The organism is Micromonospora sp. NBRC 110037 (assembly GCF_001652995.1).
Lineage (GTDB): Bacteria > Actinomycetota > Actinomycetes > Mycobacteriales > Micromonosporaceae > Micromonospora > Micromonospora chalcea.
Genome location: NZ_BBVA01000005.1, coordinates 171,131 through 228,801, shown reverse-complemented (window position 1 = coordinate 228,801; position 57,671 = coordinate 171,131). Strand labels below are relative to the sequence as shown.

Annotated in this window: 45 protein-coding genes (2 of these 45 running past the window's edge); 21 read left to right on the top strand and 24 right to left on the bottom strand. The window is 72.7% G+C overall.

What is annotated here, in order from left to right; all coding sequences use genetic code 11:
• The 4 genes from A4R25_RS17305 to A4R25_RS17290 all read right to left on the bottom strand — a co-directional run.
• A protein-coding gene (locus tag A4R25_RS17305) for an ABC transporter permease (protein WP_064447400.1) crosses the window boundary here: on the bottom strand, positions 1 to 886 show its 5' portion. It extends 95 nt beyond the left edge of the window; the window shows 886 of its 981 coding nt (coding positions 1-886); it begins with the start codon at positions 884 to 886; its stop codon lies off the left edge, out of view.
• Entirely contained in the window at positions 887 to 1,852 is a 966-nt protein-coding gene (locus A4R25_RS17300; RefSeq protein ID WP_064447399.1) for an ROK family protein, read from the bottom strand.
• Positions 1,852 to 2,844 carry a phosphotriesterase gene (locus A4R25_RS17295; RefSeq protein ID WP_043325210.1) on the bottom strand — a complete coding sequence of 331 codons (993 nt, stop codon included), beginning with the start codon at positions 2,842 to 2,844 and terminating at the stop codon, positions 1,852 to 1,854. Before A4R25_RS17295 ends, A4R25_RS17300 begins: the two co-directional genes overlap by 1 nt.
• A 109-nt stretch (positions 2,845 to 2,953) precedes the next feature.
• A complete protein-coding gene (locus A4R25_RS17290) occupies positions 2,954 to 4,069 on the bottom strand; it encodes a substrate-binding domain-containing protein (RefSeq protein WP_043325211.1) in 1,116 nt (371 codons plus the stop codon).
• Between the two features lie 342 nt (positions 4,070 to 4,411).
• Here A4R25_RS17290 and A4R25_RS17285 point away from each other — a divergent pair, with 342 nt between their 5' ends.
• The 13 genes from A4R25_RS17285 (at position 4,412) to A4R25_RS17225 (ending at position 21,952) form a co-directional block, all read left to right on the top strand.
• Positions 4,412 to 5,599, top strand: a complete 1,188-nt coding sequence (locus A4R25_RS17285; protein ID WP_064447530.1) for an ROK family transcriptional regulator — start codon at positions 4,412 to 4,414, stop codon at positions 5,597 to 5,599.
• A 353-nt stretch (positions 5,600 to 5,952) separates the two neighbouring features.
• Positions 5,953 to 7,269 (top strand): cellulose binding domain-containing protein, encoded by a 1,317-nt coding sequence (locus A4R25_RS17280; RefSeq protein ID WP_064447398.1) that lies wholly within the window; start codon positions 5,953 to 5,955, stop codon positions 7,267 to 7,269.
• Between the two features lie 329 nt (positions 7,270 to 7,598).
• On the top strand, positions 7,599 to 9,074 hold the full coding sequence (locus tag A4R25_RS17275; RefSeq protein ID WP_043325214.1) for an arabinofuranosidase catalytic domain-containing protein: 1,476 nt from the start codon (positions 7,599 to 7,601) through the stop codon (positions 9,072 to 9,074).
• A gap of 50 nt (positions 9,075 to 9,124) precedes the next feature.
• Positions 9,125 to 11,533, top strand: coding sequence for a ricin-type beta-trefoil lectin domain protein (locus A4R25_RS17270; RefSeq protein ID WP_064447397.1), 2,409 nt, complete (start codon positions 9,125 to 9,127; stop codon positions 11,531 to 11,533).
• Between the two features lie 124 nt (positions 11,534 to 11,657).
• The gene (locus tag A4R25_RS17265; protein WP_231915573.1) at positions 11,658 to 13,397 is read left to right on the top strand and encodes a family 43 glycosylhydrolase; all 1,740 of its coding nucleotides are present in this window, start codon (positions 11,658 to 11,660) and stop codon (positions 13,395 to 13,397) included.
• Positions 13,398 to 13,408: 11 nt separating this feature from the next.
• A complete protein-coding gene (locus A4R25_RS17260; protein WP_043325219.1) occupies positions 13,409 to 14,533 on the top strand; it encodes an RICIN domain-containing protein in 1,125 nt (374 codons plus the stop codon).
• A 104-nt stretch (positions 14,534 to 14,637) separates the two neighbouring features.
• Complete coding sequence (locus A4R25_RS17255; RefSeq protein WP_030499597.1) at positions 14,638 to 15,054, top strand: PPOX class F420-dependent oxidoreductase; 417 nt, start codon at positions 14,638 to 14,640, stop codon at positions 15,052 to 15,054.
• A 43-nt stretch (positions 15,055 to 15,097) separates the two neighbouring features.
• Positions 15,098 to 15,688, top strand: a complete 591-nt coding sequence (locus A4R25_RS17250; protein WP_043325221.1) for a DinB family protein — start codon at positions 15,098 to 15,100, stop codon at positions 15,686 to 15,688.
• Positions 15,689 to 15,776: 88 nt separating this feature from the next.
• The gene (locus A4R25_RS17245) at positions 15,777 to 17,588 is read left to right on the top strand and encodes a hypothetical protein (protein WP_064447395.1); all 1,812 of its coding nucleotides are present in this window, start codon (positions 15,777 to 15,779) and stop codon (positions 17,586 to 17,588) included.
• Positions 17,589 to 17,643: 55 nt separating this feature from the next.
• Positions 17,644 to 18,720 carry a glycosyltransferase family 2 protein gene (locus A4R25_RS17240; protein WP_223201151.1) on the top strand — a complete coding sequence of 359 codons (1,077 nt, stop codon included), beginning with the start codon at positions 17,644 to 17,646 and terminating at the stop codon, positions 18,718 to 18,720.
• A 114-nt stretch (positions 18,721 to 18,834) separates the two neighbouring features.
• Positions 18,835 to 19,965 carry an SPFH domain-containing protein gene (locus A4R25_RS17235; RefSeq protein ID WP_064447394.1) on the top strand — a complete coding sequence of 377 codons (1,131 nt, stop codon included), beginning with the start codon at positions 18,835 to 18,837 and terminating at the stop codon, positions 19,963 to 19,965.
• Positions 19,966 to 20,011: 46 nt separating this feature from the next.
• A complete protein-coding gene (locus tag A4R25_RS17230; protein ID WP_043325226.1) occupies positions 20,012 to 21,100 on the top strand; it encodes a hypothetical protein in 1,089 nt (362 codons plus the stop codon).
• Positions 21,101 to 21,259: 159 nt separating this feature from the next.
• Positions 21,260 to 21,952, top strand: coding sequence for a DUF4386 domain-containing protein (locus A4R25_RS17225; protein ID WP_064447393.1), 693 nt, complete (start codon positions 21,260 to 21,262; stop codon positions 21,950 to 21,952).
• Between the two features lie 5 nt (positions 21,953 to 21,957).
• Here A4R25_RS17225 and A4R25_RS17220 read toward each other — a convergent pair whose 3' ends face one another.
• The gene (locus tag A4R25_RS17220; protein ID WP_043325228.1) at positions 21,958 to 22,737 is read right to left on the bottom strand and encodes an SDR family NAD(P)-dependent oxidoreductase; all 780 of its coding nucleotides are present in this window, start codon (positions 22,735 to 22,737) and stop codon (positions 21,958 to 21,960) included.
• Between the two features lie 86 nt (positions 22,738 to 22,823).
• On the opposite strand from A4R25_RS17220, the gene A4R25_RS17215 reads away from it, so the two are divergent.
• On the top strand, positions 22,824 to 23,663 hold the full coding sequence (locus A4R25_RS17215; protein ID WP_064447392.1) for a helix-turn-helix transcriptional regulator: 840 nt from the start codon (positions 22,824 to 22,826) through the stop codon (positions 23,661 to 23,663).
• Between the two features lie 21 nt (positions 23,664 to 23,684).
• Here the strand turns inward: A4R25_RS17215 and A4R25_RS17210 are convergent, their stop codons facing one another.
• Positions 23,685 to 24,956 carry a cellulose-binding domain-containing protein gene (locus tag A4R25_RS17210; RefSeq protein WP_064447391.1) on the bottom strand — a complete coding sequence of 424 codons (1,272 nt, stop codon included), beginning with the start codon at positions 24,954 to 24,956 and terminating at the stop codon, positions 23,685 to 23,687.
• Between the two features lie 413 nt (positions 24,957 to 25,369).
• Here A4R25_RS17210 and A4R25_RS17205 point away from each other — a divergent pair, with 413 nt between their 5' ends.
• Together A4R25_RS17205 and A4R25_RS17200 are read left to right on the top strand one after the other, a co-directional pair.
• A complete protein-coding gene (locus A4R25_RS17205; protein WP_064447390.1) occupies positions 25,370 to 26,875 on the top strand; it encodes a TldD/PmbA family protein in 1,506 nt (501 codons plus the stop codon).
• On the top strand, positions 26,872 to 28,245 hold the full coding sequence (locus A4R25_RS17200) for a metallopeptidase TldD-related protein (RefSeq protein WP_064447389.1): 1,374 nt from the start codon (positions 26,872 to 26,874) through the stop codon (positions 28,243 to 28,245). The genes A4R25_RS17205 and A4R25_RS17200 overlap by 4 nt, the downstream gene beginning before the upstream one ends.
• Here the strand turns inward: A4R25_RS17200 and A4R25_RS17195 are convergent.
• The 16 genes from A4R25_RS17195 to A4R25_RS17120 all read right to left on the bottom strand — a co-directional run bounded on the left by A4R25_RS17195 (position 28,229) and on the right by A4R25_RS17120 (position 48,488).
• Positions 28,229 to 29,011, bottom strand: coding sequence for a hypothetical protein (locus tag A4R25_RS17195; RefSeq protein ID WP_064447388.1), 783 nt, complete (start codon positions 29,009 to 29,011; stop codon positions 28,229 to 28,231). The two genes, A4R25_RS17200 and A4R25_RS17195, sit on opposite strands and share 17 nt — an antisense overlap.
• 11 nt (positions 29,012 to 29,022) lie before the next feature.
• A complete protein-coding gene (locus A4R25_RS17190; RefSeq protein ID WP_157539112.1) occupies positions 29,023 to 30,750 on the bottom strand; it encodes an ABC transporter substrate-binding protein in 1,728 nt (575 codons plus the stop codon).
• Positions 30,747 to 32,459, bottom strand: coding sequence for an ABC transporter substrate-binding protein (locus tag A4R25_RS17185; protein WP_043325235.1), 1,713 nt, complete (start codon positions 32,457 to 32,459; stop codon positions 30,747 to 30,749). The genes A4R25_RS17190 and A4R25_RS17185 overlap by 4 nt, the downstream gene beginning before the upstream one ends.
• Positions 32,456 to 33,688 (bottom strand): hypothetical protein, encoded by a 1,233-nt coding sequence (locus tag A4R25_RS17180; protein WP_064447387.1) that lies wholly within the window; start codon positions 33,686 to 33,688, stop codon positions 32,456 to 32,458. Before A4R25_RS17180 ends, A4R25_RS17185 begins: the two co-directional genes overlap by 4 nt.
• The gene (locus tag A4R25_RS17175) at positions 33,685 to 35,385 is read right to left on the bottom strand and encodes an ABC transporter substrate-binding protein (RefSeq protein ID WP_064447386.1); all 1,701 of its coding nucleotides are present in this window, start codon (positions 35,383 to 35,385) and stop codon (positions 33,685 to 33,687) included. Before A4R25_RS17175 ends, A4R25_RS17180 begins: the two co-directional genes overlap by 4 nt.
• Positions 35,382 to 36,719: an aminotransferase class V-fold PLP-dependent enzyme gene (locus A4R25_RS17170; RefSeq protein WP_064447385.1), complete on the bottom strand. Its 1,338-nt coding sequence runs from the start codon at positions 36,717 to 36,719 to the stop codon at positions 35,382 to 35,384. The genes A4R25_RS17175 and A4R25_RS17170 overlap by 4 nt, the downstream gene beginning before the upstream one ends.
• A gap of 360 nt (positions 36,720 to 37,079) precedes the next feature.
• Entirely contained in the window at positions 37,080 to 37,733 is a 654-nt protein-coding gene (locus A4R25_RS17165; protein WP_064447384.1) for a hypothetical protein, read from the bottom strand.
• Positions 37,734 to 37,796: 63 nt separating this feature from the next.
• On the bottom strand, positions 37,797 to 38,699 hold the full coding sequence (locus A4R25_RS17160) for a homocysteine S-methyltransferase family protein (RefSeq protein ID WP_064447383.1): 903 nt from the start codon (positions 38,697 to 38,699) through the stop codon (positions 37,797 to 37,799).
• 38 nt (positions 38,700 to 38,737) lie between these two features.
• Positions 38,738 to 39,877: a PLP-dependent aspartate aminotransferase family protein gene (locus tag A4R25_RS17155; RefSeq protein WP_064447382.1), complete on the bottom strand. Its 1,140-nt coding sequence runs from the start codon at positions 39,875 to 39,877 to the stop codon at positions 38,738 to 38,740.
• Positions 39,878 to 39,899: 22 nt separating this feature from the next.
• The gene (locus A4R25_RS17150) at positions 39,900 to 41,177 is read right to left on the bottom strand and encodes an aminotransferase class V-fold PLP-dependent enzyme (RefSeq protein WP_064447381.1); all 1,278 of its coding nucleotides are present in this window, start codon (positions 41,175 to 41,177) and stop codon (positions 39,900 to 39,902) included.
• A 248-nt stretch (positions 41,178 to 41,425) separates the two neighbouring features.
• Entirely contained in the window at positions 41,426 to 42,130 is a 705-nt protein-coding gene (locus A4R25_RS17145; protein WP_043325247.1) for a crotonobetainyl-CoA--carnitine CoA-transferase, read from the bottom strand.
• A gap of 92 nt (positions 42,131 to 42,222) precedes the next feature.
• On the bottom strand, positions 42,223 to 43,509 hold the full coding sequence (locus tag A4R25_RS17140) for an AarF/ABC1/UbiB kinase family protein (RefSeq protein ID WP_064447380.1): 1,287 nt from the start codon (positions 43,507 to 43,509) through the stop codon (positions 42,223 to 42,225).
• Between the two features lie 5 nt (positions 43,510 to 43,514).
• Positions 43,515 to 44,156, bottom strand: coding sequence for a hypothetical protein (locus tag A4R25_RS17135; RefSeq protein ID WP_043325250.1), 642 nt, complete (start codon positions 44,154 to 44,156; stop codon positions 43,515 to 43,517).
• Entirely contained in the window at positions 44,156 to 45,052 is an 897-nt protein-coding gene (locus tag A4R25_RS17130) for a 50S ribosomal protein L11 methyltransferase (RefSeq protein ID WP_043325252.1), read from the bottom strand. The genes A4R25_RS17135 and A4R25_RS17130 overlap by 1 nt, the downstream gene beginning before the upstream one ends.
• 128 nt (positions 45,053 to 45,180) lie before the next feature.
• Complete coding sequence (locus A4R25_RS17125) at positions 45,181 to 46,380, bottom strand: DUF6004 family protein (RefSeq protein WP_030499571.1); 1,200 nt, start codon at positions 46,378 to 46,380, stop codon at positions 45,181 to 45,183.
• A gap of 206 nt (positions 46,381 to 46,586) precedes the next feature.
• Positions 46,587 to 48,488 (bottom strand): BTAD domain-containing putative transcriptional regulator, encoded by a 1,902-nt coding sequence (locus A4R25_RS17120; RefSeq protein ID WP_231915560.1) that lies wholly within the window; start codon positions 48,486 to 48,488, stop codon positions 46,587 to 46,589.
• Between the two features lie 372 nt (positions 48,489 to 48,860).
• Here A4R25_RS17120 and A4R25_RS17115 point away from each other — a divergent pair, with 372 nt between their 5' ends.
• Positions 48,861 to 51,344, top strand: coding sequence for an ATP-dependent Clp protease ATP-binding subunit (locus tag A4R25_RS17115; protein ID WP_064447378.1), 2,484 nt, complete (start codon positions 48,861 to 48,863; stop codon positions 51,342 to 51,344).
• On the opposite strand, the gene add is transcribed toward A4R25_RS17115, so the two are convergent.
• Both add and A4R25_RS17105 read right to left on the bottom strand, forming a co-directional pair.
• Complete coding sequence (gene add / locus A4R25_RS17110) at positions 51,335 to 52,312, bottom strand: adenosine deaminase (RefSeq protein ID WP_197494922.1); 978 nt, start codon at positions 52,310 to 52,312, stop codon at positions 51,335 to 51,337. The two genes, A4R25_RS17115 and add, sit on opposite strands and share 10 nt — an antisense overlap.
• Complete coding sequence (locus A4R25_RS17105; RefSeq protein ID WP_223201160.1) at positions 52,312 to 53,118, bottom strand: AraC family transcriptional regulator; 807 nt, start codon at positions 53,116 to 53,118, stop codon at positions 52,312 to 52,314. Before A4R25_RS17105 ends, add begins: the two co-directional genes overlap by 1 nt.
• A gap of 413 nt (positions 53,119 to 53,531) precedes the next feature.
• On the opposite strand from A4R25_RS17105, the gene A4R25_RS17100 reads away from it, so the two are divergent.
• The 4 genes in view from A4R25_RS17100 to A4R25_RS17085 are tightly spaced (at most 32 nt apart) and all read left to right on the top strand, a layout consistent with a single transcriptional unit that may run on beyond the window.
• A complete protein-coding gene (locus A4R25_RS17100) occupies positions 53,532 to 54,503 on the top strand; it encodes a DUF1702 family protein (RefSeq protein WP_064447377.1) in 972 nt (323 codons plus the stop codon).
• A gap of 4 nt (positions 54,504 to 54,507) precedes the next feature.
• Positions 54,508 to 56,460: a CRTAC1 family protein gene (locus A4R25_RS17095; protein ID WP_064447376.1), complete on the top strand. Its 1,953-nt coding sequence runs from the start codon at positions 54,508 to 54,510 to the stop codon at positions 56,458 to 56,460.
• A complete protein-coding gene (locus tag A4R25_RS17090) occupies positions 56,457 to 57,428 on the top strand; it encodes a hypothetical protein (RefSeq protein ID WP_043325264.1) in 972 nt (323 codons plus the stop codon). The genes A4R25_RS17095 and A4R25_RS17090 overlap by 4 nt, the downstream gene beginning before the upstream one ends.
• Before the next feature lie 32 nt (positions 57,429 to 57,460).
• Positions 57,461 to 57,671, top strand: the start of a protein-coding gene (locus tag A4R25_RS17085) for an SDR family NAD(P)-dependent oxidoreductase (RefSeq protein ID WP_064447375.1). It continues 5,561 nt past the right edge of the window; 211 of the gene's 5,772 nt are visible here — the first part of the coding sequence; it begins with the start codon at positions 57,461 to 57,463; the stop codon falls past the right edge of the window.

The window sequence follows — 57,671 nt, the reverse complement described above, 5'->3', positions numbered from 1 at the left end:
TCAGGCCGTTGTTGAGCATGCCCATCAGCAGGCTGCCCAGCACCGCGCCGACGATCGAGCCCTTGCCGCCGAAGAGGCTGGTGCCGCCCACGATCACGGCGGCGATCACGGACATCAGGTCGGCCTCGCCGAGGGTGTACCGGGCGCCCTGGAGGCGTCCGGCGTACAGCAGGCCGGCCAGGGCGGCGCACATCGCGCTGCCCATCAGCACCATGATCTTGACGCGGATCACCTTGATGCCGCTGACCCGGGCCGCTGCCACGTTGTCGCCGATGGCGAGCGTGTGCGCGCCGTACCGGGTCTGGCGCAGCACCAGGTACCCGACCACCGCCGCCGCCACCGACCAGAGCACCAGCCCGGGGATGCCGAGGATCTCGCCCTGGCCGAAGAAGGACAGGAACGCGTCGTTGCTGACCGGCACCGACTGCAGGCCGGTGACCTCGCGGGCCAGGCCCGCCACCGCGCCCATGGTGGCGAGCGTGACCAGGAAGGAGGGCAGCCGGACCAGGGTGACGAAGACGCCGTTGACCAGGCCGACCGCCGCGCCGGCGGCGAGACCGGCGGCCACCCCGAGCAGCATGTTGTCGGTCTCCCGCAGCGTCACCGCGCCGACCAGCGCGGAGAGCGCGACGACCGAGCCGATCGACAGGTCGATCTCGCCGGCGGCCAGCACGAAGACCAGCCCGACCGCCATGATCGTAATGGGCGCGGTCTGGATGACGATGTTTGTGAGGTTGCTCGTGGTCAGGAAGCCGTTGCTGCCCTGGGTGACGGCGAAGAACAGGAACACGACCGCGAAGCCGATGTAGACCACGTAGTCGCGCCAGTTGATCCGGCGCCAGGCCGGGGCGGCGCTGGTCTTCACCGCCGCATCGGTGTGGGTCATCTATCGTCCCTCCGCTGTCTGGAAAGAGGTGGTCGTGCCGTCGTGGACGCCGGCCTCCCGGCGGGCGACCGCGACGGCGCCGAGCAGGCCGGCCCGGTCGCCGAGCAGGCTGGTCTTGATCAACGGAACGCCCGTGCTCAGCGCGGCGACCCAGCGCCGGACCGGCTCGACGAGCTCGGTCCGGGAGCCGATGCCGCCGCCCAGGATCACCGCCTCCGGGTCCAGGACGGCGGTGACCGCGACGACCGCCAGGGCGATCAGCCGGGCCTCCTCGTCGATGGCCGCCAGCGCGACCGGATCGCCGGCGGCGGCCCGGTCGAAGACGTCGGGCACGCTCGCCTGCTCGCCGGACACCGCCCGGTACCGGGCGGCGAGGGCGGCGCCGGCGACTGCCTCCTCCAGCGCGCCCTTCACCTGGTTGCCCGGGTCGAACGGGTCGGTTCCCAGCGGCAGGTAGGAGATCTCCCCCGCCGCGCCGCGCGCGCCCCGGACCAGCTCACCGTTCAGCACGATGCCCATGCCGACTCCGGTGCCGACCGCCACGAACACGAAGTGCCGGTGGGTACGCCCGCTGCCCAGCCACCGCTCCCCGGCGGCGGCCATGTTGACGTCGTTGTCCAGCACGACCGGGTGCCCCAGGCGGCGGGTCAGCTCGGCCCGCACGTCGAGCGCCTCGAGGTCGGAGACGTTCGGCGACAGCTCGATCGCGCCGGTCGCCGGGTCGGGCACGCCGGGCAGGCCGATCGCGCTGGCCCGCACGTCGGACCAGTCGACGCCGGCCCGGGCGGCCAGTTCGCGCAGCAGCGTGTCGATCTGCGCGGCCACCGCCGTGCCGCCCCGGGGGTCGGTCGGCTGCACCTGCTCGCTCACGACGAGACCGTCGAGGTCGGCCAGCGCGGCCCGCAGCTTGGTGCCGCCGAGGTCGACGCCGGCGACGTAGCCGGACGGACGCGGATGCGCGGCCATCAGCCGACCGTCAGGAGTCGGGCCGGGTTGGCCGCCAGCATCTGGTCGATCGCCTCCGGCGGCACACCGAGGCGGGTGAGACCCGGCACGATCTCCCGGCCCAGGTAGGAGTAGCCGAGCCGGCCGTGCGTACGCGGGTTCAGGTACGCCTCCGCGCCGGTCAGGTCCATCGAGAGCAGGATCCGGTCGGCGTACCCGTCGCGGACCAGCCCGGCGAGCATGTCGAGCCGGGCGCGGTCGGGCCGGTGGTACGCCCGCTTGCCGAACTCGCCCTCCGGCGGGTTCTCCGGCAGCGGGGCGAGCACGAAGTCCCAGAACTGCTTGCCGAGCGTGTCGAAGGCGATGTTGACGCCGGTGGCCAGCACCGCCCGCAGGTAGTCCGGGTCGGGGTTGATGTCCAGGTGGCCGATGACGACGCGGGAGGGGTCCATCTTCTCCTCGCGCAGGATCTCGACCTGCTCCAGCGCCATGGTGCCGTGCGTGGTGTGCGTGTTCAGCGCCAGGCCGGTGGCGACGGCGGCGCGGGCGGCGGCACGCAGGCACTTCTCCTCGTGCGCGGTGATCTCGTTCAGCCCGGTGGCCTGCTCGCCGAAGATGCCGACCTTGATCCCGGTGTCCCCGACACCGACGGTGGCGTCGGCGACGAAGCGTTCCCGCATCTCGTCGACGCTCGCGCGCAGCGCCCAGCCGGGCGAGTACGGCTCCAGGTAGATCGCCGATCCGGCGACCACGTGCAGGCCGGTACGCAGTGCCACCTCGCGCAGCAGCGTCACGTCGTGACCGACCACCTCGTACGGGGACAGGTCCACGATCGTGCCGAAGCCCAGCTCGGGCAGGTCGCGTACCGCCCCGGCGGCGAGGTCCGCGCGGTCGTCGGCGACGCCGCCGGACAGCCACGGCCCGGGCACCAGCGCGCCGAGGTGCTCGTGACTCAGCACCCGGCCGAGCGACTCGGGAGGCACCGGTCCGAGGACTGTCTGGACGTACCCCATGTGCTTCTTCCTCTCGTCTCGCGGTGCTCGCGGACCCGGCGGTGGGCCGGACCGCGCCCGGCGAGGTCCGGGGCCCGTTCGGCCGGGCCCCGGACCTCGCCGCCCGGCGTCAGTTGCCGAGCACCTCGGCCGGGGGCTCCTGGCCGTAGTCGTCGCGCCAGGCGTCGGCGATGTTGTCCTTGGTCGCGGCCATCGGCGATCCGACGACCAGCTCCGGGGCCTTCTTGCCGAGCAGGCCGTACGCGGCGACGACGCCCAGGTTCTGGCCGAGCCGGGTCGAGCCGTTGGCGACGATGCCGGCGACGTTGCCGCCCTTGACCATGTCGGCGGCGAGGTTCGCCTCCAGGTCGTTCGTGACGATCTTGACGTCGGTGCGGCCCTGCTGCCGGGTCGCGGCGAGCACGCCCTCGGCGGCGGTGGCCCAGGCGACGTAGACGCCCTTGAGGTCGGCGTGGCGGGTCAGCATCGCGGTGGCGATGTCCTCGGTGCGCGCCGGGTCGGAGAACCCGGCCTCCTCGACGATCTCGATGTCCGGGTAGAGGTAGCCCAGCCAGTCCTTGAACGCCTTGTCCCGCTGGTTGGTGAACCAGAAGTCGGCGTCGTGGTAGACGTAGCCGACCTTGCCCTTGCCGCCGAGCGCCTTGCCGAGCATCTCCGCGTTGGCCTTGCCGAACGCGGTCAGGTCGGCGGTGACGATGCCGACGATCTGCTGCCCGGACTTGTAGTCCTTCGGCGGGGTGGTCATCACGACGAGCTTGACGCCGGCGTCCACGGCAGGCTTGAAGGCGGCGGCCGCAGCGGTCGGGTCGACGGCGATGGTGACGATCAGGTCGGGCTTGAGCGCCAGCACGGTCTGCACGTTGTTGGCCTGCCGGGCGGCGTCGAACTCGGCGCTGGTGCTGGCGAGCACCTTGATGCCGAGCTGGTCGAACTCCTTGCGGACGCCGGACTCGACGGCCTTGGTCAGCGCGGAGCCCTCGTGCCAGACGAAGGCGGCGGAGTAGTTGCCGTCCTTGACCTTCTGCCGCTCCTCGTCGGTCAGCGAGAGCTGGTCGGCGGCGGTCGGCGTCTCGCCGCCGGGGCCGACGAACGACAGGCTGGGTTCGGTACGCGGGCCGCTCGACGCGCCGCCGCTCCCGGAGGTCTCGTTCGAGCAGGCGCCGACCATGAGCGCCAGGGCGCAGAGCGCGCCGAGGGCGGCGCCACGTCTACGGCTGAGAATCATTGCTCTTCCCTTCACAGCAACGGGGTCCGGAACCGGGATTCCGGACTGACACGGGGGTCCGATGCGACCGGCACGGCGCGTACGGGGGCACGCGCCGCCTCCCTGGGCCGGCGACCTCTATTTCCGTTCAGGGTGAAAGTATTATCGCGGTCATCACAGTCCGTCAAGAGCGCTGGTCAGAGATTCGACCCACTCGGTTCAACCGTCACCACCGGCCTCACCTCGGAATTCAGTGGGATCCGTCGCCCGGGTGCGGGCCGGAAGACGACATGGTCCGGATGGTTGCTCATCCAGCGGCGCGGCTTTAACATTCGGGCGGAAAGAAAATCGGCGGAGGTGGGCGTGGAATCTCGAGCACCACGGGCGGCGAACCGGTCCACAGTGCTGGCCCACGTGCTGACCCACGGCCCGGTGAGCCGCACGGCCATCGGCCACGAGACCGACCTCTCCCCCGCCACCGTGTCGCGGATCGTGGAACAGCTGCTCGACGAAGGGCTGCTGACCGAGACCGACGGCGCACCCACCACCAACCGGGGCCGCCGGGCGACCCAGGTCGCGATCGCCGCCGGACGCGGCGTGGTCTGCGGCGTCGACGTCGGCGGCTCCAACGTCCGGCTGGTGGTCGCCGATCTCGCCGCCCGGCCGCTGACCGGCCGGACCGTGCCCACACCCGCCGACTACGACGCGCCCCGGCTGGCCCAGTGGCTGGCCGACCTGATCATGCGGACCGTCGGCGCCGACCGGGAGCGGCTCGACTGCGTAGCGGTGGGCCTGCCCGGCGCCGTCCGGCAGGGAGACCGCGCCGTCTCCAACGCCCCGAACCTGCCCCAGGTGGAGGACCCGCTGTTCCTGCGGCTGCTGGAGAAGCACCTGGGCGCCGCGGTCGAGGTCGACAACGACTCCAACTACGCGCTGCTCGGGGAACTGCGCTTCGGCGCCGCCCGGGACGCGCAGACAGCGGTGATGCTCACCATCGGGGCCGGACTCGGCGCCGGCGTCGCCATCGACCGCCGGCTGTTCCGGGGCCGCAGCGGCCTGGTGGGCGAGTTCGGCCACCTGCCGGCCGGCCCGCTCGGCGCGCCGCTCGAACGGATCATCAGCGGGTCCGGCATCCTCGCCCGCGCCCGCGAACTCGGCCTGTCGTTCGACAACGCGGCCGACGTGTTCCGCTCGGCCGACCCGCGACTGGCGCCGGTCAGGCAGTACGTCGAGCAGGCGCTGCTGGTGGTCCTCACCGCGGCGGTGGTCGCCTACGAACCGGAGGTGATCGTCCTCGGCGGCGGCGTCTCCCACGCGCTCACACCCGACCTGGTCCGGCTACGCGGCCGGCTGCACGAGATCGTGCCGGCCGCCGAGGCGGCAGTGCACGGCGCGGAACTCGGTGACCTCTCCGGCGCGCTGGGCGCCGTGGTCGCGGCGCTGCACACCGCGTACCGGCGGCTCGGGCTCGCCGAGGCGGACCTCGCCCGCGTTCCCCAGCCGGACGCCCTCGCCGGCTGCGACCTGCCGGCCCTGGCCGACCACGCCTGAGCAGGCGGCAGCGTCCCCGCCGGGCGCTGCTGTGAGCGTTCACCCGGCGGCCGGCCCGCTCCTTCTCCGGAACCGACCGGTTGAACATGTTATCGATAACCTGCTATGTTCCGGCACGGGAGCGAAGGGCACGCTCCCCGTCACCCCCGCAATCGGCACGGCGCACGAGGGTCCCCTCGCCGTCCGGCCGATCGGTGACCAGTCCGGGCCGCTCCGCCGATGCACGCCGACGCAGGCGGCCACCGGACGACTTCGGCCCAGCCGCACGCACGGCTCCGCGCCCTCTTCGCAGGCGACGTCGGCATCGACGGACGGCCCGGCCTGCACCACCACCCAGGGCAAGGAGTCCAGCAATGGCGAAACGAACATCCCTTCTCACCTCCGTCGCCGCCGCGGCCGTGCTCCTCGCGGCGGCGGCCGGCGGCGCGCTCAGCGCCGACCTCGGCGAGACGGCGCAGGCGTCGACAAACGGCACGCTCGCGGCGACCGCCGGCTGCGGCAAGGCGCCGACGCTGTCCAGCGGCACGCGCACCATCTCCAGCGGCGGGCAGAACCGCAGCTACATCCTGCGCATCCCGGACGGGTACGACCGCAACCACCCGTACCGGCTGATCTTCGGGTTCCACTGGCTGAACGGCTCGGCCAACAACGTCGCCTCGGCCGGCTACTACGGCCTGCTGCCGCTGTCGAACAACAGCACGATCTTCGTCGCGCCGCAGGGCATCGACAACGGCTGGGCCAACACCAACGGCCGGGACCTGACGCTGTTCGACGACATCTCCCGGCAGATCGAGAACGACCTCTGCGTCGACACGTCCCAGCGGTTCGCGCTCGGCTGGAGCTACGGCGGGGCGATGAGCTACGCGGTGGCCTGCGCCCGGCCCAACGTCGTCCGCGCGGTCACCGTCATCTCCGGCGCGAACCTGAGCGGCTGCAACGGCGGCACCCAGCCGGTCGCCTACTTCGGCATCCACGGCATCTACGACAGCGTGCTGAACATCTCCATGGGCCGGTCACTGCGCGACACGTTCGTCCGGAACAACGGCTGCACCGCGCAGAGCCCGCGCGAGCCGAGCCGGGGCAGCCTCACCCACATCACCACCACGTACTCCGGCTGCCGCGAGGGCTACCCGGTGCAGTGGGCCGCGTTCGACGGCGACCACACCCCCAGCCCGGTCGACGGGTCGTCCAGCCCGAACGACTCCCGGACCTGGACCTCGGGGGAGATCTGGCGGTTCTTCAGCCAGTTCGCGTCCACCACGCCGCCGACCACGGCGCCGCCGACCTCCGTGCCGCCGACCACGCCGCCGGTGACCACCGCACCGCCCACGACTCCGCCGGTCACGACCCCGCCGCCGGGTGAGCCGGGCGCCTGCACCGCGACCTACCGGACCGTGAACACCTGGCCGGGCGGCTTCCAGGCCGAGGTCACCGTGGCCAACAACGGCGCCACCACGCTCAACGGCTGGACCGTACGCCTGACCCTGGCCTCCGGCCAGGCGATCAGCAGCCTCTGGAACGGCGTCAACACGGGCACCTCCGGCTCGGTGTCGGTCCGCAACGCCGACTACAACGGCACGGTCGGCGCGAACGGCTCGACCACGTTCGGGTTCACCGCCACCGGAAACGGGGCCACCGCGCCCAGCGGAGTCAGCTGCACCAGTCCCTGATCTCCGTACCGCCGAACCCCCGCACGGGGAGCCGGGCCGTGGGTGGCACGCCGCCGCCCTCGGCCCGGCGCCGCCGGGACAACTGAGGTCCCGCCGGATGCCGGGATGTGCTCTAATTAACTCTGGTCGATGTTTGCGCTAACATTTACGACCCCACAGGCCACCACCACCGACATGTCGGGGCCGCCGCCACACCACTGTTAGCGCTTACACCGGCGGCCATCCACAACTCGCGAGGCACCGTGCCGGACGGTCGGGTGCTCGCGCGTATCCGAGGAGCCGTCATGGTGATCCCCCGTCCCCGGTCCGTCCGATCCGGACCACCGCGTATGACCATCTCCGCCCTGGTGCTCGTCCTGGCCGTCGCCGGCGCCGCCGTGGCCGCGCAGACCCGAAGCGCCGTGGCCGCCCCCGGGCCCGGCTCCATCGTGGGCGTGCAGTCCGGCCGCTGCGTCGACGTCCCCAACGGCAGCACCACGAACGGCACCCAGGTCCAGCTGTACGACTGCACCGGCGGCACGCCGCAGAGCTGGACGTACACGTCGGCGAAGCAGCTCACGGTGTACGGCAACAAATGCCTGGACGCCAACGGCCAGGGCACCAGCCCGGGCACGACGGTGATCATCTGGGACTGCAACGGCCAGGCCAACCAGCAGTGGAACATCACCTCGGCCGGCACCGTCACCGGTCAGCAGTCCGGGCTGTGCCTGGACGCGACGAACGCGGGCACCGCCAACGGCACCAGGATCATCCTGTGGACCTGCAACGGACAGGCAAACCAGCGGTGGAACGTCTCGACCACACCGTCGTCACCGCCGCCCACCTCGACGCCGCCGCCCGGCGGCCGGCCGTGCGACATCTACGCCGCGGGCGGCACCCCGTGCGTCGCGGCGCACAGCACCACCCGGGCGCTGTTCTCGGCGTACGGCGGCAACCTCTACCAGGTCCGCCGCTCCTCGGACAACGCCACCCGCAACATCGGACTGGTGAGCGCGGGCGGCTACGCCGACGCCGCTGCGCAGGACGCGTTCTGCTCCGGTACGAGCTGCGTGATCACCGCCGTGTTCGACCAGTCGGGACGCGGTAACGACCTGTGGTACCAGGGCTCCGCGCAGGTCCCCGGCTCCACCTCCAGCCGGCCCGCGAACGCGACGAGCGAGTCGCTGACGGTCGGCGGCGCCCGGGCGTATTCCCTCTACATCAACCCTGGGAACAGCTACTGGCGGGACGGCCACCTGACCGGCGTCCCCACCGGCTCCGCCCCCGAGGGCATGTACATGGTGACCAGCGGCACCCACGTCAACAGCGGCTGCTGCTTCGACTACGGCAACAGCGAGACCACCCGCAGCGCCGACGCGGCGGGGGCGATGGACGCGATCAACTTCAGCACCAGTTGCTGGTTCGGCGGCTGCTCCGGCAGCGGCCCCTGGGTGCAGGCCGACCTGGAGTGGGGTCTCTACCCGGGCGGCAGCCAGTCCTGGAACCCGAACCAGCGGGCGTTCACCAACCGGTTCGTCACCGCCACCCTGAAGAACAACGGCACCTCGCGGTTCGCCATCAAGGGCAGCAACGCCCAGTCCGGCGGCCTCTACACGCTCTACGACGGGTCGCTGCCGGCCGGTTACAGCCCGATGCGTAAGCAGGGCGCGATCATCCTGGGCAGCGGCGGCGACTGCTGCAAGCCCGGCGGCGGCGCGAACCTCAGCGCCGGCACCTTCTACGAGGGCGCCATGGTCGCGGGCTATCCGTCCGACGCGACCGAGAACGCCGTCCAGGCCGACATCGTCGCCGCCGGCTACCGCTGACCGGCGAGCCACTCGGCGACCACACTCCGCATCTCCCGAAAGGACTCGTCATGTCCGAGCCGAGATGGATACGCCGACTGCTGGCGGCGTTCGCCGTCACCGTCCTGGCCGCCGCCGGCGGCCTGATCCTCACCGCCGGCCCCGCACAGGCCGCCACCTCGATCACCGTCAACGGCGCCTCCGGCGGCCAGACGTTCGACGGGGTCGGCGCGGTCAGCGGCGGCGGCGGCAACAGCCGGCTGCTGATCGACTATCCGGAGCCGCAGCGCGGGCAGATCCTGGACTACCTGTTCAAGCCCGGATACGGCGCCGCGCTGCAGATCCTCAAGGTCGAGATGGGCGGCGACACCAACTCCACCAGCGGGTCCGAGCCGAGTCACGAGCACGTCCGGGGCGATCTCAACTGCAACCGCGGCTACCAGTGGTGGATCATGGAGCAGGCCAAGGCCCGCAACCCCGCCATCAAGCTGGCGGCCCTGCCGTGGGGCGCTCCCGGGTGGATCGGCAACGGCAACTTCATGTCCCAGGACATGATCAACTACTTCGTGGACTGGCTGGGCTGCGCGCGGCAGCACAACCTGACCATGGACTACATCACCGCCGCCCAGAACGAGAAGCGGACGGACGCGAACTGGACCATCAGCCTGCGCCAGGCGCTGAACGCCAACGGCTACAGCGGCGTGAAGATCATCTACGGGGACGACTACCCCGGTAGCTGGGGCCCGGCCAACGCCGTCGCCGGCAACGCCACGCTGCGCAACAGCATCGACGTGCTCAGCGGCCACTACCCGTGCGGCTACCTCAGCGCGCAGACCACCTGCACCGTGTCCTCGACAGCCACCTCCACCGGCAAGACGCTGTGGAACAGCGAGGGCGGCTCGCAGGACTACAACGACGGCGCCAAGCCGCTGGCCCGCGGCATCAACCGCGGCTACATCGACGGCCGGATGGTCGCCTACCTCAACTGGGACCTGATCGCCGCCATCACGCCGAACCTGCCCTGGTCCACGGTCGGGCTGATCCTGGCCAACCAGCCCTGGTCCGGCTGGTACTCGGTCGGCAAGAACACCTGGGCGCTGGCCCACACCACCCAGTTCACCGCACCCGGCTGGCGCTACCTGGACTCGGCCTCGGGCTACCTGGGCGGCAACCGCAACAACGGCAGCTACGTGTCGCTGCGCTCGCCCACCACCGGCGACTACAGCACCGTCATCGAGACCATGGACGCCACCGCGGCCCAGCAGGTCACCATGACCGTCACCGGCGGGCTGTCCACCGGCCAGGCGCACATCTGGGCCACGAACCTGAACTCGACAAACCCGAACGACTTCTTCGTCCGCACCGCGGACGTCACCCCGTCGGGCGGGTCGTTCACGTTCACCGCCCAGCCCGGCCACCTCTACACCGTCACCACCACGACCGGGCAGGGCAAGGGCACCGCCACCAGCCCGGCGCAGGGCTCGCTGGGCCTGCCGTACCGCGACGACTTCGACAGCTACGCCAGCGGGCGGTTCCCGAAGTACCTCCAGGACATGCAGGGCGCGTTCGAGATCGTCGGCTGCGGCGGCGGCCGGTCCGGCATGTGCCTGCGCCAGATGTCCGCGCAGGCGCCCATCACCTGGAAGACCCTCGCCGACCCGGCGACCTACGGCGGGAACCTGAGCTGGGGCAACTACACGGTCTCCGCCGACGTCCTGCTCGAACAGTCCGGCTACGCCCAGATCCAGGGCCGCGTCGGCAGCACCAACCTGGACCCGATCGGCCGCTACAACGCCTACTTCCTGCGGGTCACCGACGCCGGCGCGTGGTCCATCCTGCGCAACAACACCGCCGGGCAGCTCACCACGCTGCGCAGCGGGAACGTCGCGGCGCTCGGCACCAACCGCTGGCACAGCCTCGCGCTGGGCTTCGCCGGCACCACCATCACCGCCACCATCGACGGCGCCACGGTCGGCACGGCCACCGACTCCACCTTCGGCTCCGGCCAGGTCGGCTTCGGCACCAGCCAGGGCGAGACCGCGCAGTTCGACAACCTGTCGGTGGTCGCCGGCCCGGGCGGCAACCCCGGCGGTACGAGCGGCGCGTGGCTCAACCCCAACTCCAGCCGCTGCCTCGACGTGCCGAACCAGTCCCAGACCAACGGCACCCAGGTGACGTTGTGGGAGTGCAACGGCGGGACCAACCAGCAGTGGACGGCGACGTCGAGCCGGCAACTCCAGGTGTACGGGAGCAAGTGCCTGGACGCCGAGGGGCAGGGCACCTCGTCCGGCACCCGGGTGATCATCTGGGACTGCAACGGCGGCGCCAACCAGCAGTGGAACGTCAACACCGACGGCACGATCACCGGCGTCCAGTCCGGACTGTGCCTGAGCCCGAACGGCGGCGGGACCGGCAACGGCACCTCGATCGTCCTGTCCGCCTGCACCGGCGCGAACAGCCAGAAGTGGAGCCGGGCGTGACGGCCCGACCCTCGCCGACCACACCATCCGCCGCGGCGCGGCCTACCCCGGGAGATGACCTGTGACGTCAACGCTATGGAGAACCGACCGCCGGACCAGACGATGGCTCGCACTGGCGGTGACCCTGCTCGCCCTGCTCGGGCTGGCCCCGGCCATCGCTGGCGGACTGAGCCCGACCGCCGCCCGGGCGGACAACCCGATCGTGCAGACCATCTACACGGCCGACCCGGCCCCGCTCGTGTACAACAACCGGGTCTACCTCTACACCGGCCACGACGAGGACAACTCGACCTGGTTCACCATGAAGGAGTGGCGGGTCTACTCGTCCGACGACATGGTGAACTGGACCGACCACGGATCGCCGCTCAGCCTCGCCACGTTCAGCTGGGCCAAGCAGGACGCGTGGGCCGGCCAGGCGGTCCACCGCAACGGCAAGTTCTACTGGTACGTGCCGATGGTCGTGCGGGCCACCGGCCAGATGGGCATCGGGGTGGCGGTGGCGGACAGCCCCACCGGGCCGTTCCGGGACGCCATCGGGCGCCCGCTGGTGAGCAACGGTGAGATCGACCCGACCGTGTTCATCGACGACGACGGCCAGGCGTACCTGTACTGGGGCAACCCCCGCCTGTGGTACGTCAAGCTGAACGCGGACATGATCTCGTACTCGGGCAGCCCGACCCAGATCCCGCTGACCGCGGCGGGTTTCGGCGCACGGACCGGTGACGCGAACCGGCCGACCCTCTACGAGGAGGGTCCGTGGGTGTACAAGCGCAACGGCCTCTACTACATGGTCTTCGCGGCCAAGTGCTGCTCGGAGTTCATCGCCTACTCCACCGCGCCCGGGCCGCTGGGGCCGTGGACGTACCGCGGCACCGTCATGCCCACCCAGGGCAGCAGCTTCACCAACCACCCCGGCATCACCGACTACAAGGGCGGCTCGTACTTCTTCTACCACAACGGCGCGCTGCCCGGCGGCGGGGGTTTCACCAGGTCGGTGGCGGTGGAGAAGTTCTCCTACGGCGCTGACGGCTCGATCCCGACGATCAACATGACCACCACCGGCGCGCCGCAGATCGGCACGCTCAACCCGTACATCCGGCAGGAGGCCGAGACGAGCGCCTGGGCGTCCGGCGTGGAGACCGAGCCGGCCAGCGGCGGCGGGATGAACGTCGGCTTCATCGACAACGGCGACTACCTCAAGATCAAGGGCGTCGCCTTCGGGTCCGGCGCGACCTCGTACACCGCCCGGGTGGCCTCCGCGGGCAGCGGCGGCACCATCGAGCTGCGGCTGGACGGCACCAGCGGCCCGGTGGTGGGCACCTGCCGGGTGTCCGGCACCGGCGGCTGGCAGACCTGGGCCGACACGACCTGCGCGGTCAGCGGCGCCACCGGCACCCACGACCTCTACCTGCGGTTCACCGGCGGCAGCGGCTCGCTGTTCAACATCGACCACTGGCGGTTCACCCCCGCCGGGAGCACGCCGCCGCCCACCGACCCGCCGACCACCACGCCGCCGCCGATCGATCCCCCGCCGACCACTGCGCCGCCCACCACGCCGCCGCCGGGCGGTGGCGCCTGCACCGCCACCTACCGCACCACGAACTCCTGGTCGGGCGGCTTCCAGGCCGAGGTGACAGTCACGGCCGGCGCCGCGGCGCTCAACGGGTGGTCGGTGCGGTGGAACCTGGCCGGTGGCCAGAGCATCAGCCAGGTCTGGAGCGGCACGCTGAGCACCAGCGGCTCCACCGCGACCGTCAGCAACGCCGCGTACAACGGCTCCGTGCCCGCGTCCGGCTCCACCACGTTCGGCTTCATCGCCAACGGCTCGCCGACCACCCCGTCCCTGACCTGCACCACCCCGTGAAAGGAACACACATGCGTACCACTGTGCGGAGATGGCTCACCGCGGGCGCCGCGCTCGCCGTGCTGGCCGCCGGTGTGCTGACGGCGACCGGACCGGCGGCCGCCGAGTCCAACGGCGGCACCCGCGTGATGCCGCTCGGTGACTCCATCACCGAGGGCACCCAGGTGCCGGGCGGCTACCGGATCGGCCTGTGGCAGCGGCTGGCCGGCGGCGGCTACCGGGTCGACCTGGTCGGCTCCCAGTTCAACGGGCCGGGCAACCTCGGCGACCACGACCACGAGGGCCACCCCGGCTGGCGCATCGACCAGATCGACGCCAACATCACCGGCTGGCTGAACGCCTACCAGCCGCGCACCGTGCTGCTGCACATCGGCACCAACGACATCCTGCAGAACTACAACGTCTCCACCGCGCCGAACCGGCTCTCCTCGCTCATCGACCGCATCACCAACACCGCGCCGAACGCGGACGTGTTCGTCGCGCAGATCATCCCGCTCGCCAACTCCGGCCAGGCGGCGGCGGTACGCACGTTCAACGCCGCGCTGCCCGGCATCGTGCAGTCGAAGGTGAACGCCGGCAAGCGCGTCCACCTGGTCGACCAGTACTCGGCGCTGACCACCGCCGACCTGATCGACGGCATCCACCCGACCGCCACCGGCTACGACAAGATGGCGGCGGTCTGGTACCGGGCGTTGCAGTCGGTGTCCGGCAGCATCGGCACCCCGGGCAGCGGCGGCGGCACGTACCAGAACGTGCAGCTCGTCGGTGCCGGCTCCGGCCGGTGCCTGGACGTGCCGAACGGCAGCACCACGAACGGCACCGCGGTGCAGCTGTACGACTGCTGGGGCGGCACCATGCAGCGCTGGACCTACACCTCGGACAAGCAGTTGCAGGTGCTCGGCAACAAGTGCCTCGACGCCAGCGGACGGGGCACCGCGAACGGCACCAGCGTGATCATCTGGGACTGCAACGGCCAGCCCAACCAGCAGTGGAACCTCAACGCCAACGGCACGATCAGCGGCGTCCAGTCCGGGCGCTGCCTGGACGCGGCGGGCTACGGCACCGCCAACGGGACGAGGATCAACCTCTGGGACTGCCACGGCGGCACCAACCAGCAGTGGAGCGCGCGCGCCTGACCGGCGTGCGACGGGCTCCCCGGCGGACGCCGCCGGGGAGCCCGTCCGGGCGGCGCCCGCCGCATGACCAGCGGCGGGCCCGGCGGGTACGTAGAGTGAGAGCCATGTCGAAGCCGCCGCTGCCCGAGCCCGCCGTCGCCATGCTGGGCAAGCCGAATCCCGCCGTCATCGCCACGCTCCGCGACGGCCAGCCGGTGTCCGCGGCCACCTGGTACCTCTGGGAGGACGGCCGCGTCCTGGTGAACATGGACGAGGGCCGCCGCCGGCTGGCACACCTGCGCAGCGATCCCCGGGTCTCCCTGACCGTGCTGGACGAGGGGAACTGGTACACCCACGTCAGCCTGATCGGGCGGGTGGTCGAGCTGCGCGACGACGAGGGCCTGGCGGACATCGACCGGATCTCGCAGCACTACACCGGGCGCCCCTACCCCCGGCGGGACCGCAAGCGGGTCAGCGCGTGGATCGAGATCGAGCGCTGGCACGGGTGGGGCGCGCACAAGGACAACAGCCAGACCGGCTGACGGCGCCCCCACGATGTCCGACCCATGCGGAAGAGTGTCGGGCATGAGTGAGCCGTACGACCCGAAGGCAGCGCTGCACCACTACCTGCGCGCGATCCGGGAGAATCTGATCTGGAAGCTCGACGGGCTGAGCGAACGCGAGGCCCGGCTTCCCCGCACCGCGACCGGCAACAACCTGCTGGGGGTGCTCAAGCACTGCCTGAACGTCGAGGCCGGCTACTTCGGGCCGACGTTCGGCCGCGAGTTCCCCACACCGGCGGAACTGGTCGCCACCGAGACGTTCGACGCCGACCCGCAGGCCGACTGGTACGCCCGCGAGGACGAGACCAAGGACGGGCTGATCGACCTGTACCGCCGCGTCGCGGCGTTCGCGGACCAGACGATCGACACGCTGCCGCTGGACGCGCCGGGGCGGGTGCCGTGGTGGCTGCCCGGCCGGCAGGACGTGACGCTGCACCAGGTCCTCGTGCACGTCTGCGTCGACCTGGCCCGGCACGCGGGGCACGCCGACATCCTGCGCGAGCAGCACGACGCCGCGATCGGGCTGGGGCAGGAGAACCGGAACGTCCCCGAGGGCTACGACTGGCCGGCGTACGTCGACCGGCTGTCGGCGCTCGCCGACCGGTTCGCGTAGGCGGTTTTCCGGTAATGCGGCCGGAAGTTTCAACCACATTTCGGACAGTGGATCGACAGGACCAGCAGCATCGTGAAGCATCTATCCCATGAAGATCCGGCCCGCCGTCGCCCCGCCGACCGCTGAGGACACCGGTCCCGAGCAGCCTCCCGCCGACCGGCCCTCGGACGACCGCCCCTCCGACGAACGGCCTGTGGACGGCAGACGCCGATGGCGGCCGAACCCGGAGTGGACGCTGGCGATCCTGGGCAGCCTGCTGCTGGCGGTGGTGCTGACCTGGCCGACGATGCGGCACCCGGCGACCACCATCGCCGGAGACCTGGGCGACCCCACGTTGCAGGCGTGGCAGGTCGCCTGGTCGGGGCACGCCCTGCTCAACGACCCGGCCAACCTCTGGCACTCGAACACGTTCTTCCCGGAGCGCTACACCTACGCCTACAGCGACACGCTGCTCGGCTACGCGCCGTTCGGGATGGTCGGCTCCGGCTTCGAGGCCGCCGTGATCCGCTACAACGTGCTCTACGTGCTGCTGCACGCGCTGGCGTTCCTCGGGGCGTACGCGCTGGCCCGGCAGCTCGGCGCGAACCGCTGGGGCGGCGCGGTCGCCGGGATCGCGTGGGCGTACGCGCCCTGGCGGCTGGCGCACTCCGGCCACCTGAACATCCTGTCCAGCGGCGGGATCGCGCTGGCCCTGGCGATGCTGGCCCGGGGTCACGGCTGGTCGCTGCGCCACGGCTACCGGCCGGAGCGCCGCCGTCCCGGCTGGGCGGTGGCCGGGTGGCTCGTCGCCGCCTGGCAGGTCACGCTCGGCTTCGGCATCGGGCTGCCGCTCGTCTACTTCCTGCTGGCCGCCGTGCTGGTGGCGGCTGGCTGCTACGGCTGGTCCTGGTGGCGCAAGCGGGAGCGTCCGCCGTTCGGCCGCCGGCTGCTGATCGCGGACCTGGCCGGCGGCGCCGTGTTCGGCGCCGTGACGCTGCTGCTCGGCCTGGTCTACCTGCGCGTCGTCGACCTCAACCCGCAGGCCGTCCGCTCGCTGGACTGGACCAAGATGTTCTCCCCTCCGCTGATCGGGTTCATCACCGCGCCCGGCGACTCGTGGCTGTGGGGGGAACGGCACGCCGCCGCCCGGGAGCAGCTGACCTGGCCGCCGGAGATGGCGCTGCTGCCCGGGATGACGCTGATCGGGCTGGCCGCGGCGGGGCTGTTCGTCTCGTCGTTCCCGGTGCGGCACCGGGTCGCGCTGGGGCTCGGCGTGGTCGGCACCGTGCTGCTCGGCCTGGGCGCCACCCTCGGCGGGGACGGCGACCCCGGCTATCTGACGCTGTCCACGCTCCTGCCCGGCTGGGACGCGCTGCGCACGCCGGGCCGGATGATGCACTGGACCAGCCTGCTGCTGGCGGTGCTGGCCGCCGGGCTGGTCACGGCGCTCGCCGAGTCCTGGCACCGGCCCTCGGCCCACCGCTGGTCCCGGGCCGTGGCGCCGCTGGTCCTGCTGGTGCCGCTCGCGCTGGTGACGCTGGAGGGCGTCAACCGCACGCCGCACCCGGTCGTGCCGACGCCGCCGGCCGCGATGCGCACCGCGCCGGAGCCGATGCTGGTGCTGCCCGCCGGCGGGATCGGCGACCTGAACTACATGCTCTGGTCCACCGACGGGTTCCCCCGGATCACCAACGGGCTCGGCGGTTTCGAGCCGGTCACCCAGGCGCAGACCCGGGTCGCCGTCGCGACGTTCCCCGACGCGGGCAGCGTGGCGTACCTGCGCGGGATCGGCGTCCGGTCGGTCGTCGCGGTGCCGAGCCGCGCGGCGGGCACGCCGTGGGAGGGCATCGAGAACCGGCCCGTCGACGGATTGGGCATCACCCGGGAGGACCTCGATGGCACGCTCGTCTACCGGCTCTGACGCCGCCGGCGCCGGAGGCCCGCGCCCGGGCGCCGGGCCGGGCGGGACGACGCCGATGCGGCTGTCGGTGGTGGTGCCCTGCTTCAACGAGGAAGAGTCGGTGGAGCGGCTGCACGAGATGCTCAGCACCGCGCTCGCCGAGCTGCCCGACGTGGACGTCGAGGTGGTGTACGTCGACGACGGCAGCGAGGACGGCACGCTCGCGGCGCTGCGCCGGCTCGCCGCCGCCGACCCGACGGTCTGCTACACGTCGCTGAGCCGCAACTTCGGCAAGGAGGCGGCCATGCTCGCCGGGCTGCACCGGGCCACCGGCGACGCGGTCGTCATCATGGACGCCGACCTGCAGCATCCGCCGCGCCTGCTGCCCGAGATGGTCGCGCTCTACCGCCAGGGCTTCGACCAGGTGATCGCCCGCCGCGACCGGCGCGGCGACCGGTTCATCCGGATGGTCGCCTCACGCTCGTTCTACCGCCTGGTCAACTGGTGGATAGACGTCCGCCTGCTGGACGGCGCGGGTGACTTCCGCCTGCTGTCCCGGCTCGCGGTGAACGCGATCCTGGCGATGCCCGAGTACAACCGCTTCTCCAAGGGCCTGTTCTCGTGGATCGGCTTCCGCACCGTGGTGGTGGCGCACCGCAACGAGAGCAGGCAGGCGGGGCGGAGCCGGTGGACGTTCGGCAAGCTGTTCAACTACGCGTTCGACGGTCTGCTGTCGTTCAACAACCGGCCGCTGCGCCTGGCGATCTACGGCGGGCTCTTCCTTACGCTCATCGCGGTGGGCTACATGGCGTGGGTGGTCGCCGACGCCGTGGAGAAGGGCATCGACGTGCCCGGTTACACCACCATCATCGTCAGCGTGATCGGCCTCGGCGGGATTCAGATGATGATCCTGGGCGTGATCGGCGAGTACATCGGCCGGATCTACTACGAGACCAAACGCCGGCCGCACTATCTGGTGCAGGAGACCGAACGTCCGGTCCCGGAGACCGGCGGCCCGCCCCGGCTGCCGAACCAGCGCGCCGCGTGGTCCACCGACCGCGGTCCACGTGCGGCGCCGGCTTGGGAGGATCCGTCCCGAGATGCCTCCCGGCGTCACGGGGGCGGGGAATCGATGAGCGGCGACACCGGCTGAACGACGGCGATCGGTGAGCGCCGATCAGCGCACCATTGTTCTCTTTTCGCAGGTGGCGGGGGGTTGCTATCGTCGCCCGCGACGCCGGAGAACGGCGCCGAGGAAAGGGTTGCGATGGGGCTGATGGACAAGCTCCGGGGCGAGCTCATCGACATCGTCGAGTGGCTGGACGACAGCCGGGACACGATCGTCTGGCGGTTCCCCCGGTATCAGAACGAGATCAAGATGGGCGCCAAGCTGGTCGTCCGGGAGTCCCAGACGGCGGTGTTCGTCAACGAGGGGAAGATCGCCGACGTCTTCCCGCCGGGAACGTACACGCTGGAGACCCGCAACCTGCCGATCCTGTCCACCCTGAAGGGCTGGAAGTACGGCTTCAACTCGCCGTTCAAGGCCGAGGTGTACTTCGTCAACACCCGGCAGTTCACGGACATGAAGTGGGGCACCCAGAACCCGGTGATCCTGCGCGACGCCGAGTTCGGCGTGGTCCGGGTGCGGGCGTTCGGCGCCTTCGCGGCGCGGGTGGTCGACCCGGCGCAGCTGCTGCGTGAGCTGGTCGGCACCGACCCGCAGTTCCGCACCGAGGAGGTGCAGGAGTACCTGCGGCAGCTGATCGTGGGCCGTCTCGGCGGCGCGCTGGCCACGGCGGGCGTGCCGCTGCTGGACCTCGCCGCGCACCAGGACGCGATCGGCCGGCGGCTGGCCGCCGTGCTGACCGAGGAACTGGCCGAGGTCGGTATCGCGATCCCCAAGTTCGTCATCGAGAACGTGTCGGTGCCGCCGGAGGTCGAGCAGGCGCTGGACAAGCGGACCAGCATGGGCGCGGTCGGCGACCTGGACCGCTACACCCGCTTCCAGGCCGCGAACGCGATGGAGGCCGCGGCGAACAACCCGGGCGGCGAGGCGGGCGCGGGCATCGGCCTGGGCCTGGGCATGGCGATGGGCCAGCAGATGGCCCGGACGATGGGCGGCGGCGGGGCCACGCAGCCGGCGCAGCCGTCGGCCGCGCAGCCGGGCGCCGCCGAGCCGCCGCCGCTGCCGGGCCAGGCCCAGTGGTACGTCGGCGTCGGTGGCCAGCGGCAGGGCCCGTACGACCTCGGCGGGCTGGCCGAGCAGGCGGGCGCCGGCGCGCTCGGCCCGGACACGCTGGTCTGGCGTGCCGGGATGGCGCAGTGGCAGCCCGCCGGACAGGTGCCGGAGCTGGCGTCGGTGCTGGCCAGCGTCCCGCCGCCGCTGCCGCCGCAATGAACGCACGTCAGCGGGTGAGTCGTCCCCGCACCGGGCAGGTGCCGGCATGAGCGACACGACTGTCTCCCCGCCCTCGTACCGGTGCGGGGGTTGCGGGGCCAGGGTGGAGTTCGCGCCGGGCACGACGACGCTCAGTTGCCCGTACTGCGGGCACCGGCAGGAGATCGCCGGCGCGGGCCGCGAGGTGCGCGAGCACGCGTACGCGGATCTCGCGTCGCTGCCCCGCAAGCCGGTGGCGAGCGTCGGGGCGCACACGTTCGTCTGCCCGGGCTGCGGGGCCCGGACGGAGAGCGACGTGCTGGCGCAGCGCTGCCAGTTCTGCGCCACGCCGCTGGTGGCCGACGCCGCGGCGGGCGAGCTGATCGCGCCGGAGGCGGTGCTGCCGTTCGCGGTGGACCGCAACGGCGTACGGACGGCGCTGGGCCAGTGGTGCCGCAGCCGCTGGTTCGCGCCGGGGAGCCTGAAGAAGGTCAGCGAGGCGGAGACGCTGAAGGGCACGTACCTGCCGCACTGGACGTTCGACGCGCGGACCGTGTCGGACTACCGGGGTCAGCGGGGCGAGTACTACTACGTCACCGAGACGTACACGGTGACCGTCGACGGCAAGCAGGAGACGCGGACCCGGCAGGTGCGGCACACCCGGTGGCATCCGGCCGCCGGCACCGTCAGCCGGGACTTCGACGACGTGCTGGTGCCCGCCACCACCCACCTGCCCACCGAGCAGCTGGACAAGCTGGCGCCGTGGCCGCTGACCGAGGCGGCCGCGTACCACGGCGACTACCTGGCCGGATACCAGGCGCTGCGGTACGACACCGAGCCCGAGGCGGGCCTGACCGAGGCGAAGGCGCGGATGGCGCCGGTCATCGAGGGGGACTGCCGGTCGGACATCGGCGGTGACGAGCAACGGGTGTCCGCAGTGGACACCACGTACTCCGACGTGTCGTACAAGCTGATCCTGCTGCCGGTGTGGATCGCCGCGTACCTGCACGCCGGCCGCTCGTACCAGGTGCTGGTGAACGCGCGCACCGGCGAGGTGATCGGTGAGCGACCGTACAGCGCCGCGAAGATCGCGGCGGCGGTGTTCGCCGCGCTGGTGCTCGTCGCCGTAGTGGTGGCGCTCATGATGAACCGTTAGCGTCGCCGCGCTGTCGTACGCCCACGGGCCACCGGTATCCGCTACCGGTGGCCCGTGCGCATCGCGCGAGGAGTCTGACCGAGCGGCCGATTCGCCGCCGCGCCGATCCGCCGCAGAGTGAGGGAACGACCACCGGCCGAGCGGCGGAGGGCAGCCCCGATGGACTCACTGCGCAAGACGTCGCTGGTCGCGGGCGGGTTCTACCTGCTCACCTTCGTCTCGATCCCGACCCTCACGCTGTACGCCCCGATACGCGAGGCGGACTACATACTCGGCGGCACGCCGGACACCCCAGTCGTCGTCGGCGGCGTCCTGGAGGTGATCGTCGCCCTCGCCTGCATCGGCACCGCGATCGCGCTGCACCCGGTGCTCAAGCGGCAGGGTGAGGCGCGTGCGCTGGGCTTCGTCGCCGCCCGCGTGCTGGAGGCCGCCGGCATCTTCATCGGCGTCGCGAGCATCCTGACCCTGGTCGCCCTGCGGCGGGCCGGCGCCGAACCGGACGCGCTGGTCACCGGCCGGACACTCGTCGCCTTCTACGACTCGGTGTTCCTGCTCAGTCAGGCGCTCCTCCCGGCCGTGAACGCCCTGCTGCTGGGCTCCCTGCTCTACCAGTCCCGCCTGGTGCCGCGCATCCTGCCGGTGCTCGGGCTCGCCGGGGCGCCGCTGCTCGTCGCCTCCGATCTGGGCACGCTGTTCGGCGCCTGGGACCGGCTGTCCCCGGTGGCGGCGGTCGCCGCGCTGCCCATCGCGGTGTGGGAGTTCTCGCTCGGCGTCTACCTGGTCGTCAAGGGCTTCAAGCCGGTCACGGACGACACGGTCGCGCCCCGGCCGGTCCAGGACGCCACCGTCTGAGCCGGTCAGGCCCGCGCGCCGCCGTCGACCCGCAGCACCGTACCGGTGACGAAGGAGGCGCGGTCGCTGAGCAGCCACGCGGCGGCCTGGGCGATCTCGTCGGGTTCGGCGGCCCGGCGCAACGGGCTGGCGGCGGCGAGCCGCTCGATGATCCCGGGTGACTCCGCGTCCCAGGCGCGCATCATCTCGGTGAGCGTGCTGCCCGGGGCGATCGCGTTGACCCGGATGCCCTCCGGGCCGTAGGTGATCGCCGCGGATTCGGTGAGGCTGTTCACCGCGCGCTTCATCGCGCCGTACGCGGGCAGCGCGGGGTTGCCCATCAGGCTGCCGACGCTGGAGTTGTTCACGATCGCGCCGGTGCCGGCGGTGGCCCGGATCGCGGCGACCTCGGCGACCATGGCGAGCCACGGTCCCTTGAGGTTGACGGTGTAGAGGTGGTCGAAGTCCTCTTCGCGCACCTGGTCCATCGGTCCGGGCGGCACGATCGTCGCGCCGTTGTTGAAGGCGACGTCGAGGCGGCCGTACACCTCGACGACGCGGTCCACGGCGGCGCGCACGCTCGCCGCGTCGGCCAGGTCGCAGACGACGTACTCGGCGGTGCCGCCGGCGGCCCGGACCTGTTCGGTGACCGCCTTCAACTGTTCCTCGGTCCGGGCGGCGAGCAGCACCCGTGCGCCCTCGGCGGCGAACAGCCGGGCCGCCGCGGCGCCGATGCCCCGCCCGGCGCCGGTGATGAACGCGACCTTGTCTGCGAGCAGGCCCTCAGTGGTTCGTGTGGTGTCCATGCGGCAAGCCTGCGGCCGGGCGCGGAGCCCATCCAGGCACCGGCGGTACCTGGCTACCAGCCGCCGCGCACGGGCACACTGGGGTCGTGGACCGACGTGAGCTGGCAGTGTTCCTGCGCAGCAGGCGGGAGCGGATCGCCCCGGCCGACGTGGGCCTGCCCGCCGGGCGGCGTCGCCGCACCCCGGGGCTGCGCCGCGAGGAGGCGGCGCGGCTGGCGTTCATCTCGACCGAGTACTACACCCGGCTGGAGCAGGGCCGGGCTCCGCGTCCGTCGCGGGAGGTGCTGGCCGGGCTGGCCCGCGCGCTGCGGCTGTCCGACGCCGAACGCGACCACCTCCACCACCTGGCCGGGGAGCCGCCCGCGCCGCCGCCCGGGCCACCCCGGGAGGTACGGCAGAGCGTGCTGGACCTGCTGCACCGGCTGCCGCAGGCGGCGGCGTTCGTGACCTCCGCGACGTTCGAGGTGATCGCCTGGAACGACCTCGCGGCGGCGCTCATGGAGGACTTCTCCGCGGTGTCCCGGCGGGACCGCAACCTCGTCCGCCGGGCGTTCCTCGGCCCGCACCTGATGTACGGCGTGTCGGACGCGAGCGAGTTCGCCCGCCACTCGGTCGGGCGGCTGCGCGCCGCCGCGGCCCGCTATCCGGACGACCCGGAGATGGCCGCGCTGATCGCGGACCTGCTCGCCGGCAGCGCGGAGTTCGCCCGCCTGTGGGCCTCCCACGACGTCGGCGGCGCGCGGACGCTGTGCAAGACGTTCCGGCACCCGCTGGTCGGGCCGGTGACTGTGAACTGCGACGTCCTCGACATCACCGACCGCGACCAGCAGGTGGTCATCTACACCGCCACGCCCGGCTCACCCTCGGAGGAGGCGCTGCGGCTGCTCTCCGTGATCGGCACCCAGCGCATGACCGCCGAGCGCTGACCCGGCCGCCCCGGCGGACCGTCAGCAGCCGATGCGGGTGGAGCCCATCGCCACGTCGTCGTACCAGAGGGTGTCGGCCCCGCCGCCGTAGCTCTCCCAGCCCAGTTTCAGGTCGGTGAGCTGCGGTCGCCAGGTGCGGTTGTACCACTGGCCGTCGATGTCGTGCGTCGGTACGCCGTCGGCGGTCAGCCCGGTCACGGCGACGCCGTCCAGCCAGGTGCGGAGCTGACCGGCCGAGCCGTCCACCATGAACTCCAGGCAGGCCCAGCGGTTGGTGGGCAGCGGCACGCTCTGCGCCACCCCGGCCGGGCTCTGCTCGGGCAGCGTGGCGTCGTCGGAGGCGCGGTTCCACTGCAGGGCGCCGTTCTGGCCGCCCAGCCGCAGGTCGCGGTTGCCGTCGGCGGCGTCGGACATGGTGATCATCGTGGTGTGGTCGGTGGGCTGGGCGGTGGTGTGCCGCACCCAGATCCGGGCGTACCTGACGCTGCCCAGGGCGCTGAGGTTCTTCGTGGTCCGCACGAACACGTGGTTGCAGTAGCCGGCGGCGCCGTTGATCCGGATCGCGCGGCTGCCGCTGTGCGTGGTGGTGGTGTCCACCGTGGCCGTGCCGGCGCCGGAGCAGTCCGGGCTCACCACGCTCCAGTCGCCGGACGGCGTCGAGCCGGTCTGGTTCTCGAAGCCGTCGCAGAGCACCGCCCCGGCGCATCCGCTCGGCGGCGGGGTGGTCGGCGGCGCGCTGGTGGGCGGCGCCGTCGTGGGCGGAGCGGTGGTCGGGGGCGCGGTGGTCGGCGGGGCGGTGGTGGGTGGGGCGGTCGTCGGCGGGGCGGTGGTCGGAACCGCCGTGGTGGGCACCACTGTCGGCGACGGCGCGGCGCCGTTGCACGGGACGCCGTTGAGCGTGAACCCGCCCGGCGCGCCGCCGGCGGCGCTGAACGTGCCCTGCACGCCGAACTCGGTGGAGCCGCCCGCCGGGATGCCGCCGTTGTACGACATGTTGCGGGCGGTGACCGTCGCGCCGGACTGGCTGACGGTGGCGTTCCAGCCGTTCGTGACGCGCTCGTCGCCGGCGTACGTCCAGGTGACCGTCCACCCGGAGACGGCGGTGTCGCCGGGTGAGACCTTGACGCTCGCGGTGAACCCGCCGGGCCACTGGTTGGGTGTGTAGTCGACCCGGCAGCCCTGCGCCGCCGTGGCCGGGCCGGCGAGCAGGGCCGTCGCGGTGGCGGCCACGACGGCGGCCAGCGCGGTCACCGCCGCCAGGGCCGGGCCGGAACGGGTACGGAGAATCGTCATGGGAAGTCCTTCTGCGTCGGGCGGCGCGACGCGACGACGCGCGTCCGGACGGACGGCGGCGCGGCGACGCGCTCGGGTGGCGGCGCGTCGATGCGCCACTGTGAGAAGTCGGTGCGTACGACCGACGTGCCCGGCTCGGGACAAACCTGTCAGCCGCCGGCGGCCCGGTCGTGCGGACCTCGGCGGCGCCCGCCCTCAATCTATTGAGCGACGCCAATCAATTCAAGCGCGCCCCGGCGCGGCAGCGGTCTTCTTCCCGATTGCTCTGTTGCGCGGCGACGGCGCTGGTCGGCCGCCCGGCCGCCACGCGGGCCCTGTGCCGGGGCGGCACGCGGCACTAGTCTCCTCACCGCAACCCCCGGGCCGCCGCGCCACCGGCGCGGACGGCGGCACCCCGGCGACCGGAGGCGCGTGTGCCCGACGAGATCGACGACTCCTTCCTCGCTCTTCCGCTGGCCCGCCTCGCCGACGCCGCCCTGTCCCGGGCCCGGCAGCGGGGCGCGCGATACGCCGCGCTGCGGGTGCAGCGGGTCCGCTCCGGGCGCACCGTCGTGCACGACGGGGCGCTGCGGGCGAGCGAGGAGGAGACCGAGACCGGCCTGGCGGTACGGGTGCTGCACCGGGGCGCGTGGGGCTTCGCCGCCACGCCCGAGCTGACGCCGGAGGCGGCGGTACGCGCCTGCGACGACGCGCTGGCGCTGGCCCGGGCCTGCGCCGACGTCGGCGGCGGGCCGGTCACGCTCGCGCCCGAGCCCGTGTACCCGGAGGCGACGTGGCGCTCGCCGTACCGGATCAACCCGTTCGAGGTGCCGGAGAGCGAACGGGTGGAGCTGCTGAGCCACTGGTGCGCCGGGCTGCAGGCACACGAGTCGGTGGCGCACGTGCTGGCCCGCGCCACCGCCGCCCAGGAGAACACGTACTACGCCGACCTGGACGGCACCCGCGTCACCCAGCAGCGCGTCCGGGTGCACCCGCAGGTGCTGGCGGTGGGCCGGCGCCCGCGCGACGGCGGCGTCCAGACGCTGCGCACCGTCGGCCCGCCGGTGGCCCGCGGCTGGGAGTACCTGCACGGCGAGGGCTGGGACTGGGCCGGCGAGCTGGCCGAACTGCCGGCGCTGCTGGCCGAGAAGACGCAGGCGCCGGCGGTGCGGCCGGGCCGGTACGACCTGGTGATCGACCCGTCGCAGCTCTGGCTCACCATCCACGAGTCGGTCGGGCACGCCACCGAGTACGACCGGGCCCTGGGCCACGAGATGTCCTACGCGGGCGGCACCTTCGCCACGCCCGACGCCGCCGGGCGGCTCCGGTACGGCTCGGCGCTGATGAGCGTGGACGCCGACCGGTCGGCCCCGCACGGGCTGGCCACGGTCGGGTTCGACGACGAGGGGGTGGCCGCGCAGTCCTGGCCGCTGATCGAGGCGGGTGTGCTCGTCGGGTTCCAGCACGACCGCGCCTCGGCCGCGCGGGCCGGCCTGCCGCGCTCCGCCGGCTGCGCGTACGCCGAGTCGTACCGGCACACGCCGATGGCCCGGATGCCGAACGTGTCGCTGCGCCCGGCGGTGGACGGGCCGGACACCGCGGCCCTGATCGCGGGCGTGACGGACGGCTTCTACCTGGCCGGCTCGGACAGCTGGTCGATCGACATGCGGCGGCGGCAGTTCCAGTTCACCGCCCAGCGCTGGCACCGCATCCGCAACGGGCGGCTGGCCGGGCAGGTGTCCGGCGCCGCGTACCAGGCGGAGACCACCGCGTTCTGGTCCGCGCTGTGCGGGCTGGGCGGGGAGGGCACGTGGCTGCTCTCCGGCGCCGACATGTGCGGCAAGGGTCAGCCGGTGCAGGCGGCAGCGGCCAGCCACGGCTGCCCGTCCGCGGTGTTCCGTGGCATCGACGTCGTCGACACCGGAGGGCGGGACGGGTGAGCGGGATCCAGGACGCCCTGGAAGCGGCGCTGCGGCACCGGCGTGACGCCGACGAGCTGCTGCTGATCGCGGACGAGACGGCCGCCGCGCACCTGCGCTGGGCGGGCGACGCGCTGACCACGAACGGCAGCGTCCGGTCCCGCCGGGTGACAGCGGTGGCGGTACGCGACGGCGCGGCCGGCGTACACGTCGGGCTGGTCGGGCACGGCGGCGCGCTCGGCGACGCGCTGCCCGGGCTGGTCCGCGCGGCCGAGCGGGCCGCCCGCGACGCGCCGCCCGCCGCCGACGCGGCGCGCCTGCCCGAGCCGTGGCGGACGCCGTCCTGGGCGGAACCGCCCGGCGGCACCTCGGTCGACGCGTTCGGAGACGTGCTGCCCGGCCTGGCCGACGCGTTCGCGGCGGCCGGGCAGCGACGGCTCTACGGCTACACCGAGCACCGGGTGGTCACCACCTACCTCGCCGCGTCGACCGGCGCCCGCCTGCGGCACGCGCAGTCCACCGGCCTGTTCGACCTGAGCGTGCGCGACGGCGACGACTCGGCGTGGGCCGGTGTGACGGCGCCCGACCTGACCGGACTGGACGTGCCGGCGCTCGCCGCCGAGCTGTCCGCCACGCTGGCGCGGCCCGGCCGCCGGGTCGAGCTGCCGCCGGGACGGTACGAGGTGCTGCTCACCCCGAACTGCGTGGCCGACCTGATGCTCCACCTCTACCTGGCCGCCGGGGCGCGCGGCGCGCTGGACGGGCGTACCGCGTTCAGCCGCCCGGACGGCCGGCTGCCGCTCGGCGAGCGCCTCACCGCGTTGCCGCTGACGCTGCGCAGCGACCCGGACCATCCGCTGCTGCCCTGCGCCCCGTTCACGGTCAGCCGGGGCACCGACGACCTGACCGCAGTGGTCGACAACGGGCTGCCGCTGCGGCCGACCCGCTGGATCGACGAGGGTGTGCTGACCGCGCTCGTGCAGACCCGGCACACCGCCGAGCAGACCGGCGCGCCGCTCACCCCGATGGTGGACAACCTGGTGCTGGAGGGCGGGCCGGACGCGCCGACGCTGCCCGAGATGGTGCGCTCCACCCGGCGCGGCCTGCTGCTCACCTCGCTGTGGTACCTGCGCGACGTCGACCCGGCGTCGCTGCTGCTGACCGGCCTCACCCGCGACGGCGTGCGGCTGGTGGAGGACGGCGAGATCGTCGGCACTGTGCACAACTTCCGGTTCAACGAGAGCCCGCTGTCGCTGCTGGCCCGGGCCACCGAGGCCGGGCGGCCGGTGCCGGCGCTGCCCCGGGAGTGGGGCGACTACTTCACCCGGATGGTGATGCCGCCGCTGCGGGTGCCCGACTTCCTGATGTCGGCGGTCAGCCCGGCGACGTGAACAGCGCGGCGAACCGGTCCAGGGTGCGCCGGTCGTACACGAGCTGTTTCTGCGGCGGGTACGGACGCCGTGGCGGCGGCACGTACCCGGGCTCGCCGCGCCGGGGCAGCGTCCCGTCCGGGCGGCGCAGGTGCGGCCCGTGGAAGAACCAGCAGAGCTGGCCGACCAGCTCGGCGAAGACCAGCGGGTGCAGGTCGGGCGGGTACATCGCGAGGTGGCAGCGGGTGGCCCGGAACTCGCCGCGCGGCCCGAACGTGTTGCCGAACAGGACGTGCCCGAAGACGTCGTGCACCGCCCGGAAGATGTCGTTGTGCAGCAGTTCCTCCCCGCCGGCCCGGACTCCGGCGGGGGCGCGCAGCGGATGGTCGCCGTCCGCGCCGGCCGGCCCGTGCCCATGGCGGGTGAGGAAGACGTGCAGCAGGCCGGTGGCGCGGACCCGCGCGACCAGGTCCCGCGAGTCCCGGTACGGCTGCCCCGGCCCGGTCCACGGCAGCACCCGGATGCCCGCCTCGCCGATCAGCCGGAACTGCCGCAGGTTCTCCGCGGCCAGCCGGGCGTACCCGCGGGCCGTGCCGGCGGTGACCATCGGCGCGGCGTCGTAGCGGTCGGCCACCTCCCGGCAGAAGTCCTCGTCCAGGCGCAGCGGCTCGGCGGCCAGCCGGTCCAGCCGGACGGCGGGCACGCCCGCGCGCGCCGCCGCCCGGTCGGCGTGGGCCTGGGCCAGCTCGCCGAGACGTACGGTGAGACGGTGGTCGTCGCCGCTCATCGGCCCGGGCGTCAGTCCTCCCCCAGCCACAGGTTGGTCAGGTCGCCGTTGAGCACCGGGTACGGCAGCCAGTTGCGCACCCGGTGCCCGCGCAGCCAGTACTGGTGGGCGAAGAGGATCGGCACCACCGCGCAGTCGCGCAGCACCTCCCGCTCGGCGGCCCGCCAGTGCTCGTTCGCGGCCCTCTCGTCGGCGCAGCTCAGCGCCGCGTCGATGTGCTCGTTGACGACCTCGTTGTGGTAGTGGCCGAAGTTCGACCCCCAGTCGTCGTTGCCGGAGACGCCGGAGCTGTCGAAGAGGGCCTGGAGATAGACGCGGGCGTTGTTGCCGTGCCAGTCCGGCTCCCAGCCGGACAGCGCCACGTCCCAGCGGCCCTCGCGGGCGCCGTCGGCCCGGCCCAGGTATGTGCCGAACAGCTCGGTGATGCCGGCCGGGACGAGGTCGAGGGTGATGCCGGCCCGGGCGGCGGCGGACCGGACCACCCGCGCGGTCTCCGGGTGGATGTCCCGGTCCCGGTAGACCAGCTTCAACGTGAGCCCGTCGGGGTAGCCGGCGTCGGCGAGCAGCCGGCGGGCCAGCTCCGGGTCGCCGGCGCCGTCGTTCGCCGCGTACGGCGCGAACGGCCGGTGCGCGCGGCACAGCGGCGGCAGGATCTGCTCGGCGATGTCGTTGAGGCGACGCCCGCCCCAGACCTCGGCCACGGCGGTCTTGTCGATCGCGTACTGCAACGCCTCCCGGACCTCCCGGCGGCCCAGCGCACCGCCCTCGTTCGGGCTGAGCACGTTGATCACCAGGTACGGGCTGAACAGACCGGCCGGGCAGACCTCCAGCCGGGGGTCCCCGGCGGCGAACATCTCCGGCAGCCGCTCGGTCAGCGGCTGGATGTCCCACAACATGTCGGCGTCACCGAGGATCACCATGTCGTGGCAGGTCTTCTCGTCCAGCCCCTGCCGCACCTCGATGCGGTCCACGTGGGCGGCACGGACCGGGTCGGTGGCCGGGTCCCAGGTGCGGCTGCGCTCCAGCGTGATCAGCCGGTCCGGCTCGTAGGCGGTGATCCGGTACGGCCCGATCGAGCCGAGTCGCTGGTCCAGCTCGGGGCTGCCGGGCACGAACCAGAGGTACTCCTCCGGCGCCGGGGAGGCGAACGGCAACGCCAGGAGGTTGAGGAAGTCGGAGGTGGGGCGGCGGGTGGTCAGCTCCACCGTCCGGTCGTCGAGCACCCGCAGCCCGGGCACCTCGGCGGCCTCCAGGTAGGGCGCCACCACGTTGAGGTCGCGGGGCAGGGTGAGCAGGTCGTCGCGGAACTCGGCGAGCCCTTCGACGGTGCTCAGGTAGTAGGGCAGGCCGGGGCTGGGCGCCATCGGGTGGGCCAGCCGCTTGATGCCGCGTACCACGTCGGCGGCGGTCAACGGCCGGGGTCCGTTGGGCAGGTCCCAGCGCAGCCCGTCGCGCAGCGTGAACCGGTAGCGGCGGCCCTCGGCGTCGTACGGCCCGTCCGCCGCCACCGCCAGGTCCGGCACCAGGTCCCCGGCCCGCCGGTGGTCGCGGGTCGACGGGTAGGTGACCAGCTGCCGGGTGTACGCGCGGACGATCCCCCGGGTCACCGTGTGGTACGCCAGCGCCGGGTCGAGGTGGTCGACGTCGCCCGCGCCGACCAGGGTGAGCGTGCCGCCGCGGCGCGGGCGGTCCGCGCCGGGGATCAGTCCGAGGTCCGTCGATGCGTCTGCCGTGGTCATGCGGACTCCTCCAGCCAGAGGTTGGACAGGTCGAACCAGCGGTCCACCGTGGGCATGGCGATCGCGTTGCGGACCCGCCGGCCCTTGCGGTGCGGGATGGTCGGGGCGTGCACGAGGATCGGCACGATCGCGGCGTCCCGCATGACGCACAGGTCGACCTGGTGCCACAGTTCGGTGGCGCGGGCCCGGTCGGTGGCGCCGAGCGCCTCCTCGATCAGCCGGTCGACCTCCGGGTTGCTGTAACCGCCGTAGTTGCTGGTGCCGCGGGACGTGTTGGTCTGGAACATCGGCTGGACGTAGGTGCGCCCGTTCGGGCCGAACCAGTCGGGCGTCCAGGACGGGGCGGAGATGTCCCAGGCGCCGGCGCGGGCGTTGGCCGGGTCGCGCAGGAACTGGTAGTACTCGGCGTGGCCGAGCGAGACCAGACGGACGCTGATACCGCCCTTCTCCAGGTCGGCGGCGTAGGAGCGGGCCACCTCCGGGTTGGCGTCCACGTCCCGGTGCACGGCGGTGAGGGTGAGCCCGTCCGGGTAGCCCGCCTCGGCCAGCAGCGCCCGGCAGCGCTCCGGGTCGCCCCGGTCCCCCGGTGTCGGGTACAGGTTGAAGTCGACGTGCCCGTCGTTGCCGGGCGGGATCGCCGTGTGCCCGGACAACATCACCGTCCCGGCCTCCAGGCCGTGGTAGATCTCGGCGATCGCCGCCTTGTCTATCGCGTACGCGATGGCCTGACGCACCTTGAGCTTGCTCATCGCCCGGTCGGCGTTCGGGCTGAGCAGGTTGAACACCAGGTACGGGTTGAGCGCGTAGCCGAGGTCGTTGCCCGGGTCGGTGGGCGCCACGTCGTACGGCTCGGTGATCGGTGACGCCCAGGACAGGTCGGCGCGGCCACTGTCGATCACCTCCCCCACCTGCTGCGGGCTGGCGATCTCCATGGTCACCTCGACCCCGTCCAGGTACTGCTGGCGCACCGGGTCGGACGCCTTGCGCCACACCGGGTTGCGGTCCAGCCGCACCGACTCGCCGTGGGCGTAGTGGGTGATCCGGTACGGCCCGTTGGAGCGCACCCGCCGCCGGAACTCCGCGCTGTCGGGCAGCACCTCGTCGTACTCGACCGGGGCGGCGGAGGCGCACTGCAGCGCCAGGATGTGCAGGAAGTCCACCGCCGGGCGGATCAGGTCGAAGACGATCGTCCGGTCGTCGACGGCGCGGACGCCGGCGATCTCGTGGTTGTTCTGGAACGCGGCCAGCTCGGCGGCGGCCGGCTCGGCCGAGGTGATCGCGGCGGCGTACGCGTCGCAGTACTCGGCCATACCCCGGATGGTGCTGGTGAAGTAGCCGATCCCGCCGGCCTGCAACACCGGGTTGGCCATCCGCTTGAAGCCGCGCACGAAGTCCCCGGCGGTCACCTCGCGGGGCGGGTCGGTGTCCCAGTACACGCCGGGGCGCAGCCGGATCGTGTAGCGGGTGTGGTCGGCGCTGATGCCGCCGTTGTCCACTGTCGGCACCGCCTCGGCCACGTCGGGCACGGGCGTGACGGCCGACGGGTCGCGCAGGTCGGCGACCGGCCGGTAGGTGAACAGCTGGCGGGCGAAGAGCCGGATGATCTGCCCGCCGAGCATGTAGTAGGCGCAGGCCGGATCGAGATGGTCCATGCTGCCGGGCCCGTAGAGCCGCAGGATTCCCCCGTACCGGGGCTGGCCGCCGTTCATCGACACACACCTTTCGTCGTCTCTGCGGTCCCCGCCACGTCGGCGCGCAGCTGCGACGGCAGCAGCGGCTCCCGCAGCAGCGTGTCGAAGCGGTCGGCGAGGCTGGTGTCCGGCTCGCGGGCGGCCAGCCAGGCGTCGACCAGCCGGCCGCCCTCGGAGTAGGTGACTGAGTACGCGCGCCACAGCGGGTCGGCGGCGAACGTGACCATCTGCTCGGCCCGGTCGGGTGGCAGCAGCATCCACCGCCGCAGGTAGGCAAGTGCCTCCGCCCGGTCGCCGCCCTCGTCGTGCAGGAGCAGGGCGGCGTCGATGCGGGCCGGCAGCAGGCGCACGATCAGGCCGCGCATCCGCTCGACCCGCTCGCCCTCGACGTGGACGCCCTCCCCGGCCAGGATGCCGGCGGTCCACTCGCCCCAGCCGGGGCCGAGCACCGCGTCGACCGCCGCCTCGGCCAGGCCCTCGGTGACCAGGCACCGGGGTGTGTCGACCAGGGCGATGGTGTGCTCGTCCTGGCCGCCGTCGCGGACCAGGCCGGCCTCCTTCAGGCAGTGCTCGGTGTGGTGGCCGGGGTACGACTCGTGCGCCACGATGATCGGCAGCGCGGCCACCGACCGGCCGCTCGCCGCGTTCAGCGCCACGGCGGAGCGGAAGCCGCCCAGGTAGCTGTTGTACGCGTTCCACGGCGCGTCCCGGACCACCGTGTACTCGACACGCTCGGTCCCGGGCAGGCCGAACCGGTCCCGGGTCCGCTCGCGCAGCGCGTCGGAGACCGCCTGCACGCAGCGGTGCAGCCGTTCCGGCGGGACGGTGTTGCGCCGGTAGAACTCCTCCACCCGGTCCACGAGCGGTCCCGGCCCGGGCAGCAGCGCGTCGATCTCGTCGTGCACCGCCGCGTACCGCTCCGGCGGGGTGCGGGTCACGTCGACGTCGTAACAGGCGCGCACCTCCTCCCGGAACGACATCGGCGTGCCGGCGAGCCGGTCGGCGACCGCGCGCAGCGCGGCGAGCTGGGCGGTGAGGTACCGGCGGCGGGCCGGTTCGAGGTCGCTGTCGCCGAGGGCGGCGAGCGTCCGGCCGGCCTGGCGGGACAGCTCGCGGGGGTCGGGCGGCGGTTCGGCGGCGACCTGGTCGCGCAGCGCCGGGTCACCGTAGTAGCAGTCGACGAGCCCGTCGACCAGCCGGCCGAGGCGCAGGCCGAGCAGCAGGTAGTCGCGGACCAGCGGGTTCACTCGTCCACCCCCGGGCGTGCGGCGGTCAGGTCCACCGCGTACCCCTGCGGGGGCAGCGGCGTGATCCCGTCGACCCGGTCCGGTCGCCTCGGCGCGGCCACCGGCGCCCGGTGCAGGATCGGCACCACCGCCACGTCGGCGACCGCGCGCTCCGCGGCGGCCCGCCAGGCGGCGTCGGCCCGCCACGGCTCCGGCGCGTCGAGCGCCCGCTCGATCAGCGCGTCCACCTCGGGTGCGGCGTAGCCGCCGTGGTTGGCGCCGCCGGGCACCGGGGTCGCCTGGAGCATCGCCTGCGCGAAGACCCGCCCGTTGTGCTCCAGCCAGTCGGGTACGCGCGCCGCCACCGCGAGCTGCCAGCCGCCGGCGGTGGCGGGGGCGCGCAGCGCCTCGGTGTACGCGGCGTCGGCGAGCCCGACCGCCCGGGTCGGCAGGCCGGCCCGGGTGAGGTCGCTCGCGCAGGCGTGCGCCACCTCGGGCCCGAGGCCGGACTGCGGGTGGATCAGGACCAGCGGCGGGCCGTCGGCGTGGCCCGCCGAGGCGAGCAGTTCACGGGCCCGCGCCGGATCACCGGTGGAGCACGGATCGGCCGTGTCGTGCCCGGCGTTGCCCGGCGGGATCAGCGAGCCCGCGATCCGTACCGGCACGCCGGGGCGGTGCCGCCGGTACAGGTCGGCCACCGCGGCCTTGTCCACGGCGAGCGCCACGGCCTGCCGTACCCGGGGGTCGGCCCAGACCGGGTCGCGCAGGTTGAGCAGGAGGTACGGGTCGAGCGCCCAGCCGAGCGCGCCGTCGCCGTCGACCGGCTCGGCGGCCGGCAGCCCGCCGACTGCGGGCGCGACCGGCACCTCGGCCGGCGCGTCGGTGGGCTCCGCGTCGGCGCGGCCGGCGCCGTCGCTCAGGCGCAGCTCCACCCGGTCGGCCTCGGCCCGCCGGTACGGGTCGGCGGCGGGCTCCCAGGCCGGGTTGCGGACCAGTTCGACCCATTCGCCGGGCCGGTGCCGCCGCACCCGGTACGGCCCGTTGGCGCGCAGGTGGGCGGCGGCCTCGGGGCTGCCGGGGACGAACGCGTCGTGCTCGACGGGCACCGCCGACGCCGCGGGCAGCGCGAGCATGTGCACGAAGTCCAGCGCCGGCCGGGCCAGCTCGATGACGAGCGTCTCGTCGTCGAGCGCGAAGACGCCGGGGATCTCGTGCGCGTTCTGGTACGCGGCCAGCGTCGCCGCGTCCCCGGCCCGGTGGGTGGCCTCCGCCGCCCAGGCGGTGGCGAAGTCGGCGAGGCCGCGCACGGTGCTCGCGAAGTACGCGAGCGACGGTGAGGGCCGGACCGGGTTGCACATCCGTTTGAAGCCGCGGACCACGTCGTGCGCGGTGACCGGACGCCGGTCGGGGGTGTCCCAGCGGACGCCGGGGCGCATGTGGAACACGTAGCTGCGGTGGCTGGCGCCGAGCCCGGCGTTCCAGGTGGAGGGGACCTCCAGGGCGAGGTCGGGCACCGGCGTGACGGCCTGCCAGTCGCGGACGTCCCGGGCGGTCTGCCAGGTGACGAGCTGCCGGGTGTGCAGCCGGACGAACGGGGCCGCCGACGCGGGGGCGCAGCTGGGGTCCAGCGGTGCGGCGTCGGTGGGCGCGACCACCCGCAGCACGCCGCCGCGCCGCCGCGCGGTGGCCGGCTCCGGCCGGTACGGGGCGACGGTCATGACAGCTCCCGGACGAGGTCGGCGATGGCGTCGACGGCGAGGTCGACCTCCTCGGCGGTGTTGTAGAGGTGGGTGCAGATCCGGGCGGCGTAGTGCTGGTGCGGTGAGCCGGCGACGTCGAACTCGGTCCACCGGGTCCAGATCCGGTGCCGGCTCTCCAGCTCGTCGACGAGACGGGCGAATTTGGTGATGTTCCAGCCGTCGGCCCGGTCGGGGAACGGGTTGAACGCCACCAGCGGCGCGGTCAGCCGGTCGTCGGTGAGCGGTGAGTACAGCGACTCGACGCCGAACCGCTCGACGATCCGGGCGCGGGTGTGCGCGCCGAGCGCCACCGCGTGCCGCTCGATCCGGTCCCGGCCGATGCGGTCCCACAGCTCGCACGCCTTCGCCAGGGCGGCGCCCCGGGCGATGCTGGCACTGCCAGCGCTCTGCAGGTAGTCGCCCATGTTGTAGCTCTCCACCCGGGTGGTGGTACGCGGTGGCGGGGCGCCCATCATCGGGTACCAGGTGGAGATGACCGGCCAGAACGTCGGCAGCGGCAGCGGGTTGTGCTCGGGGTGGACCTTGTTGCGGACGTAGAGCAGCCCGGTGCCGAGCGGCCCGCACTGGAACTTCGAGCCGGAGCAGGTGACGAAGTCGGGCCCGAGCGCGCGCAGGTCGGTGTCGAACAGGCCGGGCAGCAGCGCGCCGTCGACCACTGTGGTCAGGCCGTGTTGCTGGGCCAGGTCGCAGAGCTGGCGCACCGGCATCCGGGTGCCGGTGAACAGCGTGACGGCGGCGAACGCCAGCACCTTCGTCCGCGGCGTGATCGCCCGGGCGAACATGTCGACGATCTCCTCGGCGGTGACGTCCGGCCCGACCGGCGGGGTCAGCACGGTGAGCGTGATCCGGTGCCGGTTGCGCAGCAGGTTGAAGTTGGACAGCACCGAGTAGCACTCGTGGCTGGTGGTGATGACCTCGTCGCCCTCGTGCAGGTCGAGCCCGTTGATGACGCGGGCCACCCCCTCGGTGGCGTTGTGGCAGATCACCATCTCGTCCTGGTCGACGCCGAACGCCCGGCCGATGGCGGCGCGGTGCTCGGGGTACATGCCGGGCGGGTAGACGTTGCGCAGTCCGCCGTTCCACTCCCGGGTCACCCGGTCGTTGACGTCCAGCACCTCGTACGGCATCACGCCGATGGTGCCGGTGTTGAGGTGGACCGCGTCGGGCTCCATCGCGAACAGCGACCGCAGCTCCGCGAAGGAGGCGGCGCGCAGCGGGTCGGCCGGTGCGGGCGGCCCGCCGGTGCGGGAGGCCGTCGTGGTCGCGGGGTCGTCGGTCACGCTGACGCGCATGGCGTCCCTCCTGTCAGGAGCTGGCACCCGCCAGCGAATTTACCATATGATTCTCAAGTAAATAGTCGTCCCGCTGCCCGCCCCGTCCGACCGCGCCGGGCTCTCCGGCGCGTCCCACCGCAGAGCAGGGAGAAGCGATGATCGCGTGCCACACCGGCGGTTGGCCGGACACCGAAGATCCTCAGCGGACGGAGCCGGCTGCCTCCGGCTGCTCGTGCGGCTGCGCCGGCCGCTGCCGGCCGCCGTCCGCCGGCGCCGGCGGCGAGCGCGACCGCCGGCAGGAGCAGTTCGACGCGCGCGACCGGGTGCCCTGACGCCGGGCGGGTGGGGGCGGCCGGGCCGCCGCCCCCACCGGGCCGGTCAGCCGCCGAGCACGTCCGGCAGCCGGACCGCCTTGAACCGCCGGTCGGCGAAGTCGCAGTACCAGACCAGCTCGCCGTCCCAGGCCAGCCCGGTCGGATGCCCCGGCAGCCGCACCGTGGCGACCAGCCGGCCCGACTCCGCCTCGACCGCGTGCAGCAGGCCGTCCTCGAACTCGGCGTAGAGCACGTGACCCTCGGCGTACGTGAGGCCCGAGGGCGACCCCACGACCGGGTGCTCCCGCTGCACCGTCATGGTCTCGAAGTCCCGTAGCTGGATCACCGCGGGCGCGCGCAGGCAGAGCCACACGCCCTCGGGCCCGGTCTCCATGCCGGTGACCCGGCCGTTGGAGGGCCGTACCGGCTTCGACCCGACGGTCTGGCCGGTGGCCGGGTCGATCAGCAGGATCCGCTTCGGCCGGCCGCCGATCTGGCACAGTTTTCCGTCCGCGTATCCCAGGTCGGCCCGCACGTCCGGGTACGCGAAGGACCGGCGTACCGCGCCGTCCGCCGGGTCGATCGCGAAGATCCGCGCGGCGTCCTGGTCGGAGTGCCAGAGCCAGGTGCCGTCCCAGGTCAGGCCGCACATGTAGCCGGCCGGGCCGGGCAGGCTGCGCACCACCTCGACGGGCGGTGCGATCGTCGAGCCGCTCACCGTCTCGTTCTCCCTTCGTTGGCTGACCCGGCCCGCGCCGGGCCGGCGGACCTGCGGGCGGCGTCAGTCGACGGCCGCCACCGGGGCGTTCAGCCGGGCCGTCAGCGCGGCGATGTGCGCCGGCGACGCGCCGCAGCACCCGCCGGCCACGGCGAGCCGGTACTCCACCGCCCAGCCGGCGACCAGGTCGCCGAACTCGGCGGGGTCGAGCAGCGGGCGCGGCCCGGGCGCGCCGTCGCGGCGGTCCTCCAGGTTCGGGTACGCGCCGATCGGGCCGTCGTCGGCGTCGCGCAGCGCCCGCAGGCACCGCTCGGTCGCCTCCGGGGCGGTGCAGTTGACAAGCACCACCTCGGCCCCGGCGGCGCGCACCGCGCGGGCGGCGTCCACCAGGGAGTCGCCGGACAGCAGCCGGCCCTGGTCGTCGCAGACGAAGGCGGCCCAGGCCCGGGCGCCCACCTCGCGTACCTGCTCCACCGCGATGCGTGCCTCGCGGGCGGTGTTCATGGTCTCCACCAGCACCAGCTCCACCCCGGCCCGGACCAGCTCCACGGCCAGCCAGCGGTGCTCCTCACGCAGCTCGTCGTCGGCCGGCACCAGGTCCGGCCGGTAGCAGTCCTCCACCGGAGCCATCGACGCGGCGATCCGGGTGCCGGGCGCGCCGGCCGTGTTGCGGGCGGCGAGCGCGACGCCGACGGCCGCGTGCACCATCCAGCCGAGGCCGGCGTCCTCCAGTCCGGCGCGGCGCAGCGCCCGCAGGTTGCAGCGCAGCGTGTTCGCCGTGAGCACCTGCGCCCCGGCGGTCAGGAACCGCTCGTGGACGTCGCGCAGCACGCGCCGCCGGCTGTCCGCCAGCAACGCCGCGGTGCCCCACCACGGGGGCTGGTACGGCAGCCCGGCGCGCTGCAACTCGGTGGCGAGTCCTCCGTCGAGCACCACCGGGGCGCCGCCGGTCGTGAATGCGGACATGTCTCCTCCTTCGCGGGGCGGTAATGCCGGTCAGCGGGTCAGGCGCCGTCACGCAGCGCGGTGACCAGGTCCTCGACCAGGTCGGCCGGGTCCTCGATGCCGGGTGAGATCCGGATCAGCCGGTCGGTCAACCCGAGACGCCGGCGTACCTCGGGCGGCACCGGGCGGTGGGTCATCAGCGCCGGGCACTCGATCAGGGAGCGGACGCCGCCGAGGCTGACCGCGGCGGTGAACAGGCGTACCCGGTCGAGCAGCTTGGCCGGGTCGCCGCGGTACTCGAAGGCGGCGAGCGCGCCGGGCGCGGTCATCTGCCGGGCCGCCACCGCGTGCTGCGGATGCGTGGGCAGGCCCGGATAGCTGACCGTCGCGACGCTCGGCTCGGCCAGCAGAGCCGCCACCACCGCGCGGGTGTTCTCCACCTGCCGGGCGGTGCGCAGGGACAGCGTCTTCAGACCGCGGTGGGTGAGGTAGCAGTCGAAGCCGCCGGGGGCGTTGCCGGCCACCGTGCGGTAGGCCAGGAACCGCCGGTGCAGCTCCTCGTCCTGGTAGACGAGCGCGCCGCCGAGCACGTCGAGATGACCGGCGACGGACTTGGTGGTGCTGTAGAGCGTGATGTCCGCGCCGTGCGCGAGCGGTCGTTGCAGTACCGGCCCGGCCAGCGTGTTGTCCACCACCACCAGGGCGCCGTGCCGGTGCGCGAGGTCGGACACCGCGGCGATGTCGGCGACCTTGAGCAGCGGGTTGGTGGGCGTCTCCAGCCACACCATGGCCAGCTCGGGACCGCACTCGGACAGCGCGCGGTCCCGCTCGGCCGGGTCGGCGAAATCCACCGGCCGGACCGTCACGCCGCGCTCGGCGGCGGCGGCGAGCAACTGGTGGGTGCCGCCGTACACGTCGTCGGAGGCGAGCACCAGCCGGCCCGGCGGCACCAGCGACAGCGCCGTCGTGGCGGCGGCCTGCCCGCTGGTGTAGACGGTCGCGTGCCGGGCGTCCTCCAGCGCGGCGAGGCACTCCTCCAGCGCCTCCCGGTTGGGCTGCTCGCCCCGGGCGTAGAAGTAGCGCGGCGGGTCCTGGGCGGTGCGGTCGTAGGTGGTGGCGAGGTGGATCGGCGGCACCACGTCGCCGGTGCCGGGCACTGGTCGCTGGCCGACGTGCACCAGCCGGGTGTCGAACCTCATGACGCTCCCTTCCGGGCGCTGCTCAGAGGAACCGGACGTCGGGGTGGTCGGTGGTCCAGGGACCCGGTCGTACGCCGGCGAGCAGCTCGCCGACGAGGTCGATCTCGGCGGTGGTGTTGTAGACGCCGAAGGAGAGCCGGACCGTGCCGAGCAGGCCCATCTCGTCGAGGAAGGTGCTGGCGCAGTGCACGCCGCAGCGCACCGCCACGCCGTGCCGGTCCAGGTGCGCCCCGACGTCGTACGGGTGGATGCCGTCGACCACGAACGAGACGATGCCGCTGGGGTCGGCGGCCGGGTCACCGACCACCCGCACCCGGTCGATCGCGGCGAGCACGTCGACGGCGTGCCGGACCAGCGCCCGGTCGTGCCGGCGGATCGCGTCCCAGCCGAGGTCGCGCAGGTAGTCCAGGGCGGCGGCCAGCCCGACCGCGCCGGCCACGTACGGCGTGCCGGCCTCCCACCGGGCCGGCCCGTCGAGGTAGCGGACCGGCTGGTCGGCCGCGACGCCCTTCACGGTGCCGCCGCCCACCTGGTACGGGGGCAGCCCGGCGAGCAGGTCCCGGCGGCCGTGCAGCACGCCGACGCCCATCGGCCCGTACGCCTTGTGCCCGGAGAAGCAGTAGAAGTCGGCATCGAGGTCGCGCACGTCGACCGGCCGGTGCGGTACGGCCTGGGCGCCGTCGACCACCACCAGCGCGCCGACCCGGCGGGCGGCGGCGGTCATCTCCCGTACCGGGTTGACGGTGCCGAGCACGTTCGAGACGTGGGTGACCGCCACCAGCGCGGTGTCCGGGCCGAGCGCGGCGGCGAACCGGTCGGCTCCGACCCGCCCGTCCGGTCCGGCCGGCACCACTGTGAGCGTGGCGCCCGTACGGTCGCAGAGCCGGCGCCACGGCAGCAGGTTGCTGTTGTGCTCCATGCCGGTCACCACGACCCGCCGGCCCGGCCCGGCCACCCGTTGCCCGGCGGTGTCCGCGACCAGGTTGACCGCGGCGGTGGTGCCGGCGGTGAAGAGCACCTCCTCCGGCTGCGCCGCGCCGATCGCCCGCGCGACGCTCTCGCGGGCCTGCTCGTACCGCTCGGTGGACTCCAGGCCGAGCCGGTGGTAGCCGCGCCCGACGTTGCTGTTCGCCCCGGTGTAGTAGTCGGTGATCGCGTCCAGGACGACGCGGGGCTTCTGCGTGGTGGCGGCGTTGTCCAGGTAGGCGACGAGGTCGCCGGCCCGGCGGGCCAGCAGGGGGAAGTCGTCCCGTACCGCCCTGGGCAGCGCCTCCGGATCGTGTCGCACCGTGTCCGTCATGCCGGCTCCTGTCGCTTGACGGCCGGTCGTCGGTGCCGGCGTACGCGCCGCGCGGGGTCGCCCCCGCGACGCGCACGGACGCCGTCAGGCGCTCGGGCGACGGAGGGCGGACCGGTCGTCCCCGTGGGACCACAGTGCTCGGGAGGTGCCGCACGGGCGCGGCGTGCCGGACGACGACGGGCCCCGACGAACGCCGAGGCTAGTTCAGAATAATATAGTGATCCGGTCCCGTCACCCCCTGGCGCGGGTCAGTGACCGGAGGTCGTCTGAGCGGCGGGCGCGGCGCCGGCGTCCAGGCCGAGCAGCTCGCAGCAGCGCAGCACCGCGTCGATGTCGCCCTCCAGCTTGAGCTGCCCGCCGACCATCGCCATCAGCGGCGTGACCCGCCCGGCGCCGATGCGCACGAACGTGGCCGCGTCGGTGGTCGCCACCATCGCCGGGTCGTCGGACGGCCCCTTCGCCACGCGCGGCACCCCGCCGGCGACGTCGATGCGGAAGACCTCGTCGTCGACCTGGAACTGGTAGCTCTCGTCGATCGGGGAGATCTTGTCCCACTGGAACATCGCCTCCACGGCGAGGAAGCCCCAGTGCGGGCGGACCGTGTCCTCGGCGTTCAGGTCACCGACGAACTCCAGGCCCCAGTGCGCGAGCCCGAGCACCATCGGCCGCAGCGCCTGCCCGGTCGGGGTCAGCTCGTAGGAGAGCCGGCCGCCGGTGCCGTGCACGTCGACCTGCCGCAGCACGCCCGAGTCGACGAGGAACTTGAGCCGGTCGGCGAGCAGGTTCGTGCCGATGCCGGGCAGGTCCGCGAGCAGTTCGCTGTAGCGCCGGGGACCCATCAGCAGCTCCCTGATGATCAGCAGCGTCCAGCGTTCGCCCAGCACGTCGAGCGCGGACGCGAGCCCGCAGTACTGGTGGTAGGAGCGCTTGCCGGCGAGGCCAGTCTGTGCCATTCCGCTATCGTATATTTTAGTCGGCTGTTTGCGCAGGTGGGGACGCGCTGTCGAAGCGACCGGCCAGGCCCGGCGGACCGTTCGGCCAGCGGTCAGGCGGCGGCCCGGCGGCCGAAGAGCCCCCGCATCAGCACCGGCTTGGCCAGCTCCTGGAAGTCGAGGTCGGGGTCGAGCTCGCGTACCGTCCCCTCGATCACCAGCAGCGACAGCAGCGGGAAGATGAGTTCCGGCGCGGCGTGCACGCCGTAGCGGCGTTGCAGGTCGAACATCTCCGCGGCGAACGCGATCAGGCTGAACTCCCGGGCCGGCAGCCCGTGGCTGCGCTCCACCAGGTCGGCCATCCGGACCAGGAACGTCTCCACGTCGGCGTCCGGCCGCAGGCCGGTGCCGCTGCGCACCACGATCTCGGCGCAGTACCGGCCGCGCCCGATCGACATGTTCATGAAGAACTCCGCGAACAGCCGGCGCAGCTCCTCGGTGAGCTGCACGCTGAACCCGGCGTCGAGCACCACCACCTGGGCGCCCCGGGTGAAGTAGAGGTTGCCCGGGTGCATGTCGCAGTGGACGAATCCGTCCACGAAGAGCATGTGGTAGATCGCTGTCATCGCAGAGGCGGCGAACCGCTTTCGCACGGCCGCCGACATCGACCGCGCCACGTCCACGTCGAGGTCCGGCATGAACTCCATGACCAGGCAGCGCGGCCGGCAGGCGTCGTCGCGTACGCCGGGCACCCGGACCCGGGGCACCACGGCGAGGTTCTCCTTGAGCCGGCGCAGGTTCTCCGCCTCCCGGGCGAAGTCGAGCTGGCCGAACACCGCGCCGCACATGTTCTCGACCACCTCCCGCACCGGGACGCCGCGCAGCATCGGCAGCCGGGCCATCACCCGGGCGCCGTGCCGCATCAGCGCGAGGTCGAGGGCCATCGTCGACTCGATGCCGGGACGGCGCAGCTTGAGCGCCACCTCGGCGCCGTCGGGCATCCGGCCGCGGTAGACGCAGGCCACGCTGCCGCTGGCCACCGGCGTCGGGTCGATCTCCGCGAACTCCGCGGGCGTCTCGCTGCCGTACGCCTCGGCCAGCGCCCGGCTGGTCTGCTCGGGGGTCATCGGGTCGACCCGGTCCTGGAGCACCGACAGCTCGTCGCAGAGCGCGGCCGGCAGCACGTCGCGCCGGGTGCCGAGCACCTGCCCGGCCTTGACGAACGTCGGGCCGAGCCGCATCAGCAACGTGGTGAGACGGCGGTACAGCAGCCGGCGGGCCGCCGCCCGGTCACCTCGGACCGCCTTGACCAGCGCCGCCGGCAGCACCGGCAGCAGGTGGGCGGCGCCGACCGCGCCGATCCGGGTCGAGCGGGCCAGCAGAGCGCGCGTGGTCGCCATGGACGTCAACCCTTCGTGATGCCCGGCACCTCGATCGCCCGGAGCTGCAGGGTGGTGAAGTCGCAGTACCAGATGCGGCGGCCGTCCCAGGTGATGCCGGTCGGGTTGCCCGCGACCGAGTAGGCGGCCACCTCCCGGCGGGCCGCCACGTCGTACAGGTTGATGGTGGCCGCGTCGCGGTCGGAGTAGACGAGGTAGCTGTCCGAGACGGTCAGGCCGGCGATCGGCTGGCGGACCGGGAACGTGTCGATCAGCCCGAAACCGTCCGGGTCGCGCAGGTCGACCTGGCGCAGGTCCTCGTAGCCCAGCCAGAGCCCGTGCCGGGTCGCCTCCAGCCCGCACAGCACGTTGCCGGGACGCGGGTTGCCGAACTCGCCGAGCAGCTCGCCGTCCTCGGGATCGACCAGCCGCAGCACGCGGTCGTCGCCCGCCACCTGCAGCAGCCGCCCGCCGATCGTGGTCAGGTCGGTGCGCACGCCGGGGCAGTCGAGCCGGCGGACCACCTTGCCGCTGATCGGGTCCAGGGAGGCGATCTGGCTGGAGACCGCCTCGGAGAACCAGAGGCACTCCGCGGACCAGGTCAGGCCGCAGAGCTTGAGAGCGCCACGGACGGGAATGTCGCGGACGGTACCCACCGCGAAGGGCATCAGGACCTCCTCTGCCGGGACAGGCCGCACTCCAGCCGCCAGCCGGTCACGGCGCGGACGTCGCGCCGGGCCGGCCGGCGCAGGGCGACGGACAGCTCGTCGCCCTCGGCCACGTCGGTGTGCCGCAGCGGCCACACCCAGACCGCCCAGTTGCATCCGGGGTACGACGGGAAGTTCGACAGCGTCACGTCGTCGGTGAAGTCGGCGGTGAAGAAGCCGAGCACGGCGTGCAGCCTCCCCGGCGCGATGACCGGCAGCCGCTGCCGCAGCGTCTGCCGGGACGGCGACCGGCCGTCGAGCGCCTGGTCGAGCACCACTGTGGGCTCGGTCAGCAGCTTCGGCGGACGCTGGAAGAAGTGCAGCTGGGCCGCCGGGGCCACGAGCTCCTGCACCGGGTCGAGCCGGTAGCCGTAGAAGTCGCCGCCCCACAGCCCCCAGCCCTCGTCGGCGAACTCGGCCGCGGCCAGCCAGGTCCGCAGCCGCCGGGGCACCACCCGGCCGCCGGGGCGCAGGTGGCGACGGGCGATCACGTGCAGCACCTCGGCCATCTCCTCCTCCGGGCCGAGGTTTCCCATCATCTCGGAGACCAGCACGTCCGCCTTGCGGGGCAGCCGGACCGTACGGGCGTCGCCGGTGACCAGGGTGAGCCGTCCCTTGAGGTCGTTGGCCTCGATGATGCGGGCCGCCGCCGCGGCGGTGGCCGGGTCGGCCTCGACCGCGTACACGTGCTCGGCGCCGTGCCGCAGCGCCAGCAGGGAGAGCGCGAGCAGCCCCGCGCCCACGTCGACCACCACGTCGCCGGGGGTGACGGCCTCCTCCAGCGCCCTGTCGTACGCCCGCAGCCGGGGCGCGTCGCCGAGCATCATCTGGTGCATGAGCAGCAGCCGCTGGTCCACGCGGTACCCCCTGAGCGCGCGTCCCTCCCGACCGCCGTAGCAGCCGGGAGGGACATCGTGACGGTACGTTGCTATTGGTTTTACTAGTAGAACCTCTGCCCGGCAGGCCCGTCAAGCGGACCCGTCGGTCAGGCGTTCACCGCGGCGTGCTCGCCGACCAGCGCGTCCCGCATCACCAGGTTGACGCCGGTGAGGCGAGCCTTCGGCTGCTCGTCCACGGTGACCAGGGCGGTGTCCGAGCCGTCCAGCTTGAGCTCGGTGCCGGTGGCCTCCATGCCGCGCATCTTGCCGTTGACGTGCACGGAGTTGGCGGCGTAGAGCGTCTCGTGCGGCGTGACCAGCTCGAACTCGGCGTCGATGTGCAGGTCGCCGGGGAACTTGAGCCGGCTGAGGCTGTCCTCGTTGCCCTCGCCCAGCGTGCCGCCGGAGACCCGCGGCCAGCTCGCCCGCAGCATGACCCGGCCACCCAGCTCCGGGCTGTGTCCGACGACCGCGACGCGGGCCAGCTGGGCGAGCACGCCCGGGCCCTCGTCGTGCTTGTCCGGGCCGAAGAGCAGCACCTCGGCACCGGCCGCCTTGCGGTAGTCCCCGGCCAGGTCGACCCGCACCGTCTTGCCGTTGACCTCGACCTCGATCTGCCCCTCCAGCGAGGTCTGCATGATCATGGACGGGTCGACCAGCATGGACATGCACGGGCCGGCGCTGGGCGCGAAGAACAGGTTCGGCGTGATCCCGACCGGCTGGTTCTCGTCGTTGGCCGGGTACCACGCCTCCGGCAGCGTGGTGCCCTTGACGACGTTCGGCGCGGCCATCACGTCGAAGGGACCGTCACCGCGCGGCTTGCCCAGGTAGGGCCCGGTCAGCGGCTTCTTGAACGGCGGGACGCTGTCGACCACGCCGTAGATGTCGATGACGTTGCGGTGGGCGAGCCGCAGCGTGCTCGACTCCAGGATGCCGAAGCGGCGGATGTAGAACTCGGCCGGGAAGTTCTTGCCCGGCACGATCTGCCGCACGTGCCCGCTGTTGGGCAGGAACGGGTTGGACAGGACCTGGATGCGGTCGTCCAACTCGTAGCTGAACCCCTTGATGCCCACCTCGGGCGCGCTGATCAGCTCGGTGGCGAACTGCGCGTAGCCGTTCTCGTCGACCTTGTGCTCGAAGCCCGGCATGGGCCACTTGTTGAGCTGCACGAAGCCGGACAGGTTGATCGTCTCGCGGCGGCCCGAGTAGTAGTCCTCGCCGAAGACCACGGTTGCCGCGGCGAGGATGTGCGGGCGGATCGGCTTGGGTTCGAGGTTCAGGGACTCGTAGGTCTCTCTGGTGCTCAAGCCAGACACCTCCAATGTCTGTCGGCAGGGGTCAGCGGCGGTCTGAGGGCCGCTGGTGGACCGGACCCGACCGGTCCCGCCGAACTTCAAGCTATGTGTTTTTAAAGCGTGCTGTCAATGCCTGGGGCATCGTCAGGTGTCATCGGCCTCCAGAACGCGACGGCCCGCTCCCCCGGCGGGGAGCGGGCCGTCGCGGCGGCCGCCGGTCAGTCCGGCACGGCCGCCGCGCCGGCCGGCAGCAACGGCCGGGGCAGCGGCAGGGGCAGTTCGGCGGCGGGACTCGTCACGGCCCCCGGGGTACCCGTCTCCAGCGCCAGCCGGCGCAGCAGGCCGAGCATCCGGTACCGGCCGCCGGTCGTCCCGACCGGCATCACCAGGGACTTGTCCACCAGGGCGGCGAGCACCACCCGCACGTCCGTGGGCCCGGACGGATGGGGCCGCCAGAACCGCTGGGCGGCCGCCAGGTCGAACACCCCCGGCAGCAACGCGACGCGCTGGAACAGACAACGCTCGGCCACGTCGAGGCGCTGGACGCTACGGTCGAGCATCGCCCGCAGCGACGTGTGGCGTGACTCCGGTCCGGCGGCGGGCGGGCGCAGTCCGTCCAGCGGTCCCTCCAGCTTGCGCAGCACCCCGTCCAGACTCTCGGTGGCCAGGCACGCCGCCGCCATCTCCAGGGCCAGCGGCAGGCCGTCGAGCCGGCGGCAGATCTCCACCGCGACCTCCGCGTCCCGCCGGTCGAGGCGGAACCCGGGGCGGGCCTGGGCCGCCCGTTCGGCGAGCAGCGCGACCGCCGGATTGGACAGGACCGACGGCCATCCGCCCGGCTGCGGCACCGGGAGCGGATGCAGGCGCTGGACCCGCTCGTACGGCAGCCCGAGCGGCTGACGCGAGCCGGTCAGCACCGCCACGTCCGGGCACGCCAGCAACAGCCGGTCGGCGACCACCGCACACGCGTCGACCAGGTGCTCGGCGTTGTCCAGCACCACGAGTGTCGGCTGGTCGCGCAGCAGTTCGACCGGATCCTCGGCGCCGTTGCCCCCGAGCATCCGGGCCAGCCGGCGTTCCAGCTGCCGCCGGTCACTGAGATCGAGCGTGTCCACCGTCAGGACCCCGCCGGTGAAGACACGGGCGGCCTGGTGGGCGGCGCGCAGGGTCACCGCCGACTTGCCACAGCCGGGCGCGCCGGTGACGGTCACCGCGCGGTACTTCGCCAGCAGGGCCGCCAGGTCGGCGATGTCCCCGGCCCGCCAGTGCAGCGGCCCGGAGATCGGCCCGCAGCCGGGCCTGCGCCTTGCGGCCGGCACCGCCGGCGCCGGCCGGGGCACCGGTGGACGGCCGGCCGGGCGCACCAGCGCCCGGTGCACCGCCCGCAGTTCCTCCCCCGGGTCGACGCCCAGTTCGGTACGGAGCCGCTCGGTGATGTCGGCGTACCGGTGCAGGGCCACGGTCCGGTGCCCGCTGCTGCCGAGCACGGCCAGATAGTCGGCCTGGATCGCCTCGTGCAGGGGTTCCAGCCGGGCCAGCCGGGTGGCGGTGTCGAGCACCGCCGCGGCGCGTCCCAGCCGCAGCCCCAGACCGACGTAGCTGTGCGAGGTCGCCACCCAGGCCGCACCCAGGGCCTCCACCTCGATGTTGTCGTGCAGCAGCGAACGCAGCTCACCGAGGGTCGGGCTGCGCCACAGGTCCAGCGCCTGCCCGAGCAGGTGGAACGCCTCCTCACGGCAGCCCTCGCCGATCCGCTTCTCGGCCTCGGCGACACAGCGGCGGAACCGCGCGACGTCCGTCTCGACGGTCTCGGCGCGCAGCGAGTACCCGGTGACGGTCGAGGCGATGACCCGTACCCGGCGCCGCGGCGGATGCTCCGGTTCGAGGACCTGGCGCAGCCGGGCCACGTACGTGTGCACGAGCGACCGGGCGCTCGGCGGGACTACGCCGCCCCAGACCGCCTCCTCCACCTCGCTCACCGGGACGCTGTCGCCCAGGCGTAACGCCAGAAGCGAGAGCACCGCCCGCTGCTTGGCCGGTCCGGGCTCCACCGGATGCCCCTTCCGCCGCACGCGCAGCGGACCCAACAGGTCGACCCGGTAACAGGCGCGACTCTCCATCATCTATCCCCCCAGGCTCAGCGTGAGCCCGAGACTGGCACATCCGGTTACCACGTCGCCACACTCAGCTATTGCTCAGGAAACTCGGCAGGCCAGGCCGCCAACCCGCCCGAGCAGCGTGATCACCGCCCGGGACGTGCGTAAAGGCCGCCGGGCGGAACGACGACGGCGGGGAGTTCTTTTTCATATGGCGAAGCTATTGATAGAAGTTGCGGGCCGTGCCGGGTTGCGTGACCCGGTTCCGACGAAGGCCCACCCTGAAAGGGATGCCGCCCACCTGGAGGCCCGTGTCGCGCATCCAGGATAGACAGAATGCTATATGAAATCTTAGTATTCTGGTGGCCGGATGACTCAGGTGAGGAGCACGAGGGCATGTTCGAGCGGTTCACCGACCGAGCGCGACGGGTTGTCGTCCTGGCCCAGGAAGAGGCCCGGATGCTCAACCACAACTACATCGGTACGGAGCACATCCTGTTGGGCCTGATCCATGAGGGTGAGGGTGTCGCGGCGAAGGCTCTGGAGAGTCTGGGCATCTCCCTGGAGGGTGTGCGTCAGCAGGTCGAGGAGATCATCGGCCAGGGTCAGCAGGCGCCGAGCGGGCACATTCCGTTCACGCCGCGGGCGAAGAAGGTGCTGGAGCTGTCGCTGCGTGAGGCGTTGCAGCTGGGCCACAACTACATCGGCACCGAGCACATCCTGTTGGGCCTGATCCGCGAGGGTGAGGGCGTCGCCGCGCAGGTCCTGGTGAAGCTGGGCGCGGACCTGAACCGGGTGCGTCAGCAGGTCATCCAGCTGCTCTCCGGCTACCAGGGCAAGGAGCCGGCCGCCGCCGGTGCCGCGCCGGGTGAGGCCGCGCCGTCGACCAGCCTGGTGCTGGACCAGTTCGGCCGGAACCTGACCCAGGCCGCCCGGGAGGGCAAGCTCGACCCGGTGATCGGGCGGGAGAAGGAGATCGAGCGGGTCATGCAGGTGCTGTCCCGCCGCACGAAGAACAACCCGGTGCTGATCGGTGAGCCCGGCGTCGGCAAGACCGCCGTGGTGGAGGGCCTGTCCCAGAAGATCATCAAGGGTGAGGTGCCGGAGACGCTGAAGGACAAGCAGCTCTACACGCTCGACCTCGGCGCGCTGGTGGCCGGTTCGCGCTACCGCGGTGACTTTGAGGAGCGTCTGAAGAAGGTGCTCAAGGAGATCCGCACCCGCGGTGACATCATCCTGTTCATCGACGAGATCCACACGCTCGTCGGTGCGGGCGCGGCCGAGGGCGCGATCGACGCCGCCAGCATCCTCAAGCCGATGCTGGCCCGGGGTGAGCTGCAGACCATCGGCGCCACCACGCTGGATGAGTACCGCAAGCACCTGGAGAAGGACGCCGCTCTGGAGCGTCGTTTCCAGCCGATCCAGGTGGGTGAGCCGTCGCTGGCCCACACCATCGAGATTTTGAAGGGCCTGCGGGACCGCTACGAGGCGCACCACCGCGTCTCCATCACCGACGCCGCCCTGGTCGCCGCCGCGACGCTCGCCGACCGGTACATCTCCGACCGGTTCCTGCCGGACAAGGCGATCGACCTGATCGACGAGGCCGGCGCCCGGATGCGGATCCGTCGGATGACCGCGCCGCCGGACCTGCGCGACTTCGACGAGCGCATCGCGCAGGTGCGCCGCGACAAGGAGTCCGCGATCGACGCGCAGGACTTCGAGCGGGCCGCGCAGCTGCGGGACACCGAGAAGCAGCTGCTCGGGCAGAAGGCGCAGCGGGAGAAGGAGTGGAAGGCCGGTGACCTGGACGTCGTCAGCGAGGTCGACGACGAGCAGATCGCCGAGGTCCTCGGCAACTGGACCGGCATCCCGGTCTACAAGCTGACCGAGGAGGAAACCTCCCGGCTGCTGCGCATGGAAGACGAGCTGCACAAGCGCGTCATCGGCCAGGAAGACGCGGTCAAGGCGGTCTCGAAGGCGATCCGCCGTACCCGGGCCGGGTTGAAGGACCCGAAGCGCCCGTCCGGCTCGTTCATCTTCGCCGGCCCGTCCGGCGTCGGTAAGACCGAGCTGTCCAAGGCCCTGGCGGAGTTCCTGTTCGGGTCCGAGGACGCGCTGATCCAGCTGGACATGTCGGAGTTCCACGACCGGTACACCGTGTCCCGGCTCGTCGGTGCCCCTCCCGGCTACGTCGGCTACGACGAGGGTGGGCAGCTGACCGAGAAGGTGCGTCGCCGGCCGTTCTCCGTGGTCCTCTTCGACGAGATCGAGAAGGCCCACCCGGACGTGTTCAACACGCTCCTGCAGATCCTGGAGGACGGGCGTCTCACCGACGGTCAGGGCCGGATCGTGGACTTCAAGAACACGGTCATCATCCTGACCACCAACCTCGGTACGCGCGACGTCGCCAAGGCGGTGTCGCTGGGCTTCCAGGCCTCTGAGGACTCCGAGTCGAACTACGACCGGATGAAGCAGAAGGTCAACGACGAGCTCAAGCAGCACTTCCGGCCCGAGTTCCTCAACCGGATCGACGACACCATCGTCTTCCACCAGCTGCGTCAGAACGAGATCCTGTCGATCGTCGACATCATGATCGCCCGGATCGAGACCCAGCTGCGGAACAAGGACATGGGTCTGGAGCTGACCGACAACGCCAAGAAGTACCTCGCGAAGAAGGGCTTCGACCCCGTCCTCGGCGCGCGGCCACTGCGCCGCACGATCCAACGCGACATCGAAGACAACCTGTCCGAACGGATCCTGTTCAACGAACTGCCCCCCGGTCAGATCGTGGTCGTGGACTGCGAAGGCGACCCCGACGACACCGACACGTCCACACTCGTCTTCCGGGCCGGCAAGCCGGTGCCGACGGGTCAGCCGTAGGCCCGCCGGCCCACCGCCATCAGATGATCACGCGTCGCGTCGTCGCAGAGCGCCCCGGCCACCCCGGCGGCGTACGCCCGCTCGGGCCCGAGCCCGAGACGCGCCGCCAACTCGTGCTCACGGCCCAGATCGGTACCGAACATCGCCGGGTCGTCGGTCCCGACCGAGCAGCGCAGACCGGCGGCGACGAGGCGGGGCAACGGATGCGCGGCCTCGGACTCCACCACCCGGGTCCGCAGGTTCGACGTGGGGCACACGTCCAGCACCACACCCCGGTCCCGCAGCTCGGCGAGCAGGTCGTCGTCCTCGGCGGCCCGGATGCCGTGACGGATCCGGGCCGGAGCCAGCTCCAGCAGGTCGCGTACCGAATCCGGCCCGCCCGCCTCGCCGCCGTGCGGGACGAACGCCAGACCGCCGTCGCGGGCGATCGCCACCGCCCGGGCGAACGCCTTCGCCGGCGCGGCCAGCTCCGGCCCGCCCAGACCGAACCCGACCACGCCCCGGTCCCGGTACCGCACGGCCTGGCGGGCGCACTCCTCGGCGTCGGCCGGCGCCAGCTCGCGGTCCACGTCGGGCGTCAACAGCACCCGTACGCCGTGCCGCTCGTACGCCTCGGCCGCGCCGTCGGCGTACCCCTCGAAGATGTCCGCCCAGCCGACGCCCCGGCGCACCCGCTCGGCCGGCGAGAAGATGCCCTCCAGGTAGACAGCGCCGTGCGTGGCCGCCTCGGCGGCGTACGCCACCACGATGCGCCGGAAGTCGTCGGCCGTACGCAGGCAGTTGGTGGTCAACACCCAGGTGCGGACGAAGTGGTCGAAGTCGGTGAACTCGTAGAGCTGACGCAGACCCTCGACCGTCTCCGCGGGCAGCCGCTGACCGTTGCGGCGGGCGATGACCAGGAGCGTCTCCGGCCGCACCGTCCCTTCGAAGTGGACGTGCAGCTCGATCTTCGGGGCCGGCACGGCCATCAGGCGGTTCGGAGCGCGCGCCGCTCGGCCATCACCGGCGTCCGCCCCCGCCAGCCGGCCTGCGACACGCCCAGCAGCCAGCGCAGCGGCGTGGCGGAGAGCAACGGCGGATCGGTGACCCGCACCTGCCGCACCGGCACCGTGAGCGTGGCCCGCGCGACGGTGATGCGCTGGGCGCTGCCCGTCTCGGCCGGTATCCGCAGGTCCGCGTCGCCGATCAGGAAGCTGTCCGGCGCGCCGTCGACGAGCGCCGAGGTGGCGTCCCGGTCCGGGCGCAGCAGCAGGACCCGGGCGCGGTGCTCGCCCGGCGGCACGGTGGCGGGCAGCGCGGCCGGCAGCGGGCGAGGCGCGGCCGTCCACCATTCGTTGCGCCCCCCGTCGTGGGGCGCCACCGCGGCGAGCAGCAGCCCCGGCAGGTCCACGGTGTCGAGGTGCATCAGCGCCCGGGGGCCCTGGCCGGCGACTATCGCGCGGCTGCGGATCACCGGCAGCAGCGCCGCCACCGACACGCCCGCCAACTGCCGGGCGAGCTGGCGGAACCGCTCCGGGGGCAAACTCACCCAGCGCCGGAACTGGGTGGTGAACGTGCCGACGCTGGAGTACCCGACCTGGGCGCTGATCGCCGTGACGGTGAGCGAGGAACGCAGCAGCAGCCGTCGCGCCTCGGCCATCCGCAGGGCGGCCAGGAAACGTGCCGGTGTCATCGAGGTGGCCTGCTTGAACACGCGATGGAAATAGAAGGGGCTGAACGGGGCAAGGCGCGCCAGCGTTTCCAGCGGCAACGGCCTGCCGAGCTCTCTTTTCATGTGCTCAATCACCCGGACAATGGCGGCCGACCGGCCGTCATGTTCCTTGCAGTCGGCACCTGAAAACTGCCCCATGGCCCCTCCATCGCTACCCGGAAACCGTGACCAATAGTGCTGTGCGGCTCTTGAACGAGTCTTGATTTGCCGCACGCGGGCCGCTCGGGCGTCCTCGGCGGCGGGCGATACGTGCTGGCCGGAGCCGGTGCGGGACCCACTTCCAGGCTTGCGCGCACCCGGCTTCGCGCGCCCGCCGAAGCGGTGCCGACGGTCACCTGAGGCAACACAGCAACCTGCGAGAAGACAGTCGCCGAGGCGTTCCGCGAGTATTGGCCAGAGCGGGCACGCCAATCGAAGAACTTCTCTGCAGGCGAGCAGGATCCGCACGCGTACACCCACGGCGAATTGGACTTGCCATGGCCCGAATATTGTTGGCACTGCGACAACGAATCCTGACGCCGGATAAGCGCGAGGCGTTGTTTGACACACGCGGCTTCCATGTCAAGAACGACGCCGCGCGGCAGGCCCTGGAAAGCGCCGGGCAGAGTTTCATCGGCGGTTTCGGTGACGCCGCCGGGGCGCCGGAGCCCCGGGCCGCCGAGGAACTGCTGGAAAGCCGGCCGGCGCCGCTGCGCGGCTTCGCCTACGAGGGCGCCGCGATGGCGTACGCCCTGATGGACGGCCTCCGCCCCGGCGGCGGCCGGGGCATGGCGCGGTTCCTGGCCGGGCGCGGCGACGCGCACGTCTACATGGCCCACGTGGGCGCCGGCTGGGCCATGGCCCGGCTGCCCCGCTGGCGCCGGCCGGCCATCCTCCCGCCCGACCCGCTGCTGCGCTGGCTCGCTCTCGACGGCTACGGCTTCCACCAGGCCTACTTCCACACCGGCCGGTACGTCCACGCACGGCACCGCGACCCGGCGCACATCTGGCCGGCGGAGCTGCGGCACTACGCGCCGCACGCGGTGGACCAGGGCATCGGCCGGGCGCTGTGGTTCGTCGCCGGCGCCGACCCGGCCGAACTGGTCCGGCTGCTCCACCGGTTCCCCGCCGACCGGCACTCCGACCTGTGGAGCGGGGTCGGCCTGGCCGCCAGCTACGCCGGTGGCGCCGATCTGACGGAACTGCGAACGCTGCGCGAGGCGGCCGGCGAGCACCGGGCGGCGCTCGGCCAGGGCGCCGCGTTCGCGGCCAAGGCCCGGATGCGGGCCGGACACGTGCCGACGCACACCGCTGTCGCGGTCGGCGCGTTCTGCGTCACCAGCATCGAGCAGGCCGCCGCGATCACCGATGCCGCCCTGACCGATCTGACCGACTCGGCGTCGCTGCCCGCCTTCGCGGTGTGGCGTCAGCGGATCGCCGACCATCTCGTACTGCTGGGGAGGTGCTGACCGGGTGTCCATGATCCTGGGTTGGGGCCGACGTCATCTCGCCGGGCTGACCGCCCTGCTGCTGATCGTCGGCCTGTTCCTGATCGCCGAGCCGGCCACTGCTACCGACGAGGAACGGCGACGGGTGGCCGCGGGCTACCGGTTCACGCCGCTGTCCATCGCGATCCCGGGTGGCCTGCCGCAGCAAAGCATCCGCCGGGTCAACAAGGAGTACACGCACATCGACGCGTGGATCTCGTCGGTGGGCGCCGGGGTCGCCATGAACGACATCGACGGCGACGGCCTGGCCAACGACCTCTGCGTCACCGACCCGCGGATCGACCGGGTGGTGGTCACGCCGACGCCCGGGGCGCGCCAGGAGCGGTACCAGCCGTTCGTGCTCGACCCGGCGCCGCTGCCGATGGGGCCGCACATGGCGCCGATGGGCTGCGCGCCCGGCGACTTCAACGAGGACGGCCGCACCGACCTGCTGGTCTACTGGTGGGGCCGGACACCGGTGATCTTCCTGGCCCGCCCGGACGCCACCGGTCTGTCCGCGGCGGCGTTCCAGCCGGTCGAGCTGGTCCCCCGGCCCGCCGCCGCCGACGGCGGCTACACCGGGCCGCGGTGGAACACCAACACGGTGAGCGTGGCGGACTTCGACGGCGACGGTCACGAGGACGTGTTCGTCGGCAACTACTTCCCCGACGGCCCGGTGCTCGACCACACGGTCAGCGGCGGCGTGGCGATGAACAGGTCCATGTCGGCCGCGTACAACGGCGGGCGCGACCATGTCCTGCGCTGGACCGGCGCGACCGCCGACAGCGTCACCTTCGCCGACGTGCCGGACCTCTTCGACGACGACGTCTCCCGTGGCTGGGCACTCGCGTCGACCGCCACCGACCTCGACGGCGACCTGCTGCCCGAGCTGTACGTGGCGAACGACTTCGGCCCCGACCGACTGCTGCACAACCGCTCCACGCCGGGCCGGGTGCGGCTGGCCCTGGTCGAGGGCGAGGGCAGCCGGCTCACCGTGCCCAAGTCGAAGATCCTCGGGCACGACTCCTTCAAGGGCATGGGCGTGGACGTCGGCGACCTGGACGGCGACGGCCTCTACGACATGTACGTCGGCAACATCACCACCTCGTTCGGCATCCAGGAGAGCAACTTCGCCTTCGTCAACCAGGCCCGGGACACCGATGACCTGCGGCAGCGGCTCGCCGACGGGCGGGCGCCGTTCGTCGACCGCAGCGCCCCGCTCAACCTCGCCTGGAGCGGCTGGAGCTGGGACGTCAAGATCGCCGACCTGACCAACAGCGGCCGGCCCGACATCGTGCAGACCAGCGGCTTCGTCAAGGGCGAGGTGAACCGGTGGGCGCAGCTGCAGGAGCTGGCCACCGCCAACGACACGCTGCTGGAGCACACCTCGGCGTGGCCACGGGTCCGGCAGGGCGACGACATCGCCGGCGGGCAGCCGCTGCGCCTGCACGCCCGGATGCCCGGCGGCGCCTACGCCGACATCGCCGGCCAGCTCGGCCTGGCGGTGCCCATCCCGACCCGGGGCATCGCGCTCGGCGACGCCGACGGCGACGGCCGGCTGGACATGGCGGTGGCCCGGCAGTGGGACGCGCCGGTGTTCTACCGCAACGACAGCCCCGGCACCGGATCGCAGCTGTCCCTGAAGCTGAACCGGCCGCCGGCCGGCGACGCCGCCACCGGCTCCCCGGTGATCGGCGCGGACGTCACCGTCCGCACCCCGGACGGTCGTGTGCTGCGCGGCCGGGTCGACGGCGGCAGCGGCCACTCCGGCCGGCGCAGCTTCGAGGTGCACATCGGCCTCGGCGACGTCACCGGGCCGGTCCAGGTCGACCTGGCCTGGCGGGACCGCACCGGCGCGCCACGCGCGCAGACGGTGACGCTCGCCCCCGGCCGGCACGCGCTCACCCTCGGCACCCAGGCACAGGAGGCGAGTTCATGACGAAGCCACGCGACCCGCGAGTGACAGCGCTGCGCCGCTTCGCGATCTCGATCACCGTCCTCAACATCCTCGGCTACACGGTCCTCGGCTTCGAGCAGCCCGCGCTCTGGCCGGTGTACGCCGTGCTCACCGCGTACGCCGCCGAGCTGCTGCTGGAGGCAGTGGGCGCCCGGGGTGAGGGCCGCGCCCCCCGGTACGCCGGCGGCGTGCGCAACCTGGTCGAGTTCCTCTTCCCCGCGCACATCACCGCGCTGGCGGTGAACATGCTGCTCTACACCAACGACCGGGTGCTGGTGATGCTCTTCGGCGTGCTGGTGGCGATCAGCGGCAAGTGGCTGCTGCGGGCGCCGGTCAACGGGCGGCTGCGGCACTTCATGAACCCGTCGAACTTCGGCATCGCGATCGTGCTGCTGCTGTTCCCGTGGGTTTCCATCGCGCCGCCGTACCACTTCACCGAGAACCTCTCCGGCCCCGCCGACTGGGCGATCGTGGCCGTGATCCTCGTCCTCGGCACGATGCTCAACGCGAAGCTCACCCGCCGGATGTGGCTGATCGCCGGCTGGCTGTCGATCTTCGTGGTGCAGTCGGTGGTCCGGGGCCTGGTGCTGGACACGTCGATCGTGGCCGCGCTGGCCACCATGACCGGTACCGCGTTCGTCCTGTTCACCAACTACATGATCACCGATCCGGGCACCACGCCGAGCCGGCCGGCCGCCCAGTTCGCGTTCGGTGGCGGCGTGGCGCTGGTGTACGGCGTGCTGACCGGCGCCTCGGTGACGTACGGGCTCTTCTTCGCCACCGCGATCGTCTGCCTGGTCCGCGGCACCTTCCTCTGGTCGCTGCACGCCTCGCGCCGCGAGCAGCGGCGCCGCGAGCAGGACCAACCCGTCTCGCCCGCAACGCCCGGGACACCGGCCACCGCCGGTCCCGTCTCCGCGGACAACGGCAAGCGGCCCGTGCCCGCCTGATCCGCGAATCGCACAACCCCAGGAGTGACGACATGAGCAGAATCGCGGTCGTCGGCATGAGCTGCCGCTACCCGGAAGCCGATTCGGTGGCCGACCTGTGGCGCAACGCCCTCAGCGGACGCCGCGCGTTCCGCCGGCTGCCGCCGGAGCGGATGAGCCTGGAGGACTACTGGGACGCCGACCCGGCCACCCCGGACCGTTTCTACAACCGGCACGCCGCCGTCATCGAGGGGTACACGTTCG

Excerpts from the sequence above, each read along its gene's own strand:
- A4R25_RS17300 (WP_064447399.1), bottom strand. The coding sequence starts at position 1,852 with ATGGCCGCGCATCCGCGTCCGTCCGGCTACGTCGCCGGCGTCGACCTC.
- A4R25_RS17295 (WP_043325210.1), bottom strand. The coding sequence starts at position 2,844 with ATGGGGTACGTCCAGACAGTCCTCGGACCGGTGCCTCCCGAGTCGCTC.
- A4R25_RS17290 (WP_043325211.1), bottom strand. The coding sequence starts at position 4,069 with ATGATTCTCAGCCGTAGACGTGGCGCCGCCCTCGGCGCGCTCTGCGCC.
- A4R25_RS17280 (WP_064447398.1), top strand. The coding sequence starts at position 5,953 with ATGGCGAAACGAACATCCCTTCTCACCTCCGTCGCCGCCGCGGCCGTG.
- A4R25_RS17275 (WP_043325214.1), top strand. The coding sequence starts at position 7,599 with ATGACCATCTCCGCCCTGGTGCTCGTCCTGGCCGTCGCCGGCGCCGCC.
- A4R25_RS17270 (WP_064447397.1), top strand. The coding sequence starts at position 9,125 with ATGTCCGAGCCGAGATGGATACGCCGACTGCTGGCGGCGTTCGCCGTC.
- A4R25_RS17260 (WP_043325219.1), top strand. The coding sequence starts at position 13,409 with ATGCGTACCACTGTGCGGAGATGGCTCACCGCGGGCGCCGCGCTCGCC.
- A4R25_RS17255 (WP_030499597.1), top strand. The coding sequence starts at position 14,638 with ATGTCGAAGCCGCCGCTGCCCGAGCCCGCCGTCGCCATGCTGGGCAAG.
- A4R25_RS17250 (WP_043325221.1), top strand. The coding sequence starts at position 15,098 with ATGAGTGAGCCGTACGACCCGAAGGCAGCGCTGCACCACTACCTGCGC.
- A4R25_RS17245 (WP_064447395.1), top strand. The coding sequence starts at position 15,777 with ATGAAGATCCGGCCCGCCGTCGCCCCGCCGACCGCTGAGGACACCGGT.
- A4R25_RS17240 (WP_223201151.1), top strand. The coding sequence starts at position 17,644 with ATGCGGCTGTCGGTGGTGGTGCCCTGCTTCAACGAGGAAGAGTCGGTG.
- A4R25_RS17235 (WP_064447394.1), top strand. The coding sequence starts at position 18,835 with ATGGGGCTGATGGACAAGCTCCGGGGCGAGCTCATCGACATCGTCGAG.
- A4R25_RS17230 (WP_043325226.1), top strand. The coding sequence starts at position 20,012 with ATGAGCGACACGACTGTCTCCCCGCCCTCGTACCGGTGCGGGGGTTGC.
- A4R25_RS17225 (WP_064447393.1), top strand. The coding sequence starts at position 21,260 with ATGGACTCACTGCGCAAGACGTCGCTGGTCGCGGGCGGGTTCTACCTG.
- A4R25_RS17220 (WP_043325228.1), bottom strand. The coding sequence starts at position 22,737 with ATGGACACCACACGAACCACTGAGGGCCTGCTCGCAGACAAGGTCGCG.
- A4R25_RS17210 (WP_064447391.1), bottom strand. The coding sequence starts at position 24,956 with ATGACGATTCTCCGTACCCGTTCCGGCCCGGCCCTGGCGGCGGTGACC.
- A4R25_RS17195 (WP_064447388.1), bottom strand. The coding sequence starts at position 29,011 with ATGAGCGGCGACGACCACCGTCTCACCGTACGTCTCGGCGAGCTGGCC.
- A4R25_RS17190 (WP_157539112.1), bottom strand. The coding sequence starts at position 30,750 with ATGACCACGGCAGACGCATCGACGGACCTCGGACTGATCCCCGGCGCG.
- A4R25_RS17185 (WP_043325235.1), bottom strand. The coding sequence starts at position 32,459 with ATGAACGGCGGCCAGCCCCGGTACGGGGGAATCCTGCGGCTCTACGGG.
- A4R25_RS17175 (WP_064447386.1), bottom strand. The coding sequence starts at position 35,385 with ATGACCGTCGCCCCGTACCGGCCGGAGCCGGCCACCGCGCGGCGGCGC.
- A4R25_RS17170 (WP_064447385.1), bottom strand. The coding sequence starts at position 36,719 with ATGCGCGTCAGCGTGACCGACGACCCCGCGACCACGACGGCCTCCCGC.
- A4R25_RS17160 (WP_064447383.1), bottom strand. The coding sequence starts at position 38,699 with ATGTCCGCATTCACGACCGGCGGCGCCCCGGTGGTGCTCGACGGAGGA.
- A4R25_RS17155 (WP_064447382.1), bottom strand. The coding sequence starts at position 39,877 with ATGAGGTTCGACACCCGGCTGGTGCACGTCGGCCAGCGACCAGTGCCC.
- A4R25_RS17150 (WP_064447381.1), bottom strand. The coding sequence starts at position 41,177 with ATGACGGACACGGTGCGACACGATCCGGAGGCGCTGCCCAGGGCGGTA.
- A4R25_RS17145 (WP_043325247.1), bottom strand. The coding sequence starts at position 42,130 with ATGGCACAGACTGGCCTCGCCGGCAAGCGCTCCTACCACCAGTACTGC.
- A4R25_RS17140 (WP_064447380.1), bottom strand. The coding sequence starts at position 43,509 with ATGGCGACCACGCGCGCTCTGCTGGCCCGCTCGACCCGGATCGGCGCG.
- A4R25_RS17135 (WP_043325250.1), bottom strand. The coding sequence starts at position 44,156 with ATGCCCTTCGCGGTGGGTACCGTCCGCGACATTCCCGTCCGTGGCGCT.
- A4R25_RS17120 (WP_231915560.1), bottom strand. The coding sequence starts at position 48,488 with ATGGAGAGTCGCGCCTGTTACCGGGTCGACCTGTTGGGTCCGCTGCGC.
- A4R25_RS17115 (WP_064447378.1), top strand. The coding sequence starts at position 48,861 with ATGTTCGAGCGGTTCACCGACCGAGCGCGACGGGTTGTCGTCCTGGCC.
- add (WP_197494922.1), bottom strand. The coding sequence starts at position 52,312 with ATGGCCGTGCCGGCCCCGAAGATCGAGCTGCACGTCCACTTCGAAGGG.
- A4R25_RS17105 (WP_223201160.1), bottom strand. The coding sequence starts at position 53,118 with ATGAAAAGAGAGCTCGGCAGGCCGTTGCCGCTGGAAACGCTGGCGCGC.
- A4R25_RS17100 (WP_064447377.1), top strand. The coding sequence starts at position 53,532 with ATGGCCCGAATATTGTTGGCACTGCGACAACGAATCCTGACGCCGGAT.
- A4R25_RS17090 (WP_043325264.1), top strand. The coding sequence starts at position 56,457 with ATGACGAAGCCACGCGACCCGCGAGTGACAGCGCTGCGCCGCTTCGCG.